Source organism: Phenylobacterium sp., from assembly GCF_013822795.1.
Lineage (GTDB): Bacteria > Pseudomonadota > Alphaproteobacteria > Caulobacterales > Caulobacteraceae > Phenylobacterium.
The window spans coordinates 168558-223143 of the sequence record NZ_PNLB01000003.1 but is presented as its reverse complement, the minus strand read 5'-3'; the positions used below and the strand labels follow the sequence as shown (position 1 = coordinate 223143).

The following is a 54586-nucleotide window of genomic DNA, read 5'->3' as shown; positions in this document are numbered from 1 at the left end:
GGCTGCGTCGTCCAGACCGCCCTGGATGAGATGGGGGCCGACCAGATAGGCCGGCGTGCCCTTCAGGCCCAGCGCAAACGCCTGGTTGGCGTGCGCCGCAAGTTGGCGATCTATCTCTTTGTCATGTCGAACTAAATCGGCCGCCAGCCGGTCCGGATCGAGCCCTGCCTGGGCGGCGATCCGGCGAACCTCGGCCGGGGTCAATGGCGCGTTGTCGGCCATCAGCGCCCGGTGCATGGCGAGGTACTTGCCCTGTCGGTCGGCGGCCAGCGCCGCGCGCGCCGCGATGGTTGATTGCTCGCCCAGGATCGCCCAGTCCTTGAAGTGCACTCGGACCTTCGGATCGCGCGCCAGCAGCCGCTCCAGCGCCGGATCGGTCCGCCGGCAGATCGGGCAGCGGTAGTCGGTGAACAGCACCACCACCACGTCGGCGTCGGCTGGCCCCACGCGCGGTGTGCCCGCGTCGCCCAAGACCCCGGCGACCACTGGCGTCAGCTCCAGCGGCAGCGCCGGCGGCGGCCTGTTCTGCAGGACGAAGGTGATCGCCAGCCCGACCGCAACGGCGATCGCCAGCACCCGCTTGGGATGGGCGTCCGCCCAGTCGGCGAGGGAATCGAAAAGCCGCTTCATGCAGCGGGGTTAGGCGTGGCCATGGGGGTAGTCTAGCTCCAGTCGGCTAGACTATTCGGTCCACCAGATGACGGATGTCCCGGGTTTCGATCGCGCGCACGTCCTCGCGCCATAGCCGCGCGCGATAGGCCCGTCCGGTGGCGCGCAGGTCGCCCAGCAGCACCGCCCCGATCTCGCGAGGCGGCGGGCGGACCGGCAGCTGACGGGCCTCACGCTCGATTGTCATGTCCATTTAAACGTCGCCGCATCCCTTGTGGTTCTTGGGATGGTGAACGCCAGGCGCTAGCTGCCGGCGAGCTCGGCCGCCAGCCAGTCTAGGAACAGCCGCGCCTGCGGCGACAACGGCCGGGTTCGGTGCGGTATGGCCGCAAAGCCGTCAGGGAAGCTCGCGAAGTCCGCCACCGCGGTCAGCCGGCCAGCGGCGAGATCGGCGCTCGCCAGTCGCCGCTCGGCCACCGCCACCCCCATGCCCGCGACCGCGGCCTGCAGGCAGAGATGGGTGTGCGGAAAGTTGACCTGGGCCGGGGCCTCGACGGACAGGCCCGACAGCCGGCTCCACTGCGCCCAGGCCCCGGTGGTGTGATCGTGGCCGATGCGGCGTCCGGCGCGCAGCACGCCGTCCAGGCGCTCAACCGGATAGTCTGGGGCCGCGACCGGTCCGAACTGCGCGTCGGCCAGGCGGATGGCGCGGGCCTGGTCCTCGGGCGGATAGGCGCTGCGGTCCCAGAGGATCACCAGATCGGCGTCGCGCTCTTCGCGCATCTCCTTGGCGGAGGTCATCGAGAGCTGCAGCCGCACCTGCGGATGGTGTTCGGAGAAGCGCGGCAAATGCGGAACCAGCCAGCCCATGGCAAAGCTGGCGCTGCAGGCGATGCGCAGCTCTGGCGCGCGCGCCTCGCGCACCGCCTCGGCATAGGCCTGGCCCAGATCGTCGAACGCCAGGCCCACCGCGGCGGCCAGCCGCTTGCCGGCGGCGTTGGGTTGCAGGCCGGTCCCGACCTTGTCGAACAGGGGAACGCCGGCGTCTAGGCGCAGCGCCTGCAGCTGCTTGCTGACCGCACCGTGGGTGCGCCCCAGCTCTTCGGCGGCGCGGCCGACCGATCCCAGGCGGGCGACGGCCTCAAAGGCGCGTAGAGCGGCGAGCGGCGGCAGGCGTGGGCGCATGATGGCGGGCCTAGATATTGAATTTGGCTCACATATAGCACCACCCGAACTCGATTTTCCGAGCACATATCGCGGAATAGATGTCCGTTTGTCGAAGCGAGCATGAGGAAAAGTGACGGATGGCTGTCGGTGGAGATGTCGATTACGAGCGTACGGGCGCTGGCTACGGCGCTCAGCGCCAGCCCGATCCGGTGCTGGCCGCGCGCATCCGCCAGGCGCTGGGGCCGGTGCGGACGGTGCTCAATGTCGGGGCGGGGACCGGGTCTTACGAACCCGAGAATTGCTACGTCCTGGCGGTGGAGCCGTCGGCGGTGATGCGGGCCCAGCGGCGGCCGGGCGCGGGCCTCGCGATCGAGGGCTTCGCCGAGGGCCTGCCGCTCGATGACGACAGCGTCGACGCGGCGATGGCGGTGGCCACGGTGCATCAGTGGCGCGACCTGGCGAAGGGGCTGGCGGAGCTGCGGCGGGTGGCGCGCGGGCCGGTGGTGGTTGCGGCCTTCGACGGATCGGTCCTCTCGCAATGGTGGCTGAACGACTACGCGCCCGAGCTCCTGGCCGCCGAACAACAGCGCTATCCGCCCATCGAGGCGATCGCGCGGGGCCTGGGCGGCCAACTGAGCGTCGAGACGGTTCCCATCGCCATCGACTGCGTGGACGGCATCACTGAGGCCTTCTATGCGCGGCCCGAGCGGCTGCTGGACCCGGCCGTGCGCCGCGCCCAGTCCTCCTGGGGCTTTGTCGCGCCCGAGGTCGAGCCGCGGTTCGTCGCCGCCCTTTCGGCCGACCTGGCCTCGGGCGCCTGGGACGCCCGCTATGGCCGCTGGCGGGACATGCCCGCCTATGACGGCTCACGTCGACTGATCATCTCGCGCCCATAGGGCCGGGGCCCGTCTTGCGCCTGTCATGAACCGATATGTAGGCTGGGGTGACAACGCCAGGAGCCATCGCATGAAGTTCAAGCAGCTTGGCCGGACGGGCCTCTACGTATCCGAGATCTGCCTGGGGACCATGACCTTCGGCGGCAATGAGGAGGCCGGGATCTGGAAGGCCATCGGCTCGCTGCCCCAGGCCGACGTCGACGCCATCATGGGCAAGGCGCTGGCCGCCGGGGTGAACTTCTTCGATACCGCCGACGTCTATTCGTTCGGGGCTTCTGAGCAGCGGCTCGGCCAGTCGCTGAAGAACCTCGGGGTCAAGCGCAGCGACGTCGTGCTGGCGACCAAGGTGTTCGGCCAGATGGGGCCAGGGCCCAACGACCGCGGCGCCTCGCGCGGGCACATCATGGACTCGGTCAAGGCCAGTCTGGACCGCCTGCAGACCGACCACATCGACCTCTACCAGATCCACGGCAACGACACCGTCACCCCGATCGACGAGACGCTGCGCGCGCTCGACGACCTGGTGAGCCAGGGTCTGGTCCGCTACGTCGGCGTCTCCAACTGGGCGGCCTGGAAGATCGCCAAGGCGCTCGGCCTGTCGGAGGCCAAGGGCTATGCGCGCTTCGAGACGCTTCAGGCCTACTACACCATCGCCGGCCGCGATCTGGAGCGCGACCTGGTCCCGATGTTGACCTCCGAGCAGCTGGGCCTGATGGTCTGGTCGCCGCTGGCCGGCGGCCTGCTGTCGGGCAAGTTCGGGCCGGGTTCGAACAATCCGGAAAACGCCCGGCGCACCAATTTCGACTTCCCGCCCGTCAATCTCGACCGGGCTTGGGCTTGCGTGGAGGTCATGCGCGAGGTGGCGCAGGCGCACGGCGCCACCGTGGCCCGCGTGGCTCTGGCCTGGCTGCTCGCAAAGCCGCACGTGATGAGCGTGATCATCGGCGCAAAGACCGTCGAACAGCTCGACGACAACCTGGCCGCCGTCGATCTCGAACTGACGCCTGAGGAGATCCTGCGCCTCGACGCGGTGAGCGAGCTTCCGGCCGAATACCCGGGCTGGATGTTCGCCCGCCAGGGCGGCGCGCGCGTGCCAGCGCCCTTCACGCCGACGACTTGAGGCGTCTGGCTGTGGATCATTCCGCACCGATCGCGGTCGTCCGCGGCGCGACGACGGCGCAGATCCAGGCCCTGTTCGCCGAATTCGTCGCGCGGCTCGGCCCGCAGGTCCGGGTCGCGGGCGTGATCGAGGAGGAGCCGGCCCCTGGCCATGCGCAGCTTCGCAGCCTGGCCGATGGGCGGCGGTTCGAGGTGTTTCAGGCGCTGGGCCGCGGCTCAAGCGCCTGCAGCGTCGACGCCGACAGCATCGTGACCGCCTGCGCGGCTGTGTGCGGCGACATTGAGGCCGGATGCGATCTGGTGGTGCTGAGCAAGTTCGGGCGGCTGGAGGCCGAGCGCACCGGCCTCAGCGACGCCTTCGCCGCCGGGCTGGCGGGCGAGGTCCCGATCCTGACGTCGGTGGCGCCCAAGTTCGACCCGGTGTGGACCGCCTTCGCCGCGCCGCTGTTCGTCATGCTGCCGCCGCAGTTGGCGGCGATGGAGGCGTGGTGGCGCGGCTTGCGGAGGCAGGCGGCCTAGTCGCGAAGACGCCGGCGCAGCCGCATGGCCTCGCGCTCGTCCACCCCCGGCGGGTAGGCTAGGCAGGCGTCCCAGCGCCGCGCGCCGCACCGCACGCAGGCCGCCTTGACCCGCGCGGCGACGTCGGCGACCGGCGTCTGTAGTCCGCCGTCGCCCAGGGTGTAGAGCCGGTGCGCGATCCGCAGCGGGTCATAGCGCCGTCGCCAGCCGCAGCCTGTGCACGACAGCAGCACGACGCAGCCAGGAAAGTGGCGGACATGCTCAAGCCGGGCCGCGGGCAGGGGAAGCTTACGATCTGGCGGGCGCGGGAGGGGCATGGCGCATGAAAACAAAACAAGAACATTGACGCCACGGCCTCAGGGTGGCCGAAGTCCGCCCGATGCCACCGGCCGTAGTGGTCGGCAAGGCGAGGGGCTCGCGTGCAGTTGGTCCGAGAGCATTCGCGCAGCCAGGGAACTCCACAGAATTCGTTTGAGCAGCTTGGCGTGCTGCGTCAGTCTCTACTGTCGGCAGGCGTCAAGGGTGTCCGGATGCGGATGATCTACCTGGTGCTCGTACACGAAGGTCGAGAGCAGCTCGACGCATTAGTTGAACGGCTTGCTCCGGAGGGCAGTTCGGACAAGGTCATCATTCACGCGGACCGCCGCTCGAAGCTGTGGCGAAGTCTGCGCGACCATCCTCCGGCAGATGCGGAGCGCGTGCACGTCATCAAGAACCCGGTCAAGGTGCGATGGGGCCACCGGAGTCTGCAATCGGCGATCGGGCTGCTCATCAATCGGGCGATAGACTTCGACTTTGACTATGCGCATTTGGTCAGCGGCGCGGACTGGCCGGTCGCATCGCGGCAGGAGATCTTGCGAGATCTTCAATCCGCCCAGCCGCCGCTCTGCTACATCGACGCGGAGTGCGGGCGCGAAGAGGATCGGATGCAGGGCTTCCGCATCGACGCCCGCTGGCTGCGGCCCGACCCCGAGCGCGAACCCCTGGCTTTCCGGCTGAAGCCGTACATCGAGCGCCTATCGCACTGGCTGGACGCCCGGCGCCGGCGTCTCGGCGACCGGTCGCGGCCCTGGGGGCAGTGGTTCAAAGGGGAGACTTGGTGGTCGTTGCCCAAGGAGGCGTTGCAGGTGGTCGCGGTGGAACTGCGCAAGCTGAACGGATCGAGCCGCCTCGTCGGGACCTACATCTGCGAAGAGCACGTCATCCCGACGATTATCGCCACCAAGTTTCCCGATCGGGTGGCTGACTACCGGCGCTACATCGATTGGACCAACGGCGGCGACAGTCCGCGCCTGCTGGGGCGCAGCGACCAGCAGGCTATCGCGCTCAGCGGGGCGTGGTTCGCCCGCAAAGTCTCACTCGCGCACGACGATTTCTTCCTGCGTCTTCCGCCTTACAGCTGACCCGTCGTTCATCCGCCGAAAGGGCCGTGTTCGAGGGACCAGATCAATCCGGTCTAGATCGAGGGTTTCGCCCGATACTGCCTGCGCTGTTCATGAGCTTTCATCTGGGGGTTCGATTTACTCCGCAAGGCTCGCGACGCCTGTCCCTGCGGTCGGCAACGAGGACCTCAGATGGCATCAATGAAGAAACTGGCGGCGCTCGGATTGATGGGCGCGACTCTGTGGGCCGCGCCTGGCCTGGCGCTGGCTCAAGAACCCACACCGCTCAAGGGACTGATCATCTCAAACGACGGCGCCACCATGGTCGTGCGCAGCGACGCCGGCGACACGCCCGTGAAGCTCACTGGCGAGACCAAGGTCCGCGGCGTCACCGGCGTGCTGGGGGTCCGCGGAAGCGACTATCCGACCAGCACCCTGATCCGCGGGCTGCCCGTCGAGGTCGTCACCGCCCCGAACGGCGACGCCGTCACCGCGTCCGAGGTCACCTTCAAGACCAGCGACCTGAAGACCGCCCAGCAGATCTCCGCTGGCCTAGTGAGCACCGACGCCGCCGTCGCCGCCAACTCCGAGCGGATCGACAATGTCGGGCTGCTGGTCCCGGCCGGCCGGACCAAGGTCTTCTTCCCGGTCGGCAGCGCCACGATTTCGGAAAAGGGCAAGCAGGACCTGCAAGCCATCGCCGAGCAGGCCAAGGGCATCAAGGGCGCCTATCGGATCGCCGTGGTCGGGCGGGCCGACCGTTCGGGAAACGCTGCGGCGAACCAAAGGCTGAGCGAAGCCCGCGCCGCCGCGGTCACTGAGTACCTGCAGCAATCAGCGGCGATCTCGCCGGCCAATTTCATCCCCAACGCAGCCCTCGGCTCGGCGCCCGTCGCGCAAGATCCCGACGAGCCCAAGAACGCCGCCGAGGCGCGGCGCGTCACCGTGACGATCGCGGTCAGCAAGTCTTCGCAGGCCGCGGTCGCCAAATAGGGCCAGGAGCGATCGCCGCCAGTCAGCGGTTGCTCGATGCCTTACGGATCAAGGGAAAAGAATGGTGGATGCGACAGGGATTGAACCTGTGACCCCCTCGGTGTGAAGCTCTAAATACTGTATTCGTGGCGTTTCAGACGGTTAAAATACCCAACAAAAACAGTGGTGGGGTGTTCTGCCGTTTTCGTCGTGATAAGATGAGTTTCGTTCTACTTGCCCCCCATTTGCCCCCAAAAATCGAGGGAAAATGGACTTGCGAGAGGGTCACTCATGGGTGTCGCGATCAACACTGAAAGAGAGCTCTACGCGCTGACTGCGCAGTCCAAGCGATACGAGCGCGCCATCGGAAGGGCGAGGGGCCTCTCGGTGCTGGTGCATCCAAATGGCGTCAAAACCTTCGTCTTCAGATATGTGGCCGAGAACGGCTCCAGGCGCCGCGTTCAGCTTGGTGATCATCCAGCTATAAGCCTGCTCGATGCGCGCATGAAGTCAGGCGCTGCAAGGGTTAGGGTTCTGGACGGGCGCGATCCTGCCGCCGAGCGCGCGGCGGCCAAAGCCGAGAAGCGGCTGGGTGAAACGCTTGAAGATCTGGCGGCGCGGTATTGGGCGGCCGCAGCTGTCGGCCTGCATGGCGGACGCAGGCGTCCGCTGCGGCCAGCGACGCTCGCGCGCCAGCAAGTCCTCTGGAGACGGCATCTCTCCGAGCAGATTGGTCCGCGGCGTTTCAAGGAGTTTCGCCGCGCTGACGTACGCGCTTTCATGCAAAGCATAGTCCTCGAAGGGAAGTTAAGTGCGGCAAGCATTGCGAGTATAGGAGATGTTCTGAGGGCTATTTTTACCTATGCGCTGCACGAAGACATGATTGAGGCCAATCCGACGTTGGGTCTCACCCGGCCGCTGGCCCCCCAATCGCGTTCAAGGCTGTTCAGCGATCACGCGCTTAGCGTGATCCTGCGCCAGCTCCACGACGCGTCGAACGCCAGAGATGGCCGCTTCGACCCTTACGCGCGCCTCGAGCCTCAGATGGCCAGGGCGCTTCGCTTCATGATCCTTACTCTGGCGAGGAGAACCGAGGCCGCTGGCGCACGGTGGAGCGAAATCGATCTGGCTGCGAGAGCCTGGCACATCCCGCCTAGCCGCACGAAGAACAACCAGTTCCACACAGTGCCCTTGTCGCCGGAGGCCATCGAGGTGTTGCATGAGGCCCGGCGAAGCTCGGCAAGCGAGTTCATCTTCCCATCTGCGACCAAGGACGGGGCTCACCTAGATCCGCACGCTCTGACGAGGAAGATCAACCGCATTTGCTCGCGCTTTGAGCTGCCGCCGGGGTCGCCGCACGACTTCCGCCGAACTGGCGCGACCGTATTGACCGGGGAGCGATACCGCGTGCGCCGGTTCATCGTTGGGCTGCTGCTTGGCCATACGCCCAATGACGGAGCGGCTATCACCGCAGTCTACGATCGCAATGAGTATCTGACTGAGAAGCGCGAGGCGCTCAATGCATGGGCCCGGCATCTGTTGGAACTCCACTCGATACCAGAGGAACCAGCCATTCCCGGAGCGCGAGGCCATCTGCGGCTGGTGATCGCGGGGTAGAGAATGCTTGTTCGTGAGCGGATCGTGGCGCGCATGGAGCCCATTCCTGTTGGAGAACCGGGACGGGAGAAGCCGGAGCTGCGGCTCCCTGAGGCCTTGAAGAGCGCGCGCGAAGGCGCACGTGGTGGCCTTCTGAGGCGCCTTGCGGCTTCAAGGCGCTTTGCGCGGGGCGATCGGGCGTTAGGGTCTGGGAGCGGGGCTCCACGCGTGAGGCTGGATCTCAGCCAACGGGTCATCGTCAAAGCGCTCGTTTCGCGCCACGCAATGGGCGCATCCCGAGGGGAGGCTCTTGCTCGGCATGTGGCTTATCTTGGCCGTCAGGGGGCAGGTCGTGACGGCGTACGCGCGACCTTTTTCGACCGCTCAACTGAGGGCCTGGATCTTGCCGTCACGCGCGCTTGGAAAGACGATCGCCATCACTTCCGGCTGATCGTCTCGCCAGAGCTCGGGGATCGCATCCCCGATCTTCGCGGCTATGTTCGCCAGGTCATGGCAAGGGTGGCGAGCGACTTGGGGGAGCCGGACCTTGATTGGATCGCGACCTGCCACTTCGACACCGACCAGCCGCACGCACACGTGCTGTTGCGAGGTCGCAGGGCCGACGCCAGCGACCTCGTAATTTCGCGCCAGTACATCTCCTATGGCGTCCGGGCGCGCGCTCAGGAAGTCGCCCAGGAACAGTTGGGAAATCTCGCACGCGCCGACGCCGAGCAGCGCCTATGGCGCGAGACGCAGGCTAACCGGTTCACCCGCCTGGACCGGCGCCTGCTCGACGAGCGACTTGCAGACGGCACAGTGAGCGACGGCGTCGGACGCTCTGGTTCCTGGTCGGCGCTGACCCGCGGGCGACTTCGCCATCTGGAACTTCTCGGATTGGCGCGGAAGGTGGGGGGACGCTATCGGTTGGCCGATGGGCTCGAGATGGAGCTTCGCACCGCCCAACTGCGGATGGACGTCATCCGGACGATGAACCAGCGCCGGCTTGAGACCGGCCTGGACGTGAAGGCCAAGTTTAGCGGTCTACTGCGGGGCGAGGTCGTTAAGAGCGGTTTCCACGATGAGTTGGGCGGGGCGTCCTACGCCATCGTTCGGGAGCAGGGCGTGGAGTACTACGCCGCCCTAAAGCTCGGGCAGCAACCGCTAGAGGTTGGGCGCCACGTGGCTCTCTCGCTCGGATCGGTGCGGCCGTTGGCGAGCAGCGTCGAGCATGGGCTTGGGCGCTAGTCGATAGCTCACGGCATAGGCGTTAATCGCCTGAGTGGCCCGCTCCAGCGAAGGGAGCGGGCTGTTTCATTTGCGCGGCGACTGAGACCTATATGTACCTGAAAAATATCCATATTGTGGAAATTGCGTACATTTGACAGGCGCCCCGAATGCCGCTCAGTTCCTGGCGCTCGCGACACCTCGGACGCATCTCGGGGGAGCGTGCGATCCGACGTGAGCGGCCCGCTCCCCCACCCCCGGAGCGGGTCAGTTCTCTGCAGAAGGAGCTGTATGGCAAGGCAAGGAGGAAGGCCGCCACCGAGGATCAGCATCTGCGACGTAGTAGACGAGTGGCTCAGTCACGCGAATGCTGCGGAGCTTGAACGATTGCGCGATCTGGTGCGCACCTGGACAGATATCGACGCTCAGCGCCAAGCGCTGGCGATCGTGGAGCGCCACCGGGTGGATTAGCTCCCGGCAGCAAGAATTTCCTTACTCCTTGCGGCCCAGGCGCCAGTTTTGCCGCTGGCGTATCGCGGCCCCGGCCGCACCAAACGCGACCACCATCATCGCCCAATTGGCGAGAATTTCGATTGAACTGACCACTTATTGCACGCCTCCGGTTGCCCTTGCGGGCGTCCCTCGGCGTGGGGAGCGTTTCGATACCTGGATGGTTCCGGCCCGTGCGTCATAGCGAGGCCACCGCGGCCCGGCTCGGCCTGCCGGCAGGGCTGGTCTACATCACCTGGAGCTAGGCGCCTGAACTGGCCCGTCTCTCTGCCGAGGGGCGGGTCTTTTTGCGTTTCAGGCGGCCTACGGTCGCGGAAACCGCTCATCGGCTAGCGATGCGCATTTCTGCACGGCCGCATTCCCGAGCGCCTCGCCACGCGTGTTGAGATCCGCATCTGTTGGCGCGTTAGCCAAGGCGTCCTTCGTTATGCAACGGCAGGCGAACTCGACTTCGCCTTGGGGGACGCCGATGTCGGTGAGATTGCGCTTACAGGCCGCAAGCATCGAGGCTTCGAAGTTGGTCCGAAAAGCTGACGCCTGCCTACCATTGGCCTCTTGCGTCTGACCGGGGCTGCAGGCCGCGAGCAGGATCAGGCAGACCAAATGGTATCGATTCATTGAGCCCCCAGGTCCCAAGTTCGAGGCCGCCCATTGGCGCTCCATACCGCAATTCTGCGGTAGTGCGCGCCCCGGTGGTCTGCCCAATGATTCAGCTTATGGAAGGCGCGTTTGCGCGGCCAGACCTTCCTGACCCGGTGCACTATCCAAGAACTTTTGAGGCTCCGGGCGCCTTAGATCACCACCTCTGGCCGACCGAGCTTGAGCGCCACGGCGACGGGATGTGGTCCGACCTGGTCGACCGCATCGGCCAACTCCGCCTCCGAGCAGTCCAGCTTTTCGGTGATCTCCCTGACCTTCGTAGGGTTAGCGAGGTCGATGGGATCGTGCGGGTCGAATGTCTTCGGCTCGTCGGGTCGCATGGCGATCTCCCGGGGGCTAGCTCCCAGCAGCTTAGAAGCGCTTGTCGCGCTAGGGCGTTCCCTCAATGCCTGGGCAGCCCAGCGCCGGCCGGTGGCGGATCAAGGCCGGTGAGGGGCAGGTGTCCGCGCTCCTCATGGTGGAAGACCTGGCCGAGATCGCGCTTGTCGACGGCCTGGCCGCAGGACTGGCAGTGGTAGAAGTGCCGAGCCTCGTCGATCGGCTCGCCGTCCTCCCGGCCAATGTAGTGAAAGTCGCTGGGCTTGGTCATGGAACCGGGAGCCTCCTGATCGACTCGACTCCTGAAGGCCCGGGAGGTTCCATGGCGACGTGCCTCGAACCCGAAGATCGCGAACGTCTCCGCCTGATCAGCCAGGCCGGCGGGAAGATCCACATCGTCACGGCGCGTCGACGGCAGAAGTTCGCCGACCAGGCCGCGCTCGTGCGCTGGGCCGAAGGCATGTGCAGGGCCGATTACATGCGCCTTGAGCGGAGGAAGGGTGACGCCAATGACCCGGCCGGCGAGGAGTTCTTTGACTACATTTTGACGCCGAAGGCAGAGCGGGCGGCGAAGCGGGCCAATTGACGGCTGAGCTTCGGCGCCATCACCTTCGCCTTATTGCGGGCCGCGTGGGGGCACACCATTGTTGAAGTCCGCAGAGCTCAGGCGGTCGGCGTCGCGCGCGGCTCTGGTCGGGGCGTCGTGGAGCGCGGTTGTCTGCACCTTTGGCGCAATCATCGCCGCCTTCGGTCTTGCTGCAAACTGGGAGGGGGCCAGTTCTGCCTTCCTTCTGGCTATTGCCGGCGTCGGCACGCTCTTTGTCGTTGGCGCGATCTGGAGCGCGTCTATAGCCGGCGCTGTGTGGCGATCGCTTAGGGGCAGTCGTAATGTGTAACCTCTACAGCCAGACCAAGGGCCAAGCGGCGATCAACGCCCTGGTCCGCCACATGAACGACCGGACGGGCAACCTGCCCCCGCTGCCGGGAATCTTCCCTGACTACGCCGCGCCGATCATCCGCCACGCGGCCGAGGGCGGCCAGGAACTGGCGATGGTCCGTTGGGGCATGCCGAGTTCCAGCCAGGCGATCTACAAGAACGCCACGGCCCGCGCCGACAAGCTCCGCGCCAAGGGCAAGGAGTTCGACTTCAACGAGCTGCTGAAGATGGAGCCGGACGGCGGGACGACCAACGTCCGCAACACGTCGAGCAGACACTGGACACGCTGGCTTGAGCCGCCGAACCGCTGCCTCGTGCCCTTCACCAGCTTCAGCGAGTTCAACCGGGAAGCCGGCGGCGACGTTTGGTTCGCCCACGGCGAGGACCGACCGCTGTCGTTCTTCGCCGGCATCGAGGTTCGAGGCTGGGAGAGCGTGCGCAAGATCAAGACCGGCCTGGAGACGATCGACCTGTTCGCGTTCCTGACGACCGAGCCGAATGCGGAGGTCGGCGCGATCCACCCGAAGGCCATGCCGGTCATCCTCACGACCGAGGAAGAGCGCGACGTCTGGATGCGGGCGCCCTGGTCGGAGGCCAAGGCGCTTCAGCGGCCGTTGCCTGACGGCTCGCTGCAGATCGTGGCGCGGGCCGTGAAGAAGGACGAAGTCGGGATGGAGCCAGTTGCGTGAGCGTCACCAAAGAGGGGCGAACCTTGATCTGGTGGGTCAACGCCGTCGTGTTTTTCGCGGGCGTGGTCGCGCTCGTGGCATTTGAGGGCATCCGACTTATCTCGCCGACTGAGCCAATCGCCGCGACCGGCCATGTGCACCTAGTCGCGGGAGCGTGGGCGTCGAGGTTCTATGTCGACGACAGTCTTCAGATGGTCGTCAGTGGCCTGAAAGCTGTCATGTACATCTGGCTCGCGTTTGCCTTTGCTTCCCTTATTTCGGGCGTGGTGAGCTGGCTGCTGCGGCTCCTTCGCTTGAATTGAGCCGAACCGGTGAGGTGGCGATCGTCACCTCGACCTTGGGCCGAGGAAGCAGAAGTGAGGTTGCAGACTGTCGCGCTGCTGACGGATGGTCGGCAGCGCTTCGATCCCGGGCTGGAGCCGGTCTAGAGCGTGAAGCCGATCACCGTATCCATAGTCGTCCTGGCGATGTTGGGGCTGATGTTCCTGCTTACGATTGCCCAACGATCGGCAGAGGGGCGTTGTCTTAGCAGGGGCGGCAAAGGCGGCGGCCTTGACTGTTCAGGCCCGGTCGAATCCGCTTTCCGGCCAGGGCTTTCGGACTAGCCCATGGCGCTTGTCGCCCTCGCGCGCTTCCAGCACGTAGGGGAGGAAGTTCTGGGTAAACTCGCCGCCGTTTCCCATCACCTCGATCGTGTACGAGGTCCCCTCGTAGGCTCCGGTGTAGGCAAACTTCAGATACCCCCACCAGCGGGCCTCATGTTCGGTGATCTGATGCTCGGCGTGCGCCGCCTGCAGGCTCGCGATAGCCTCGGCCGGCATCTCCGTCATGATCGCGCGGATTTCGTCGCCGGTGTGCTGCTTCATGGGGCGGTGATAGCCGCGACACTGGACGATTCGCGATCAGTGCCTGCGAGGATCGTCCAGTCGGAATCGATTGCGTGACGGCGGCGGCGGTCGTTCCAGCTCAACCAACACGCAATCTCCTCGCGAGGGACTACGGGCCGCGCCTGAACCTCGTTTCGATTTCCTAACCTGTGATCCACCCACTAGGGAGTTCATTCAAATGAGCTCCCATCACAATCAATCGGGAGCCGGTATCAAACGTAAGAACGACGTCCGCCCCGACTTGGCCAATATTGTAAGTCTGGCCTTCAACGCTAAGGCGATCACCTTCTTCAGCGTTGAAATCGTAGATGCGATCAACGCCTAAGCCGGCCGAAATTTTGAACAAATCCGCGCCGCTTCCACCAATAAGGGCGTCGTAACCTTCGCCGCCGGACAGCGTATCATCGCCGTCTCTGCCCATCAGGATGTCATCTCCCGAGCCTCCTAGTATTGCGTCGTTTTCAAGTGATCCGGAAATGACCAGCGGTCCTGATACCGCCTCTCCGTCATCACCACCCCGATGCGCGGTCGTCGGAATAATCTGATCAAGATCGAATCCGAAAGGAAGTAATCCATTCGGATATTTCGTTTGAATTTGGGTGTTAGTTGGGTAGGAAATCCCGTAGTAATTGGCGAGCTCCCTGCCGAGCTCATTTGCAAACTGTTCAATAGTATCTTATTCGTACTGACTCCAAGTTCCGTCTGAATTGAAGTGTGTTGCCAGGGCGAGGCTTGTCTTGTTGGCATGACCCATCTCGTGAGCCAATATGTAACCCAACTCAGTATCATCCATTACCGCTCCAAATCGCGGTGTATCCGTCATTATCTTTTGCGCATCAATATGAACAATGTATTTGCCATTAGAAAATATAGTTTCCGCAGCTTCACCAGATATTGTGGAGCTAACAAATTTGAACAACCAACGATTTTCCGACATTCCTAAATCTAGCGGAGTTTGATTGTTCGTAGATCCAGGAACATCTACGACGTCGACGTTAACGGTGCTAGCGTCGTTTCCTAGCGAAAGATTTATATATCTAGCTTGGGCCGGCATCTTCATTAGGAACTGATATACGGTGGAAACGTTGGCATCAAAAGTCACAGCTGACGTATCTACAGCATTGTATGCGAAATCAACTGAATGGTTGCTTCTAGCAACCCATTGAATGACCCATGGAAGGCTTGAGGGATCGGGATTTGGCGCCTGAGTGGGAAACGAGTTCCAGTTATATGTCGGTGGGGTGCCGACAACCGTGACGCCATCGACAGTGGTTGGTTCGGTCATATCGCCTCCGCATACATCCATTGCGAGAAAAATTTATGCTTTCTCTGTAAAGGTGTGACGTCAAGCGGAGTCTTGCTCACTTTAGGTTGAAGGTTGTGGCCCCGCGTTCGCTGTATGGTAGCGGTATTGGAAATGTTTCTAGGGGCGGACTGGCGCATGCGCGTGTTGTCGATTCTAGCTGCGTTCGTGATTTGTTCCTCGCAATTCGCGCGGGTTGAGGCTGCAAGCGCGGATTGTCAGGCTGCGGTCGCGGCGGCTCGCGAAGGGATGCGCGCCTTCCCAGATGCCACTTTGGTTTCAGCGCCAGTAGTTACTACACATGCAGCGATGTCCGACGGCTGGGTCGGGAGCAGCCCTTCCGTTGCGATGATTGCGCGCACCAAGCAGGGGTTCCAGTCAACTTCGACAACTTGTTCGGAGGTTCAGGACCTTGCGAGGTCGAATGAAGGTCTCGCCATGCACGGCGCGGTCGTTGAAGTGTCATTTCCAGTAATTAGCGACGACGGAAGAGAGGCGATTGCTTTGGCAAGAATGCGCGATCGGCAAAGTTCGATCGCGTACTTTATCTACCTTCGAAGAGAAGCACTGGTTTGGAAGGTCCGAGGGCATCGCCTTGGGGCAATTTCCTGATGCTACATCCTTGTGGGGCGAGGCCGGAGGGCAAGCGAAGAGGCGCTTGTGCAGCAATACAAGTCACGTGGCGTGAACGGCTTTGCGGGCCGATACATCGAAGACTATCAAACCCTTGAAACTCAGGCCGATGCGATGGCGAACAAGATCAGGATTTAATCAACGTCCGGTGTCCGCCCGTCTCGGATATATCAGAGCTATGAGCTAAATCATCACCTCGACCTTGCCGATCTCATGGCACCGGCTGCACCGCAGGCGCCGGCGGATGTCGAACGGGGTCGCGTCAGGGCCAAATAGGGCGATGGCCTCGGCCTGGCTGAAGTCGGCCTTGTGGCCGCACGCGCAGGCGATCTTGAGCCGGTCCTGGTAGCGCATCTCCGAAATCAGCGTCTCGTACTTGCTCATTTCACAGGCTCCGGCGGGGAGGGGCCTCTGGCGGCGGTCATGGCGGTCGGCTCGATATCCTCGGGGTTCAGGTAGGCGCCGCGGCCGGACGACATTGGCCCGGCCTTGGGCCGCAGCATCCTGGGCGGCGTGCCGAGATAGTCGAACCCGCTCGCGCCGGGCGGCTTGCCTTTGAAGAACACCCGGCCGCTGCACTCGCCCACGGAGAGGATCGCCCGGCAGCGGGTCGTCCTGTTCCAGAGCACGAAGCCTGGTCCCAGAAGCCTGACCATCGCCTCCAGATCCACACGCAGCTCCGTCGTGCAGCTCTCGCAGTAGGCCCGCACCTTCCAGCGGCCCTTCCACATGTCGGAGATGGTCTCAGCGCCTCGGCGGCGCTCGGCGATCGTTATGCGGTCGAGGTTGCGCGAGCCCATTGCGGTTCGGTCGTCTGACGGAGCACTTTCCAGGTCATCCACACTGGCCCGCGGATGCGCTCCAGTTCGAACCACGCCTCTTCGCCCTCGAACGGAGGAACCTCAGGCACGGAGAGATACTCGGGACGGTCACGTCCCATGATCTGGAAGTGAAGCGTGTCGCCGCCGTCCATTGGGGAAAGGCGGATGCGGCGAAGCTTGGCGATCGTTCTCGCACCTTTCACAGCAGCATTTCCTGCATGTGCGCTGAGGGGATGCGCGGGGATGAAGAGGCGGCGGAAGGCTTTGCGGAGAGCATGGCGCGACGAGAACAAAAATAGAACATATAAGTCAATCGACCTAGCGTCGCGATGCGCACGTCGAAGGCGTGAACAGAATGATCATCCACCGAAATCCGCCAGCGCCCGCGTTTCACGCGTCAACAAGACCGGTATGCTCGCCCCATGACGAGGGGCGGCGCATTGTTGGGGGGGATGGGCGTCGCGTTCTTGCTTACGCCGGCCGTGGCGCTCGCAGATCCTTGCAAGGCGATCCCCGACCGCGGACCGGCGCCGGCGCATCTCTCCCCCGGCTCGACGTTTCGAGGGCCCGTGACCTATGTGGGCGACGGCGACAGCCTCTGCGTCGGCCTGGCTGCAAGGCCCGATCAGTGGGTCGAAGTGCGTCTGGCCGATTTCTATGCGCCTGAACTGAGCGCACCTGGCGGGCGGGAGGCGAAACAGGCTCTGGAGCGTGTCGTTCGCGGCAAGACCCTGACCTGCATCGCCGGCCGGCGAAGCTTCGACCGCGTCGTGGCCGATTGCCGACTGGGATCTGCGTCGGTCGGCGACCTGATGCGCCGGGCCGGCGTCGCGGAGGGCGGAAACGGCCGCTAGGCTCAGAAGTCGAAACCCAGTTGCTGCACGCCGCGACGATCAGCTTTGCCTGCCGCCGACTGGGCGCGAGGGCGAGCGGGCGGGAGGGGTGAGGCAGGCGGTTCAGGACCGTCGGTGGGCGACGTCATCTTCCGCCGGCGCAGGGCATGGGACGCCAAGGACGCGGTCCAGGCGGCGATGTCTTCTTCGCGCCATCCTACGCGCCCGGCTGAGATCACGACCGGCAGAGGGAACGCTCCGGTGTTCTGAAGCCGCCAGGCTGTGGTGCGGCTGATGCCGACCATCTGGCGCACCGCCGGCCAAGCCAGCAGGCGCCCCGGGGGCGTCAGTCGGAGTGGATCGCTGGACATGGCTGGTTCTCCCTTCTCATGGCTTTGCGGCTTGAGGCTCGCAGGCGCGCACCGAGCGGACGGGCCGCCCGGCGGTCAGGGCCAGGAAGCAGCTGATGACCCGGTCGACATAGACTTCGGTCTCCTCGATCGCCGGAACACGGCCCAGGGCCTCTACGCGCGCTGGACCTGCATTGTAGGCGGCCAAGGCCAGCCGAAGATCGCGAAACCTTTCCAACTGCGCGGAGAGGTACGCCGCTCCCCCCAGGAGATTCTCGCGCGGATCATTGCGATCCGTGACGCCTAACTCGCGCGCCGTTGCGGGCATCAACTGGGTGAGCCCGACGGCCCCGGCGAGGGACACTGCGTCGGCGCGGTAGCCGCTCTCGACCAGCACCAGCGAGTGCAGGAGCTTGGGATCGAGCCCATGTCGGGCGGCGGCGGCATCCACGAGTTCGGCGAAGGGCTGCTTCGATAATTCGGACAATGCGGCCGGCTGCGCGATCGGCGGGTCTGGCGTGACTTGCGCGTTGGCCGGACCGACGATCAACGCGCCGCCCGCGCCGCTCCAGTCGGCGGCTGGCGCCGGCGAGGCCGCCAACAGCAGAAGCAGGCAGGGCAGCCTCGTCACCATGTCAGCACGCCTAGGAAACGGCCTTTGAGTTCGGCGCGGTGGACCGGGCCAAAGTAGCGGGCGTCGAAGCTGTCGGCGCTGTCGCCGAGCAGGAAAACCTGGCCTGGCCCCAGCGAGCGGCAGCCGCGCCAGGCCGGAAGCTGACGTCCTTGGCTGTCATGTCCGTGCAGGAGGACGCCGCGCCGCGGCGTTGAGACTCTCCTCCCGCTCGCGCAGACGACGTCTCCCTCGACGGCCGCGACGCGCTTCAGCAGCAGCACGTTCTTGGGCGTTCCAAGTTGCGCAAGGTAGGGCCGCGCGAGCGCTGGGGGCCGAAGCGCGACGACGTCGCCGACGCCCGGCGTCCCGGCAAGGCGCAGATAGAGGCCCTTGGGCAGGCTCGGGCTCTCATTGACTATGGCCAGCTTGAAGCCGCTCTGGCTGGCGAGGGCGAGCGCCGAGAGGCCCATCAAGGTCGCCTCGATGCGTGTGGGAAGGCGCCTCATGGGACGTACGGCTCCAGCACCAGGTCATGTGTGAGCAAGGCGCGGACAGGGGCGCCGGCCTCCAGCCGAATAGAGGGCGTGACCTGCATCTCGCGGTCGATCAGCCGTCCACCAACCTGGGCGGCCTCTATGGCCGCTGCGTCGGCCGCGCTCGTAGCCCAGCCTCCGTCGTCGCGATCGTGGCCTCGGGCCATCTCCCCAAGAGCGGTGATCGCGCCGGCGAGCAAAACGCCCAGGCCCATTTGCCCAAGGCGGCGGTCGGCGCGGCCAACGACGCCTGCCGCGCCTTGGGCGTCGACGCCGGCGGCGCCGATCAGCGCGACGCTCTTGCCGTTGGGCAGGATCAGCCGCTCCCAGACGATGAAGGCGCGCCGTTCGCCATAACGAGACGCCCCGTCCTGGCGGCCGACAAGGCGAGACCCTTGCGGCGCAAGAAGGTGTTTGGCGCTGACCGTATCGAACACGTTTGCGCTCACGAGCGCGATCACCGGCCCCGGCCGGGCGGTGTCGATTGCGTTCAGCAAGCTCGCCGGAATGATCGAGCCGGCCTTCAGTTCGTAGGGCGAGAGCGGCGCGACGAGACCGGCCGGCAGGTTTGTCGCCGCCGGCGGGACGGCTGCAGATTGCTGCGGGGCGATGGCGCCTGCCGAAGGCCTTGCAAACAGCAGCTCCGAGCGTTGGGGCGCGCGGTCCGGCGTCGGCGCAGGGGGCGGTCGAGAGCGTGGCGCAGCATCCTCGGCCGAAGAAGGCTCCGGAGCATTCCCCAACGCGCGAGGGGGCGGCAGGTCGGCCAGCCTGTCGTAGCTGGCCGGCTGTGACGTAATGATCTCCGCGGGCCGGGCCTGCCGCTTTGATCCATCGTGAGGGGCCTCGGTTATGGCGCTTTGGGCCCTGGCCTTCAGGTGAGGCGCGAGTACGAAAGACCAGACGAGTGCGCCAGCGACGAGCGCGGCGCCCGTCAGAACGAGGGCGAGGGCCGCGCCCTTCCTCAGTCGCGCCACGGCCGGTCTGGCGGCGCGAACGCTGAGTTCTGCGTCCTTGGCCATCGGCTCGGGCCTGCTCATGGGGCCGCCTCCGGCAGACGGACGATCTGGACGGGGCGTTGCTTGCCCAGTCGCAACTCTGCGCGATCAATGACGCCATCGACGATGAGGAGTGAGCCGCGCTGGCGCTGGTTCACGAGCTTGGGCTCACCGTCTGGCCCCAGAACCGAGAGGGTTGGAGCCTCACCGGTCGTCGCTCCCGAGGGCAGGGCGACGTAGGTGCGCGCGCCGTCCGTCATCACCGCCGTCGGCGTCCAGGGCGGGCGCGGGCCGCGGGCCGTGATCTTGAAGGCGCTCGCCAGGATCTGGGGTTCTGCGGGCGTAGGCGGCGATGCCGCGGGAGGCGGCGGCGGGGGCGCAGGCGGCTCTGGCGTCCAGGAGGCGGCGAGGTTGAAGTCTCCCTCGGCTCCGGAGCGCAGCATGACGAGGTAGACGCGCCGGTTGGTGGCGATCACGAGGTTGGTGGCCAGGCCGCGCTCGAAGGGCTTTATCAGGATGTGCGTCCGCTGGTCCGCGCCCGACCCTGAACGGGTCTCTGCGATCTGCCAGCGCACCGTATCGCCCGCGGCGATGGAGGCGACGTCCTCGCCGCGGCCAAGGCTGAGCGTGGTGACCCGCAGCGGCGCGGTCCAGATCTCGTAGAGCCGTCCAGGCGCATACGAGAACACTTGCTCGCCGCCGGTGAAGCGGTCGGGCCGGGAAGGTTCAAGCGCGGCTCGGTTGGCTTTGGCGACCGCGCTGGCGCCCTGGGGCGCAGCTACCGCGCCATGCGCTGCGATCGCCAGGGCGGCGAGCGCGCCTGTCGCTACGATGCGTCTGGTGTCCATGACACGTCCTCGATCTTGATCCCGAGCGGGTTCTTCATCAGGTCGGCTTCGGTGGGCGGCGGCTCGATCGTGACCGTGATCAGCGCGCGCCAGCGCTCAACGCCGGACGGCTGGCCGTTCACGTAGCGCCGCTCGCGCCACTGCAAATCGAAGGTCCTGGCGCTGCGGGCCACGACGTTCAGGACTTCCACGTGCACGGCCTCGCGGCCGACCTCGGCGAAGGGATCGTGGTCGCTTGCCCAGGCGCCCAGGAAGCTTGCCGCCTTGGGGCCCGCCAGGTCGTAGGCGCGCAGCCAGTTGGTGCGAATGACGATCGGATCGAGCGGCTTGGACCGGACGTTCGAGATCCAGCCCGCCAAGGCATGACCAATCTGCGCTCGAGACGGGTCATAGCGGTCTGGGAGTGCCGTGATCTTGGCCGGCGCGCCGTACTCCGAGATCTCCACAACGAAGGGGCGTACGACCGCCCGGTCGGCCTGCCGCCACCAGCCAGCGCCCAGGCAACCGGCCAACACGAGGTTGGCGACGGCGAGCCGCCGCCAGTTGCGGGCGTGAGCGAGAGCCAGGCCGCTGCGCTCGTCCCAGACCTGGCCGGCCTTCTGAAAGGGGGTTGAGATCGGCGCGGACGAGCGCGTCCGCCTTGGCTTGAAGAAGGGATGCATGGCTCACGGCTCCTTCGGCTTGAGCTGCGGGGAGATCGTGCCGCTCGACTCTGCGCCCGGCAGCAGGGAGCGGGCGTTGGCTGCGAAGAAGGCCTGCAATGGGCCCTGCTTGCGTGCGGAAGGCGAAGGGCCTGGTTTGTCTTCGCGGCGCAGCGCCTGCCCGAACTCGCGGCGGGCGGCATGTGCTTCGCGTTCGAAGACGGACGCTGGCCGCGGGGCTCCGGTTGGCGCCGATCCCGTGGGCCCAGAGCCAGGCGCAGGAGCAGGCGAGGGCGCAGATCCGGGGCCTGGCGGAGGGCCCGAGCCTGCAGGGCCCGTGGGCGTGGCAGGGGGGCGGGCGGCGCCCGTTGCTCCCGCCGCGGCGCGATGGCCTGAGACGAGATTGCGGCCAGCTGCGACCGCAGCGCCCGTGGCGAGCGCTCCGGCGCCGGCGACAGCGAGCGATCCGGTCACCGCAGCGCCCGCGCCGAGGGACGGGCCGCCGGTGACCAGGGCTGCGGCCAGGCTCGGGATGAAGATCGCCAGCATGGCCAGGAGCAGCGAGGCGCAGAGGATCGCCAGGGCCTCGTAGAGGTCGGGATTCTCCGTCGGCTGCAGATCCTCGAAGATTGTGCTCGCCAGCGAGACGACGATCGCCAGGGCCAGGACCTTGAGCCCGGCGGCCGCCACGTAGCCGAGCGGCCGCTCGGCGAGGAAGGCCGACTTTGACCAGACGCCGAAGGGCAGGAGGATGAATCCGCCAAGCGTGACGATCTTGAACTCGATCAGCGTGACGATGATCTGCAGCGCCAGGATCGCGAAGGCGAGCATGATCCCGATCATCGAGAGGCCCAGGATGAGGGCGTCGACGAGGTTGCCGCCGATGTCGATGGGATTGACGACCGGTGCGGGTGTTTCGCCCAGCGCGCGCACGATCTCCCAGCCGGCCTGAAGCACAGCGCCGGGGTTGAGAAACTCAGCCCGGCTCATGGACCCGCCGCCGGCGGCCAGTCCAAGGTCGATGAAACCGGCCTGGAAGGTTTCGGTGAGCGCCTGCCAGTCATTGATGAGATAGGCGAAGGCCCCGATCAGCAGGATCTTGCCGAAGGCGCCGGCGAGCAGCTCCCGGCCTGGAGAGAGCGCCCACTGGACGCCGGTCAGGGCGACGACCAGGGCGATCATCAGGCCAAAGATCCCATTCACCGGACCTTGCAGGGCGCTGAAACCCGCGCTGATCGCGTTGGAGAACACGCTCATCAGGTCGTTGGTCGTTTCCATGCCTGGCATCGCTCGTCACCTGGCGTTTGCGAACGGATCGAAGGCGGGCGGCGGAATGTCGGAAGGGGCGCGGCCGTAGTACTGGCGCCTGGCTGCAGCGGCCCCGGCACGCTCGGCCGCAGTCTGGGCTGCGTCCTGCGCCATCAGCCTTGATTGGGCCAGCAGCACGGCGCGCATCGCGCCAAGGTCCTCAGCCAGCACCGCCAGAACCTGGGTGCTCGACTGGATGGCCGCCGTCTGCCCGCTGGCGGACTGGCTGGCCGACAGTGCTCCGCTCAGTCTGCCGCCGCGGCCCTGGCTGAGCCGCTCCAACTCGGCGGCCGTCGCCGCCAGATCCTGCGCGGTCGCTCTGGCGTTGGCGTTCCTGGCGCCAGCGCGCTCCAGCGCCTGCCTCGGATCGAGCCCATCGACCGCTGTGGGGTAGAGCTCCTCGAATTGTCGCTCGAGCTGGCCAAGATCGGCGGCGAGGCCGCGCACCTCGCCGGCGAGCGCTGCGATGTCCTTGAGCGTCTGTGAGGTTTCAAGGAGATGGCTATAGGGCGAGGCGGCGAGGTCGCGGGCCTGGTTGATCAGCATCTGCGCCTCATTGGTGAGGCTCTGAAGCTGGCGCGCGGTCTGCAGCGCATTCTCCACGTGATTGGCCGGATCGAAGACGGTCACTTGAGCCGCCGCCTGCGGGGCGGGGATCAAGATCAACAGGCCGGCCGTCACGGCGCTTGCCAGAAGCTCACGGCGAGGGCGGGGGGGTGAGGTCGGGCGCGGCGTCGGACAACGCATCAAAGGCGGCGTCAACATGGAGGTGTCCCTTGGCTTTGAGGAATTCGGGGGCGAAGCGCTCGCAAGGCGCGCGGGCCAGGACCTCGTCGATGAGCGCCTGGTCCTGGGGGCTCGAAGAGCCGCAGAACGCGAGAGCCGCGCCGGTGAGCTTCAGGTCGAAGAGCCGGCGCCCGTGCGGTTGGCGCCAATAGTAGGCGCGCTTGGGCGGCGCGAAGGCCAGCAGCTCAAGCTGGCGCGCGTTGAGCCCGAAAGCCCGGTAGTGGTCGGCGCTGGCGGGCTCCAGGGCGCGAGGGTTGGGTAAGAAGATCTGCGTCGGACAGCTTTCGATCAGGCTGGCGGCGATCGAGGAGCGGGCGATGTCGTCCAGGCTCTGAGTGGCGAAGACCACCGCGACCCTTCGCTTGCGCAAGGTCTTCAGCCACTCGCGGATCTTGGCGGCGAAGCGCGGCTGGTCGAGGAAGAGCCAGGCTTCGTCCAAAATGAGCAGCGTCGGGCGCCCGTCGAAGTCGCGCTCGAGGTCGTGGAAGAGCGCCGTGAGGGTCGGGCCGACGGCGCGAGGGGCGCTCATGAGGCTCTCAAGCTCATAGGTGTCGAAGGCGCCTGGGGCCTGCAGCTGCGCGGCGCCGTCGAGCAGGGCGCCGTAGGGCCCCGCCAGAGTGAAGGGGGCAAGCGCGGCGGCCGCCGAGGCGTCCTGCACCAGGGCGCTCAGCACGCTCAAGGTCCGTTGCTCGGCCGGCGCTTGGGAAAGCGCCGTGAGCGCGCTCCAGATCGCCTGGCGCCGATCGGGCGTCTCTGCGACGCCGGCCGCAGCAATGAGGTCCTCGACCCAGTCGGCGGCCCAGGCGCGCTCAGCTTCATCGTCTATGCGGGCCAGCGGCTGCAGCGCCGCGATCTCGCCCGGTTCAAGCGCCCGCCATGTCCCGCCGGCGGCCAGGGTGGCGGCGCGCGCCGAGCGCTGCTTGTCGAAGAAGACCACGCGCGCGCCCGGATATCTGGACCACTGCAGCGCCAGGAAGCTCAGCAGCACGCTCTTGCCCGAGCCGGTCGGCCCGACCACCATCGCGTGGCCGACATCGCCGACGTGCAGCGCCATCCGAAACGGCGTCGCGCCGGTGGTGCGCGCGATGGCGAGCGGCGGGCCGCCGAGCGCTTCGTCCCACGCCGGACCGGCCCAAACCGCCGAAAGCGGCAAGAGGTCGGCGAGATTGAGCGTCGAGATCAACGGGCGGCGGACGTCGGCGTACGGCTCGCCCGGAAGGGAGCCCAGCCAGGCCTCGACGGCGTTGAAGTCCTCTTCGCGCGCCACGAAGCCGCGGCTGTTGAGCGCCGCCTCGACGATCCTTGCCTTTTCCCCGGCCAACGCCGGATCGATATCGGTGAGGCTGATCGTCATGGTCAGGTAGCCGAAGGCGCAGGCTTCGCCGCCAAGGGCTTCGAGCGCGCCGTCGCACTCTCCGGTTTTGGCGGCGGCGTCGGTGTCGAGCAGCGGGACTTCCTCCCGCGTGATGGCCTCGCGCAGCAGCACGCCCGCGCCCTTGCGCTTGGCGAACCAGCGCTTGCGGATCTTGGCGATCTCAAGCTCGGCGTCGGTCTTCGAAAGGGCGATCCAGCGGGCGCACCAGCGGAGCTCGAAGGGGAGATCTCCAAGGGCGTCCAACAGTCCAGGCCGGGTGGACGGCGGAAGACTTCGCACTGAGATCACCCTGAGCGCTTGCGCGCCCAGTTGCGGCGCAAGACCGCCCTTCAAGTCCCGGTCGCAGAGCAGCGCGTCGAGGAAGACAGGCGTCTCGGGCGGCGCAACCTCAGCGCTCGAGGTGGAGACGCAGGCATGCAGCCAGGTCAGCAGCGCCTCATCATCGAGGGGCTGGGCCTGGGGCAGGGCGTCCGCCAGCAACGCAACGATGGCGGACGCTTCGCGTGAGAAGGCCTCAAGGCTGGTGCGCCAGTCGCGGCCGTTCTTGGCGAGCCCCTCGAACATCCAGCGCTCGAGCCAGCGGACCTCGTCGCTTGGCGCGAGCCAGGTCAGGGCTGCGCGATAGTCCGTCTCGAAGGCGGGGTCGGCCGCGTCGAAGAGGTGGCGGCGCTCCTCATCGACCAGGCGCGCCGCCGGGGAAGGAAAGGCGCCGTCGGGATAGGGATCGGCCCGCCTGCGGCGGGCCTCCACATGCAAGCACCAGCCACTGCCCAGCCGCTTGAGCGCATTGTTGAGCCGCGCGCGCACCGCCATCAGCTCATGGGGCGTGGATGAATCCAGGTCCGGGCCGCGAAACGTAAGGCCGGTGGTGAACGAGCCGTCCTTGTTGAGCACGACGCCCGGGGCGACGAGCGCGGCCCAGGGAACGTGGTCGGCAAGGCAAGCGGGCCTGCGACGAAACTCTTCGAGAAAACGCATGGGGCCTCACACGCTCAGATGCGCGGGCAGGGCCAGGTGCCTGCGGGCGACGGCGAAGAACAGGCGGTCGCGCTGGGCGGCGAAACAGCCGGCCGCGTGGCTGAGCGCCCACCAGAGGAGCCCCAGCCACCAGATGCGCAGAGCCAGGCCGAGCACCAGGGCGATCGTGCCCATGAGCACCACGTAGTCGCGCGGCGCGCCGGCCAGCAGCACCGGCTCGCAGAGCGCCTGGGCGAGGGGGAGGTCGAAGCCTTCAGGATGATCCTCCATCACCCGATCTCCACGCCGCCGCTGAAGCCGAAGAAGTCGAGGAAGAAGGTCGAGGCCGCGAAGGCGATCGAAATCCCAAACAGGATGGCGATCGCGCGCCGCAGCCCCGAACCGCTCTCGCTCATGGCCACGCCCGCGCCGAAGATGACGACAGCAACGACCGCGGCCGCCTGCGCGACCGGGCCGGTGATCGAGTCGACGACCTGTTGCAGCGGCCCCTCCCAGGGCATCTGTGAGCCGGCGGCCAGGGCGGGCGCGGCCGTGAGCAGGCCGCAAGCCGCCGTCGCGGCCCAAAGGCCGCGCGCAAGGTGTTTGCGCATGGTTGAAGTTCCTCAGGTTCGGAGCCGCTCGACATCAGCGGTTCACGACTCAAGGCAAGCAGCGCTCGATGCGTGAGTCAACGCGAAAAATATAATAAAATCAGTGAGTTGAATAAAACTCCTGAGGGGTTTCAGGCAAGTCGTCGCTGGTCGGGGATAAGTCGAATGCGAACCTGGACGCGACTTGGCTGAACCAGACAGCGTCACCCTCAAATCTCAATGATATCAATGGGTTGGTGGCGTCGCGACGCGCTTGGTCACGATCGGTGTTGCGCAGGAATGGAGACGACGCTCTTGCGTTGGTGAGGGGCTGAGAATTGGAGCCCGTATGCCCCTTGGTCTGTCGCTCAGGTTCTGACCTTCGCTGGTCGGCGCCGGCTACAAGCGCTCGGAATAAGAGGCCTTCATCCGAGCGTTTTCACATCGTCCGTGGGCGACGGCGGCGATCCTCAGAGGCCAAGGACTTCGGATACGGCGCGGCCGGCGGGGGTGCGCTGGATGTGCACGATGAGGTTGATGCTCTGGGCGATCAGGCGCTGGGCAGGCGCGGCTAGGACCTCGGTCAGGAGGTCCTCCAGACGCGTGAGGGCCTCTGGCGCGGAATTGGCGTGAAGGGTAGCAAGGCCGCCGGGATGTCCGGTGTTCCACGCCTTCAGGGCTTCGAGAGCTGCCGCGCCGTCGCGGACTTCGCCGATGATGATGCGGTCGGGCCGCAGCCGCAGCGCGTCGCGGACCAGATCTCCGATCGTCACTGGGTTTGGCGCACGCCGGGTCAGCAAGGGTAGAAGGTCGAGGGCCGAGCACTGGAGCTCGGGGGTGTCCTCGATGAGGATGATGCGATCGCGGGCGAAGGTCTGTTCAGCCAGGAGGGCGTTGGCGAGCGTGGTCTTGCCCGAGCCGGCTCCGCCGCTGATCAGGATGTTGCGACGGTCGGCCGCCGCACGCCGCAGCTCCGTGGCCTGATCCTGGGTCATCTCCCCACGCGCCACGTAATCCTCGAGGCTGAAGATCACCGAGGGACGCTTTCGGATCGCGAACGCCGGCTGGGCGGTGATGGGCGGGAGCATCCCCTGGAACCGCTCGCCAGACGGCAACACGCCTGAAAGTCTCGGCGCCGTTGGTCCGACGTGCTCGCCCACATGGTCTGCGACCAGCCGGATGACGCGCTCGCGCGCCGGAGCGGGCAGCATCTGGCCGGTGTCTGACCGGCCTTGACCCACGATGTCGACCAGCACCCGCCCGTCGGGATTGACCAGGATCTCGACGACTGCGGGCGCGCAAAGTGCCGCCAGGATCGTGTCGCCAAGAGCGTGGCGAAGCGCCTCCAGCTTGCGCTCTGCGACGATCGGATGGGCCGCCGTCACGGTTGCTCCACTGCCGGAGCAGGGGGTTTGGCGTCTTTCCCGCGGCCGCCGGCCGCGATACGCGCGGCCGTGGCGTCCAAAAGGCGCTCGATCCGATGATCCACCGCGGCCTGAACGATCGGGTTTTCGTCGACCGCAGCATCAGGCAGCCGAAGGAAGAAGGCGCGGGCCAGCTCGATGAGCAGTTCCTGGATGATCTGCACGTCGCGGCCGGTCAGGCGCATGTGGTCGCGCAGCGACCGCTCAAGCTGCAACAGCCGGTCGTCTGGATCGCCAGGTCCGCTGCTGCGCAGACCCCGCGCGATCGCGCGGCCCGCGGCCTGGCTCAACGGCAGCCTGCCTTGGCGGGCTTCGCGATTAAGAGCGGACACCAGCTTGGGATCAGTCAGGTAGACCTGCACGCGCGCCGTGGCGCGAAGATCAAGCTTGGCCATCGTCGCGTCTCCGCATTTGCTCGAGCGCCGCGTCGCGCGCGCCCATCTCCTCGGCGATCCTGGCGGCGGCGCGGCTGTAGTGTTCCTCAGCCTTGGCCACGGCGCGTTTTTCGGCGATCGCCGCTTCGTTCTCCTTAAAGAGCGGCAGGGTCTGCTCGCTCGAAATCCCCAGCGCGCGCCGTCCCTCCCAGGGATGAGGGCGCGGGGGCGGCGCTTCGAGCTTTGCGGCCTGATCAGGCGGCGTAGCGCGTGCGCGCTGGCGGAACGGAGACTTGCGGTCGTATCGCAGCTTGCGCGCCAGGATCGGCGGGCCGCCGGGCGTGAAGACCAGTTGAGCATCGTGCGCCAGCGCGCCGATCTCTCCAGGGCTCATGCGCGGGCGCTCGATCATCGAACGCGTCAGGCTCGTGCGTCCGCTGTCGGGAAACTGGGGCGAGCTGCGGCTGATCTGTTCGCGTTCCTGCGTACCTGTCAGCCGGCTCACCTTCTCCTGCGTCATCGGATTGAGCGCGGAGAACGCGGTGAAGACGTGGCAGTTGTCGAGAATGGTGTTGTGAGGCCCATAGGTCTCGACGATGTCGTTGAGGCTCTGGGCGACGAGCATGGCCTTGAGCCCATAGCCGCTCATCAGCCGCAGGCTCTTTTCGAAGAACTCCAGTCGCCCCAGCAGCGGGAATTCGTCCATCACCAGCAGCAGCTGATGGCGCTTGGCTCCGCCACGCGCATCGCGCGTCTCCTCGGTGGTCAGCGCCTGGGTGGCGGCCTGAAAAATCAGCCGCACCAAGGGGCGCAGCGCCGCCGCGTCCGCCGGCGCGACCTGGACGTAGAGGGATACCGGCCTTGGCGCGCTCATCAGGTCGCAAAGGCTGAAGTCCGATGTACTGAGCGTCCGCTCCAGGTCATCGCCGGCCAGCCACTTGAGGTAGGAGCGGGCCGTGCCCTGCACCGAGGTGCGGAACCGGTCGTGCATGGCCGCATGGCCTCGCACGGCGATCTCGATGAAAGGATGGCATTGCGGCGCGCCGTCCGGGCCTGCGCGATGCAGGGTGCGCGCCATCACGTCCACGCTGGCGTCGAGGTCGGCCAGCATCTCGCGCACCGTGAGCAGGGTCTTGGCCCCGTCCTTGGCGGCGTAGAGCACATGCAAGATCACAGCCTCCAGGATCTCGGTCGCGGCCTTGTCCCAGATCGCCTCGTCGTCGCGTGTTCCGCCAGGATCGGAGAGGATGGCGGCCAGGCGCTGGACCTGGGCCAGTTCAGATCGGCCTGGGACGATCTCGGCCAGCGGGTTCCAGCGCGCGCCGGCGGCCGCGCGAGGATCAAAGCAGAGCGCCCAGGAGAACGTGGATCGAAAGCCGCTGGTGATCGGCCAGAGTTCGGACTTCGGGTCATGGACCAGGACGCTCTGTCGCCAACTCAGCAGCGTGGGCACGACATGCCCACGGCCCTTGCCCGATCTTGTGCCGCCGGTGACCAGGGTCGGGCGAAGGTCGCGCGTCGCCAGGACCTTGCCCTTGAGCTCGCCGATGACGCAGCCATCCCTGGCTGCAAGGCCGGCCTTGCGCGCAGCGCTCAGCCCGCCCCAGGCGAGCGTCGGGCCGCGCTTGCCGCTATCGGCCGCCAGGGCGGCCGCCAGGCCCGCGCCCAGGCCAAGCAGGGCCAGCCAGCCGGCGGTCCGAGCCTGATCAGGATGCTGCTTTGCGAGCGCATGCTTCCAGCCCAGCACCGCCCAGGGTGGATAGAGCACCGCCCCCGAACCCATCGCCAGGCCAGGGCCAAGCGCAGGCGACCAGCTAAACGCCCAGCCGACGTACTGACTGGCCGACTGAAGGCCAAGCACCAGACCTGCGGCGGCGCAGGTCAACCGCAGCCGCCCGCTCAACGCCCTTCTCCCACCAATCGCGACACGCTTCGCCTCCCTTGCGGATGCACACGCATGGCGAGAATGTTTGGCGCGAAGCTCGCAAGCGGCGACCCCGTAAACTTGCGGGGTCGCTTGCCTTGGAAATGCGGGCGTTTGAGGCCCGGCTTTCAGGGCGAAAGCAGCCCCAAGGCGATTGCGCGGGAAATGGCCTGAACCCTGGTGCGCACCCCAAGACGTGCGCAGGCCTCGGCGATGTAGTCGTCGACGGTGCGTGGGGAGATGCCAAGTATCGCGCCGATGTCGCCCGAGCTCTTGCCGGCCTGAACCCACCGCAGGCACTCAACCTGGCGCGGGGCGAGCAGGGGAGCAGCTGACCCGGCGGCCCGGGGACTGGCCAGGGCTGCGGCCCTGGCGAACTCGAAGGCTCCGGTGAGACTGCCAGCGGTCAGTCGCTGAAGGTCCTCGCCCAGCACAAACACAATGTCCTCAAGCGCGCCCAGCGCGATGCTCACAGCCTTGTTGTCGGCGCTGCGAATGGCGATGTGTGCGCCGAGGTGCTGGCAGAGCAGGAGGGCGGCGAGGTCGCAGTTGGCGGCGGCCGCGAAGCCAGCGAGCCGCTCATAGGTCATCGGACCCCGTCCGCTTTCGAAGTTCTCGTAGGTGCGCAGCGACATGCCCATTGCGCGGGCGACATCGCGACGGCGCAGACCGCGATGGCGACGGATCTCCTCCAGCGCGGCCGCCACGACGGCGCGTTCGCCTGGAACCTTTGCCATGCCGTCGCAACCTCCGGATGTTGATGTCGCCCTCGATAGCGCGTTTTCGCATGCCGCGCGCCCCGCAATCCTGACGGGTCGGATTGGGCGCGCCTTGTCGAGCGGTCCTCGGAGAAATCCTTTGCGCGGGCGCTGTTTGAGCGATGCGAAAGAAAGCTGCGTATATTCCGGCGCGTCACGTCCGGTGGTGAGCTCCGTCAGTCTACGGGATTTCGCAACCTGCGGACTTGCGGCCAACCTTAGTCAGCGCGACAACCACGGGTCGAGATGTTGCGGGGTGCGTTGGGTTGAGATGCTTCGGGTGCGTGATCCCTTCTCGGAAGCCGTATGCGCCATCCGCCGCCGCGTGCGGGCCGGTCGCTATGTCCTGGGTGAACGGCTGGCGATCACAGAACTGGCGTTGGACCTGGAACTGAGCGCGACGCCCATTCGCGAAGCCCTGGCGCGCCTGGCCGGGGAGGGGCTGATCGAAGAGCGCCGGGGGCAGGGCTACTTCGCCTGGCGCCTCGACAGCGTCGACCTCCTCGAACTCTACGCCCTCCAGGAGCTCTATCTTCGCTTCAGTCTTGAGCGCTCGCGTGCGGGGAGCTTGAGCGCTCTGAAGATGGAAGCCTGGGAGAGCGCGGAGGAGGCGTTCGAGGACATCGTGGGCTGGAGCGCCAACGCAGCGCTTGGGCGGGCCAACCGCCTGCTCGCCGATCGGCTCGCCGCGCCGCGCCTGGCCGAGCCTTTTGCGTTCGAGACGCAGGTCGATGACCTTGACGCCCTAAGGGCGGGAAGAGACGTCGATGACCTGCTGGCCGCTGTCGAGGCCTACCACGCGCGCAGGATCACGGCCGCAGGCATGATCATCCCGGTGCTGCGCAGCCTCCCGCAGCCGGTTGCGGATATATTCCCGCGATAGGCGATATATAGTTTGAATCAATGACTTGGCGAGTTCCTGCTGAGGGCGCCGCAACAAGCGGTGAACCCTAGCCAAGGAGGCTGTCATGTCTTCAAAGTACCTTCTGATCACCTTCGGCGACGCCAAGCGTCTGACCCGCGGCGTCATCGGCGCGGACTATGAGCTGGACTTCCAGCCGCATCCGTAAGGCGACAAGCGGGCGCGGCTTTATCCCGGGCGGCGCCCGCCCTCTTTCGGGGAGGGGCATATGCGTTTCACCCATCATACCTACGCCGCCGCTCCCGGCGGCGACCTTGTCCTGCTTAATCTGGCGCAGGGCGGATATGGCTGCCTGCCAGGTTGCGGCGCGCTGCTCACCGTTACGCCGGGCGAGGACGGCGTGGCGCTGGCCGATCCTGAGCTCGAACGCGCGCTCCTAGAGATGGGCGCCATCGAGGAAGGGCCTGCCAGGCGCCGGCCAGCCGCCGCCGCCAGCGAGCGCGATCTCAGCGGCATGGCGCTTCCCAGGCCGCAGCTTAGCGACCTTGCAGCGCTCGCAGGCGCGCTTGGTCAGATGAACGCGGAGTACCGGCGCGCGTCGTTTGGCGAGGTGATCGCAAGCGCCCGTCTCCATGGCCTGGGCGCGGGCGGCGACCTGGCCAGGATCGAGGAGCTGGCCCTGGTCTTTCGCAGGATGCTGCCCTGGATCCCATGGCAAGGCGTCTGCCTCTATCGAAGCTGGTTGTTGCTGGCCTTCCTGCGCCGCCGCGGGGTCTCGGCCACATGGGTGTTTGGGGTGCAGACCTACCCCTTCGAGGCTCATTGCTGGCTGCAGGCGGGCGACCTGGTGCTCGACGACTATGTCGAGCATGTGCGCGGCTTCGCGCCGATCCTGGCGCTGGCCCCATGAGTTACCTGGCCGTCTGCCGCAATCCGCGAGCGCCCGAGCCAGCGTGGCTCGGCGCGCTCGCCAGAGCCGTCCCGCCGCAGTGGAGCGTGCACGCGCCGGCGCCAGGCGTCCTGGTCGCCCGGGCGCAGGGCAGGAGGGCCGCGCTCATCCCCCAGCCCTGGGGCGTGGTGATTGGCGAGCTGTTCGGCGGGACCATGCGGGGTTGCGAGAGCGCACGCGAGCAGGCCGCCGGGCTGCTGGACCGCGCCTGGGGCGCCTATGTCGCGCTCATCTGCGAGCCCCGCTCAGGAGAATGGTCGGTGCTTCGCGATCCTTCCGGGGCGCTGGACGCCGTGGTCTGGCGGCGCGACGGCGCGGTGCTGATCGCCGGCGACCTGCAAGGCTGGCTCGCGCCCTGGCTACCCGCCGACCTCGCCATCGACTGGTCTGCGCTCGCCGGCCTTCTGGCCGATCCGGTGCGCGTCTCGGGGCGGCTCGCGTTGAGCGGCCTCAGCGGCTTGGCGCCGGGCGAGTTCTGGTCTGGCGGCGAAGCGACATTGCTCTGGTCGCCCGCCAAGGCAGCCCGGCGAGAAGCGACGCCGGCCTGCGAGGCGATGTGCGCTCTGCCGGACCTGGTCGACGAGGTCGTGAGAGCGATGGCCGGCGAGCGGGTCTTGATCGAGCTTTCGGGCGGTCTGGACTCGGCCATTGTCGCCAGCGCCCTTCGCAGCGTCGGCAAGGCCCCAGCGTGCGCGCTCAACTATCACACGGACGATCCTGGCGCCGATGAGCGAGCCTACGCCCAGATGGTCGCCGAACGGCTTGGCTTTCAGCTGACGGCGGCGTCGCTCGGGGCGCCTGTGCTGGATCTTGTGGGACTGGCGATGCAGGCGCGCGGCCCAAGACCGCCCTTCAACGCGCTGGACCAGCAGCACGAGGCCGATGTCTCTGCCCGCTGCGAGGCCCTGCACATAGACACCCTGCTCACGGGCCAGGGCGGCGACCATGTGTTCTTCCAGGCGCCCAGCGCGCTGATCGCGGCCGATGGGGCCCGCCACGGTCCGCAGATGCTGGCTGTGCTCTCACGACGCCTGGGCTGCTCGGCCTGGAACATCATCGGGGAGGCCTGGAAGGCGAGGTTTGCAGCCGCCCCAGCCCGACCCATGCCGGCCTATCTTACGAGGCAGGCCTGGGCGGAAGGACTTCGCGGGGAGAGTCATCCCTGGCTTTTGGACCTGGACGGGTTGGCGCCGGGCAAGCGGCTGCAGGCCGCGAGCCTGGCCGGCGCGCTGTCGCTGATTGGCGCCAGCCGGCGCGGCGAGGCAGCGCAGCTTCGCCACCCGCTGCTCAGCCAGCCGGTCATGGAGGCGTGCCTGCGCATCAGCGTCGGCGATCTGACGGCCGGCGGGCATGACCGGGCGCTCGCGCGCGCGGCATTTGCGAGCCGGCTGCCCGCCGCCATCATCGCTCGGCAGGGCAAGGGCCGGCTCACCGCCCACTATGGCCGCGCCATTGCAGCGGGCCTGCGCGAGCTGTCGCCGCTGATTTTAGAGGGGCGTCTGGCGAGCCAGGGCCTGCTCGATCGCGAGGTCCTGGCGCGAATGCTCAGCGTCGAACACCTGGCCTGGCGCGGCGGCTTCGGCGCGATCCTCAGCCTGGCGGCGGTGGAGCTTTGGGTGCAGGCCTGGGAAGCAAGGATCGGCGCGCGATCCTAGAACGGCTCCTGCTGCTCGATGGTGAAGGCGCTCAGCGGCACGAATATCCATCGGCCGCGCTCCTGATAGGCATAGCTTATGCGCTCTGAGAGGGCGGCGATCTGGCGCGTCGGTCCCTTGAGCTGAATGAACCGTTCTTGCCCGGTTGGTGAGCCGATCAACAAGTCGACCGCCGAGGCCTCTGGCCGATACCGGGCGGTGTAGGAAACGCAGGAGCGGCCCTGGCAGATACGCTGCTCCAACTGCGCAGGCAGTGGCGGATCTTCAGCGTCGCTGAGGACGATAGATGTGCGGACGCCGTCGATCGTCGTGACCGCCGTTGAGCCGCCGCCGTCCACAATGACCTCCATCTTCAACCGACTATCGGGAAGGCAAAAGGCCATGACCAGAATTGCGCAGGGAATGTCCATCGAGACGCTCGCGCCGGCGGGTGGAAGACGAAACAACCTTTACTGCGCCGTCCTGCGCTAAACGCGCGAGCATCCCTACGGCTCCGCTCGACGGCTCATAGCGGCTGGGAGTGGTGATGCGAGGGAGATCATCTTGGTTCTAGCCCTAGGGCGACGCTGACTGAGTGCGTCGCTCCAGCCAGGCGAAAGCGCGGTCGTAGACGGCCTTCAGGTTGCCAGGCGTGGAGACGATGTGTCCTTCGCCATAGGCGGTGATGAGGGTGACGTCCTTGGCCTGACGCGCCAGGGCGCTGAACATCTCCTGAGCCTGCCCGAGCCGCACGAAGTCGATGTCGCCGTGGATGAGCAGAACCGGCGCGGTGATCTTGTCCGCCTGGAAGACCGGGCTGTTGCGCACGAAGAGCTCGGAAGCTTCCCAGGGCGATGCGGCCAGGCCCGCCTGCCCAGCCTCCGACCAACCCACCATGTAAGCGCTGATCCCATCCTGCGGCCGCGCCTCTGCGTGCGGATCGAAGACGCCGCGGGCGCTGGCGAGGTTGGTGACGGCGGCCGAGGCGATCACGGCGCAGAACCGCTCGCTCTGGGCCGCCGCCATCAGCGCGGTGTAGCCGCCGAAGCTCTGGCCCCAGAGGATCGGGCGGGAGGCGTCGAAGCCTCCGACCCTCGCGGCGACAAGGTCGACGGCCGCGAGGATCTGATCGGCCAGGCCAGCGGCGGGCTCGCCGCCCGCAGGCCGGGGCAGGGCTGGCACGAGGACGGCGTAGCCGGCGCTCGCCATCAGCTCGGCGTTGGCGGGAAAGCGACCGGTCCCGCCCCCGTAGGGTCTGGGGGGCGGATAGGCCAAGAGGCCAGGATAGGGCACGACGATCAGCGGGGGGCGCTCGGCGCGTGGATGCCGCGGCAGGAGCAGGTAGTGCTCCAAGGCCGCTCCATCGGGCGCCCGATCCTTGATGATCCGCACAGTGGCGAACTCGACATCCGAGAACTGGGGATTGAGCGACATCACCACTCGCGGCCGAGGAGCTGCGAGGACGAGGTCAAGACCGCCCTGGTCGTTAGACGACACGCGAGCGTATGCGCCTGCGGTCAAGGCTGTGCTCCAGGCCTGGCCGGCGAAGGGTGGGGCGATATCTCCGGCTGTAGAATGCGCCCGCTGCGATCCATCCTTGGTCGAGAAGAACCAACCGACCGGCGCCGGCGCGGTCTGGCGCTCGCGGCTGCTCAAGGAAAACCCCTGCGGGGATAGGGGCGACGCGTGGGTCGCCACAGGTTCGGCTCGCCTTGGCCCGACCCGCCAGAGCGCGCCGGCGCTGGCGACGACGAACGACGCCGGCTCCTGCGCCAGCAGCCGTGGGGACGGCGCTACGGGAAGGTGCTCAGTGAGATTGACCGGCGCGGCATCGCCCAAGGCGTACCAATCGGCGCGGCCGCCTAGCGGCTTCAGCAGGGCGATCGGCGTCGCCCCCATCCAGCTGGCCGGCGGGATGACATGTCCCTCGCTGGTCTGGCCCAATACGAATTGCAGGTCCCCGGTGTGCAGGGCCGCGGCGCCTGTGGTTGCGAGCCGCAGCAGCTTGGCCTGCGCCTCGCCGCTGCGGCGTCCGTGGACCAGGATCTGGCGAGAGTCTTCAGACCAGTAGATCAGGTTAGGGGAGAGGTCGCAGTCTGCGCAGGGCGTCGCCACCGCGCCGGTCTGCAGGTCGGCCAGGATGAGGTTACGGCGACGGTTGGCCGTCGCGACCGTCCTGGGAGAGGGCGTAGGCGCGATAGCCTCCAGGTTGGTCATGGCCGCGACCTGTCTCCCGTCTGGGGAGATCGCCAGATCGTAGATGTCGCCATGGGCCAGGACCTGCCGCCTGCCGCTCGGCAGATCGACGAGCAACAGCTCTCCCTCATCATCGGGCCTGCGAACGCCGGCATAGGCGCTCGAGGAAGCGACCTCGCTGATTGCAGTCGCGCCCCTGGCTGCTGCCGACCATTGGGCCAAAAGCGTTTCTCGCGCCCGCCAGCCGGACCTTAGGCGCAAGGGTATGGAGCGGCGGGCCGCGATCACGAGCTGATCGTCCGACCGCCAGGCGATGGTCTGGCCAAGCTGCGCCAGCTCCGGCGTGACCCCAAGCCATCGGACCTTGCCGGTGGCGAGCGTGACGACGCCGGCTTCCCACTCTCGACCTTTCAGGCGAAGGACCACCATGGCCCCGCCGCCCGGCGAGATCGGGCCCGCTGTATGGCCTTCACCAGGCCCCGCCGCGATCAGGAGGCGCGGCGTGGCCTGGCTCTCGACGTCGACGACATAGAGCCGGCTGCGTCGGAGAGAGGGATAGGTGTCGTACTCGAACGGCCCCGCGTCCTTGAACGGCGTGTGCCGCTCAAAGACAAGGCTCTTGCCATCTGGCGTGAAGGCCATCTGGCCGAACTCCTCAGCCGCCAGTAAATCGGCGACCGAGAAGCTGCGGGCGCTGGCGCTGGTGGCGATCGCGGCCAGGCACAGGGCCGCGACCTGCGAAGCAAGGCGCATGGGAAAGGCGTCCTGATTGGCTAGGGTTTGGGCCTTGCGGCCTACCAGCGCTTGGTCAGCTGCAGCGAGACGTAGCGTCCGAGCGGATCGGCGTTGGCCGGGTCGTAGCCGATGCCGGTCGGCCCGTCGTAGAAGGGCGGATCGGCGTCGAGCACGTTCTGCACATTGAGCGCGAGACTGAGACCCTCAAGGCCGCCGACCGCGATCTGCGGCGCCCATCTCAGTTGCAGATCGGTGGTCGCCCAGGCGTCGATCTTCGCGCCGGTCTCGGACTTGTAGGTGTCGACATAGTTGAGGGCGACGCTCGCGCCGAAGTCGCCCCGCGACCAGGCGGCGCTAAAGCGACCCCGCAGGTCCACCGGCTGGCCTGGCCGGTTCAGGGTCTCGATGCTCGGCGCGCTCGGCGTGAACTGGCGCTCGAAGTCCGTCAGGTAGCTCATCGACAGGGCCAGATCGTATTGGCTTTGGCCAAGGTCGAAGCCGTAGGAGCCCGCGACGTCGATCCCGCGTACCCGCACCGAGCCTGTGTTGACGAAGCGCGCGTCGATGATCGCCCGATAGGCTTCGGCCGGAAACAGGCCGATGTTGGCCGAGGTCGAGGCGGCCATCAGGGCCCTGATCCTGGCGAGATCGGCTGGATTGTTACGTGGGTCGACGTAGGTGACGAAGGGCGCGAAGGCAGGGTTCTTGAGCGCATTAGCCGGGTCGGTGAGCACAGGCGTGCCGATCTGGTCGGTGAACTCGACGTCGAACCAGCTGGCCGACAGGTTCAACCCCGGCAGCGCCTCGGAGTCGTAGTCGAACCCGAACGACCAAGTGGTGGCGCTCTCGGGCTCGAGGTCTCGGTTGCCGCCGCCCATCAGCATGCTCAGCACCTGGCCGCCTGTGCTCTGGCTCAGCACCGGCGAGTTGTTGGCCAGCTGATAGAGCTCGGGCATGTTCGGAGCCCGGAACGAGGTCCCGTACGAGGCGCGAAGCGTCAGGGCGTCGGTCGGCGCCCACAGCAGCCCAAGCTTGGGATTGGTGGTCTGGCCAAAGTCGCCGTATCGCTCGACCCGCCCCGCCAGCGAGGCTTCGAGCCGACGCACAAGCGGTACATCCATGTCCTCGCCGATCAGAGGCACGCGCAGTTCCAGGAATGCGGCCTCGATGCTGCGCTTGTAGGTCTCTCCGCCGACGCGGACCGGGCTGGCGGTCGCCACCAGATTGGTCGTCTGCGGCTTGAACCGCTCGCGCCGCACCTGCACGCCGATGGCGGCCTTCACCTCGCCGCCGGGCAGCGTCCAGACCGGCCCGTCGGCCTTGGCGTCGAGCGTCTGCACGGTCGAGAGATTGCGGCTGCGGCTATAGCCGCTGGCCAGGAACGCCAACAGCGAGCGGCTGTTCGCTCCGCCGTCGCCATAGGGATTGAAATAGCCGTCGCGGACGGGTGACCAGGCAGTGGTCTGGTCGTCGGGAATGGCCCCGAGCGCCTCGTTCAGGAAGCGCGAGTTGATCAGGTTGCGGCTGTCGCGCTCCCCGAGCTCGCTGGCCATCGCCCCATAGACGTCCGCCCGCCAGTCGGCCGGAAGGTCGATCTCGAGCCCGGCGGAGATCCCCAGGCTCTTGGAGCTGCCATAGCTCGACTGGGCGCCGATCTCGTCGGCGAACGAGTAGCCGATGACATGCGAGGCCGAGCCGCTCGGCGAAACGAAGAACGGGTTGGCGCGGGTGATGGTGAAGGCCGAGATGGGGCTCGGTCGATTGATCTCGTTGCGGCGGTGGTTGTAACGCGCGTCGGCGACCAGGCGGACGTTGGAGCTGAGATCCTGGACGAGGCTGACATAGAGCCCCTGACGCTCATCCTTAGGCAGGACGTCGCCGCCTTGGCGCTGGTTATGCAGGTTCGGGACGCCGGCGATGAAGTCCGACGGCCGCAGCCCCACGCCGTTCTGCCCTGGAGGCACCGACCATCCGACCACGTAGGATGCGCTCGCCGGGTCCAAGACCAGGATGTTGGCCGGGTGGCTGTAGATCACCCGGTGGTCTGTCCCGCCAAGGCTCCTTAGGTCCGAGTTTGCAGTGAACGGGCGGTCGGACGCCTTCAGGCCCCAGCGCCGGCCATACTCATAGGAGACCACGAAGTCGCCGCCCGTCCAGCTGGTCCCGAAGGTGTGCGCCGCCTGGATTTCCTCGCCGCCGCCTTGCGTCGAGGTCCCTAGCCGTAGACGGGTCTCGGCGCCCTCGAAGCGGCGCTTCAGGACAATGTTGACGACGCCGCCCACGGCGTCGGAACCATACAATGCGCTCGCCCCGTCAAGCAGGACGTCGATCCGCTCGACCGCGGCGGTCGGGACCGCCGAGACGTCGGCGAAGTCCGCCTTGGTTCCGGTGCCGCCCATCCGCCGACCGTTGACCAGGACGAGCGTCGCCGAAGCCCCCAGGCCGCGTAGATTGACGCCCGTGGAGGCCAGGTCGTTGGTCCCACGCCCGTCTGTCCCGAGGATCGCCGTCGATGCAGATCCGGCGCCGCCGAAGTTCTGCGGCAGGTCCGCGAGCATGTCCGACACGGTGGCGGCGCCCGTGCGATCGATATCGTCACGGCCCAGCAAGATGAGGGGGGAGGTGGGAGCGTCCGCTCCCCGGATCAGGCTGCCTGTGATGATCACCTCGTCCACCAGGGTGGCCGTCGCGCCGGGTAGGACGCTCTCATGGGCGGCGGAAGATGCGTCCGGCGCCGAACCAGGCGCGGGCGCCTCGTTCGCCTCGCGGTCCCCTGCGGGTGGGTCGCCGGGACCGCGAGGCGCCCCCGTCCGGCCGGGCGTGGGCGCCGGCCGTAAGACGAAGACATCGGGGCCGCTCTGCTCGGCCCGCAGGCCAGTGCCGGCCAGTAGCCGAGCGAGCGCGGCGTCAGGGTTGAGGGTCGCCTTGATCCCAGGCGCGCTGCGGCCGGAGACCTGGCTCGGGTGAAAGAGCACCTGGCGGCGAGATTGGGCGGCGTAGACAAGCAGGGCCGTGTCCAGCGGCTGAGCTTCAATGGCGAAGGTGATCGCCGGCGCGGCGATGGCCGGCGACCCGGCGGTGATGACGGCGCTTAGCGCCGTGGCGGCCAGCAGGCTGGTCCTGTGCACGTGTTTCCCCTCTCGGGGCCCGATCTCTCGCCGGCGCTCGCCGACCTGGCGGGCGGTCCCGGTCTGGCGGGCCTCACGGGAATAGACGGCTCACGACACCCTCTACCCTAAATGGCGCCTGTCATTTTTCTTTCGGCAGATCGGAAACGGGGTCAGGCGGCCGGCGCGAGCCGGATTTCGCGCGCCGTCCGCTCCTGGATCGTCAGGTTGTGCAGGCTCTTCACCGCCGCAACGAAGGCTTCGGTGTCGCCGCTCTCGAACGAGCCACTGACCGGTATGGCGCCAAGCGCAGCGTCGGAGAGCACGACCTGCGTGCGGCTGTATCGATTGACCTCGTCGATGGCCGACTGCAGCGACTGGTTCTGGAAGACCAAGCGACCGCTGGTCCAGCTGGTGGCCGCGGCCGCGTCCACCAACTCGCGCGAGGCCGTTCCTTTGCGAAGGGTGATCTGCTGGTCAGGGGCGAGGATCCATGACGATGGACCAGAGGTCAGTGCGGTCGCGACTTCGACCTTTCCTTCCAACAGAGTCACTTGGACCTTGCCGGTCGAGCGGCGGACGTCGAAGCGCGTACCAAGCGCGCGGACCGACGTGCCCTCTGCGTGGACAATGAAGGGGCGGGAAGGGTCGTGGGCGACCTCGAAGAAGGCCTGGCCCTTCGTCAGCTCTATGCTTCGCTCTGCCTTGCTGAGCTTGACCTTCAGCTGGCTGTCGGTGTCGAGGCGAACGCGGGAGCCGTCTTCCAATCGCACCAGGCGCTGCTCGCCGATCTCGGTGCTGTAGGGCTCGCCCGTGTACGCGCGATAGCCGTAGGCGACGGCCGCGCCAAGGCCGACCGCGAGAAGGACGGCCAAGGCGCCTTTTCCGCCAGGGCCTTTGAAGGGGCCAGGCTTTGACTTCCGCTCCAGCGCATCCTGGCCCGCTTGGGCGATGTCCGGGTCGCCTTTCAGCTGTTCGGCGCGCCGCCAGAAGGCGTCGATGTCCGCATAGGCCTCGCGGTTGTCGCCTATCTCCTTCCAGGCCCGAAACTCGCGTAGGCACTCGGTCGTCACCGTCGTGGTGTTGAGCCGCGCATACCAGCGGGCCGCCTCATCGCGGGTCTCTTTGGCGATGGGGTCCCTGCCGTTCATGGCTCCGCCTTACTAGTCGCGCAGGGCCTCCTGGCAGAGGGCCAGCGCTCGGGACATGCGATACTCGATGGCCTTTACGGATAGGCCGCGTTCGCGGGCGATCTCCTCGTAGGAGAGGCCGTGGAACCTGGAGAGTATAAACACGTCCCGGTAGAGTTCGGGAAGCCCCATGATGACCTGCTTCAGGAGCAGGGCCGTTTCCTGGTCGGGCCCGACCCATGGGGCGATGTGGTCGGGTAGGGCGTCGATCTGGAGTGCGGCGCCGCCGCGAACCTTTAGCTTCCGGGCTTCGTCAATTGCGATGTTGCGTGCGATCCGGGCGATGAACGCGCGCGGATGTCGCGCGACCGCGCCGGAGCTTAGAGCGCGGAGGAGGGCTTCTTGGGTGAGGTCGGCTCCGGTGGTGGTGCGTCGATTAAGGAGAACATCGCGCGCTGCACTAGCGAACTTGGCCCAGCCGGAAGCGGCCCTACTCTGGAACTTACGCGGCATCAGATCCACCTCTTGATGACAGCAAGTCAACTCTAAGGGTGAAAATTACACCTTATAAGGTGGTAAAGATACCTAATAGTGGCGCGCTGAGGGCGATTCTCGGTCCATACGCTGCATGGTCACTGCCGCGCAGATTCGGGCTGCAAGGGCGTTGCTGGGCTGGTCTCAGCACATGCTCGCTGACAAGGCCATTGTGTCGGTGAACGCAGTAAATCGACTGGAGCGTGAGCTGGTCGATACGAAGATGAGCACTCTCTCGGCCGTCGAAAAGGCATTGCTCAGGGCCGGCATCGAGTTCATTTCGCCCGCGAGTGAAAAGGGCGAAGGCGTTCGGTTTGCTCGAGCGGACCGGTAGGGCCCACGCTTCGGAAACGCCTGACACGCAAGAGTCGCAGGGCCAGCCATCAATGTCTGCAACGGGCTCCTAGCGGTCCCTGGCGACGTCCGTTCTTCGGACCGCGCTGGAACCTAAATCCAGTGCGTCTGCGTCGGGTGGAGAGCGGAAGGATAGCGGCCGGCTCAAACCTGATTGCCCCCATACCGGACATGGGGATGGCGCAATGCGGCCTCACGTGAAGTCTGCCTCGGAACAGTTCGCGATTTCAGCAGGATCGCCCCTGAGCGCCTCAGGCCTGAGCGTGGCGTCGTAGTCGGGGGGCGAGGGCGCCGCCCCCCTTCGCCCAAGCAGCTCTTCCCGACCGGCAACGACGTGTCGACCTACAGGTTCTCGGTCATCGACCTGGCCGCGACCGGACCTTTCGTGATCGACGCCCCGGCCGGCGTGCTGGGCGGGATTGTCGACTACTGGCAGCGCGCCGTGCTGGACATCGGTCCGGGCGAGACGGCGCGGGGCGCGAGGCTGCTCTTGCTGCCGCCAGGACACACGGGCGCGGCGCCGGGGTTATCTGGCCGTGCCGTGCCGGACCTGGGCGGGTGTTTATGTTGGCGCGCGGTACGCCGAAGGCTGGCGAGGGCCCCGACGCTCTGGTCAGGCTGCTCGGCTCGATTGGCCTCTATCCATTGGCTGAGGTCGGCACGCCGCCGCCCACCCGCGTGGCTCGCGAGGTCATCGTGATCATTGGCGCTCGTCCATCGCACGACTTAGTTGGGCCGCACGGTGCGCTCTGAGCGATCGACACTGGAAATTCGCCCCGGACCGCCGCCGGCCGTACCGTGCCGGGACAGGCCCGCGGCTCGGTGGTTAATCCGCTTGCAAAGCGTTCACCTTTGACATTTCCTCCCGACACCAGACTGGAGGGGGGGCTCTGATGCGGGTGGAAGTTCTCGAACAGTTGGCCCCTTGGCTGACACGTCGGCTCGTGTTGATGGGCGCCTTGGCCTATTTCCTCGCATCTCTTGTCGGCTTCGTCGTCGCCAAGCTGTTCTTCCCCGACGCCGTGGTGATCTTCGGATCGTTCTGGGAATCCGGCCGCGCCGCGAGCGCGGGCCTCGATCCCTACCTCAACTATCCGCTGGTCTTCACACCGAAGTTTCCGTCCTTCGTCCACGAAGTGAACATGAACCCGCCGGCCGCGCTGCCGCTGTTTCAGGTGTTCGCTCTGCTGCCGGTCACTTTCGCCGCGGCGCTGTGGGTGGTCATCTTCGGCGCCCTGCATCTCGCCTGCGTCTTCGCGCTCGACCGCCGCCTCGATCTTTCCCGAGTGCAACTGGTCTGGCTGATCACAGTGTTCGGCCTCGGCGGGATCGGCATGGGTCAGATCTACACGTTGCTGCTGGCGCTGGGTCTCGGCATCTGGCTTAGCCTGCAATCCGACCGCCTCACGCTGGCCGGCGTGCTGCTCGGCATTCTCGTCGCCATCAAGCCCAACTTTGCGCTCTGCGGCATGGTTCTGTTCGCTTCAGGCCATTTTCGTCCGGTCATGATCGCCGCGCTGGTTGCCATCGCCTTGAGCGCGCTGCCGGTGCTGCTCTATGGCCCGCAGGTCTATGACCAGTGGCTCGCCGCCATCGCGCGCGACAATCATGGCACGGTCTTTGCCCACGAAGTTTCGCTCAGCGGCTTCCTGCGCCGCGCGGGACTGGGCATGATCGCCTTGCCAGTTGCCCTGTCGGCCTGCCTTGCGGGCCTCGCCTATGCCTGGCGCGCGAAACCGAGCAGCCTGGACGCGCTGGCGTTCGGAATCTGGCTCTCGATCATCTGCGCCCCGCTGGCCTGGGGCATTTACCTCGTCGTCATCACGCCGGCCCTCGTTACCCGGCGCTGGGACTGGACGATGATCCTCTGCGTCGCGCTTCTGTCGCTCTCGATCGACCTGAGCATCTGGGCGATCCGGCACCCCGCCTTCGTGACCCTGGTGGGCGCGCTCTACATGGCGCCGATCATGCTGGTCGGTTGGGCGATTGTGCGCCGCATCGGCATGGCGTCATCGGCGGGCGGATCGCCAAGCGGGCCGACACTGCAACCCGCCTATAAGAAGTCCGGGTCGGCGTAGTAAAAGGCGTCGATGCGCGGCTGGCCGGCGCGGTGAAGGTGCCGAAGGTCTCGACCCACATGCCAACCCGGTCAGCGGTAAAATAGGTTGCCTTGGCCATTGTTGCGGCGGTCACCCAGGTGTCGCCGAAGTCGAGGCTGAACTTGAGGATGTAGTTTGTGCTGTAACAGGTCAGAATTGCTGGCCCGGTGAGCGGGGTTTTTGTCCCAGGAACACGATCGAGCGCGGCGATCCGGGTGAGTTTCTGTCCCGCGCGGTCAGAACTTTTGTCCTCAGGTCGCGGAGATTTTGTCCGGGCTATAGGTCCGCTCAGGGCTGATTGTGTTGAAAAGGCCGGTCGATCCGTCGCTCGCCCATCATCGCCGTCTCTCCCGACCCAAGGAGAGTGAGTCAGGCCCGCGTCATCGCTTCAACCGGCCTTTTTCAACACAATCGGACGGAAGCGGTCGGGCCTGAGCTCCCGCAAGCGGACCTGGTCTAGGGTCTGCTTCTCGGCTGCGCCCCAACTTCTGCTGATGGCGCCGAGCCGACCTCAGAGCCGCTTCAGACATGGGTGCCCCGAAGCCGACTCCGCGAGCGGCTGGGCAGGGTGGGTAACGAACCTTGGCGAAGATCGGCCACGAGGAAGGTCCCGCCAACTGTCGACGTGCCGGGCGTGATGAGACTCTCCCGCCGCCTCACGCCCGCGCCCCGACCAACCGGCTGTTTCCGGCCGCCACTGCCCGCTGCGTCAGCTCCGTGCCAGGGGCTTGGACCGTTCCCAGTACAGAAGGATGCACACCCGGTACCATCCAGGGGTCGGCAATAGACGCGGCCGAACGTGCTGGCGTTGGGTCGGGCCGCGGCTGATGAAGCCACTCGCCAGCACGTTCGGTCGGCTCGACTGCCGTGGGGTACGGCCGCCAAGAAGAGCTGCAATCAAGCTCCGCCTGAACGCTAGCAGCGTGTCTAGGCTTGTCTACTCGGCGAGATAGTGAGGCTTGAGAGATGTTCTTGCCGCCGTCCCATATGGGTTGGCGCTTCAGCCTATGGCCGACGTCCAAGCGTGGCCAAACGCGAAGGCTCAACATGCCGCTGCTGTGCCATCGCGCCGAATTCTCGCGATGAGTACCGCCTGCTCCCAAACTTCGACGACGGGACATTGACCGAACATGCTTGAAGCGATCCCGCGGGCTTCGTCCGGGTCCTTAGCGGCAATCTCGGCGCGCGAGACAGCCTTGTCATTTAATAAGCCGAACACCTGAAACTTTCGCACGAGTAAATCACCCGCATCTATGCCTTATTGATAGAGTGCCATAGCTATACGTTGAGTTGTAAGGAAAACGGCCGCGCCGAGGGCAAACCCTTGGGAGGCAGATTTACTCCAGCGGTTCGTGAACAGGTGCTTGGCTACTCCTGACACGAACGCTGAGGCGACCTGGACCCGCTGCAGGGATCTGTCGCCACCTTCTGGCAGGCCTGAAGGACGGGACCTGAATGGCGAGGTCGAAAGCGTCTCGCTCGGCGAAGAGATCCTGACCGACGCCGCCACCTTGCGTCGCTGGGCTGTGGGCGACCTCACCTCGGCCCAGTTTCATGCGCGCGCGCTGCGCGGTGCCTCTGCCCATGCGACGAACTGCAGAGCTGACTTCCTGACGGCGACGTGGCGAATTCGGCGCCTGGTCCGAGGAAGCTGAGGCATGTCTGTCGAAATTGAACCGGGGATGTGGGTGGAATGCGTGGACGCGCAGGCGCGCGAAGGCCTGTGGTTGCCTGGCGAACGCCTTACCGAGGGGGCGCTCTATCAGATCGACACGATCTTCGAGAACTTGGTCGGTCGTACGAATGTCACCTTGGCGCAACATCCACGCCATCCCGCCGCCCTCGCAAATGGGCGGCGCGGGTACAATGTTGATCGTTTCCGCCCGATCTATCGGCCCAACGAAGGTCTCATCTCATCTCTGCTTCGCCCGATTCCGGAGAAGGAAGTGGCTTGAGGCAGGCAGGGTAGGAGCCGTACGCAACGGACATCAACCCTGCACCGCAGCCGTTGATGTCCGCGCGTCCACACAGCCCCCTGTGCCTAGTCGACCGCCATCGCCGCGGCGGCAAGTTTCTCGAGATTGACGTACTGTTCTTTCTCCACGCTGACGGCGACGCCGTAGATCGTCCCGCCCTTGAACTCGCCCGGCGTCGTATAGTCCTCGCTCACCGCGTCGCCGCTATCGCGACCGATGCATAGGCCGTCCCCGGACAGCGTGAACTTGCCGAGCTGAGTCTTCATCTCGCCCTGCGCTGCGACCTCCTCGTTGACGTAGAGCGTGGTCTTGCCGAGCGACTCGCCGTGCTCGCCTTCCTTCTCGCGGATGAACTCCATGCCCAGCGCGTACTTGCCTGGCTTGAGCTCACCGGAGATGAACTTCTGCTCAGGCTTGATGCCGAGGAAGTTGTAGACGTAGTGGAGCTTGCGATCCTTGATGAACAGCGTGTGGCCGCCGAACCGTGAGCCGTGCGCGAAGATCACCCCGGACGTATCCTTGGTGATCTCGACGTCCGCGATGATCTTGTAGGAGCGTCCGCGAACATTGACCGCCACGCCTTCCGGCACTGGAGCGGTTCCCGGATAGTAGATGTAACGCTCGCGCGGCGGTTCGGTCGAAGGGCGTTCGGTGCCCAGAATCTCGGCGGCGCTACGGTCGTCCAGCGGCAGCACGTTGTTGGCTTCGGCTTCCTCGAACCAAGCGTCGATCAGCGCCTTGAGCTTCTCGGGATGCTCCTTCGCCAGATTGACCGTTTCCGAGCGATCTACTTCGACGTGGTAGAGTTCCCACTCGTCCTTGTCGAAATGGCCGGTGCCCGTCAGCGGCGCATGAATCGCGGCCGCCTTCCAGCCGTCCATCCACATGCCCCGCGTGCCGAGCATCGCGTAGTACTGGCGCTTCTTCTGGGTCGGGCCGTCCTTCTCGAAGCTGTACTTCATCGAGACGCCTGACAGGGGATGCTGTTCAACGCCGCGGAACACGTCGGGCATTTTGATGCCGATGCACTCCAGCAGCGTCGGCACGATGTCCACCGCGTGGTGATACTGGTTGCGCACCTCGCCTCTGGCCTTGATGCCCTTCGGCCAGGAGATGATCATCGGGCAGGCGGTGCCGCCGGCGTATTCCGAATAGCGCTTGAACATCTTGTAGGGGGCCGAGAAGGCCGCCGCCCAGCCGGTCGGATAGTGGTTGTAGGTCTCCGGCCCGCCCAGAACATCGAGGTACTTCAAGTTCTCGTCGAGCTCGTCGGGATAGTTGTTGAAGAACTTGTTCTCATTGACCGAGCCGTTCGGGCCGCCTTCGCCCGACGCGCCGTTGTCCGAGCAGTAGATGACGATGGTGTTTTCGAGCTGGCCGCTCTGTTCGAGGTAGTCGATCAGCCGGCCGACCTGCGCATCGGTGTACTCCGACATGCCGGCGTAGACCTCGGCCATGCGCGAGAAGAGTTTCTTCTCCTTGTCGTTCAGCTCGGACCACGGGCGGACAAAGTCGCCCGCGTTGGCGATGCCCTCGGGAAGGAAGTTGAAGTCTTCGATCTTGGTGTCCGCGGGGAGCATACCGCGCTCGATCATCCGCGGCACGACCCACTTGCGATAGGCGTCATAGCCCTCATCGAACTTGCCGGCGTATTTGTCGGCGTACTCCTTGGGGGCATGGTGCGGTGCGTGGTTGGCGCCAGGGCACAGCCACGTAAACCAGGGCTTGGAGGGATTGCTCGCCTTCTGGTCGCGGATCATCTGCATGGCCTGGTCAACCAGGTCCTTCGACAGGTGATAGCCGTCCTCGGGCTGATAGGGCTGGTCGATGAAGGCGTTGTCCTGGACCAGGTCCGGGTACCAGTTGTTGGTCTCGCCGCCGAGGAACCCGTAGTAACGGTCGTAGCCCTGCTGCAGCGGCCACTCTGACTTCGGCCCGCCGGAGCAGATGTCCTGTTCGGGAACGTTGTGGTCCTTGCCCAGCCAGAAGGTGCTGTAGCCGTTCTTTTGCAACATGGTCCCGAAGGACATGCAGTTCTCGGGAATGCGACCGCACCATCCGGGGAAGCCGTTCGCCGTCTCGGTGATGCTCGACATGCCGTTAAGGTGATGGTTGCGCCCGGTCATGAAGCAGGAGCGGGTGGGCGAGCAGAGCGCCGTCGTGTGCCACTGCGTGTACGTCAGGCCATTGTCGGCGAGCTTCTGCAGCGTCGGCATGTTGATCGCCCCGCCGTAGGGCTGCCACGCCGCCTGGCCGGTATCGTCGTAGAGGACGATCAGGATGTTGGGGGCGTCTTTGGGCGCCGTCGGCGGCAGAAAGGGCTCCCAGTCGGCTTTCGAGTCGCGAACGTCGAGTTTGATAACACCTTTGAACGGCTTAGTGGGCATCTGGGGCCTCCGCAGCGATGTGTGGATGTGCCTAGATCGAGCCGAACGCGCGACCACGGGCCATGTTAGCCAGCAACCATCGCCCGCGGCGTCTGGGTCGGGCGACCGGGTGAACCCCTAGGAGACGTGGTGGATTCGCCCGACCCGGACCCTCAGGCTCGGTGGCGGACCGGGTTTCCGCGGGTTTGGCCTGATGGACAACCTTCAGGGTATGAGCTCCCATTGGGCGCCGCTGGATCCTCCAGTTCCCGCGGATGAAGCTCCCCGGCTTCGAGCGGCGCCCGGCTGATAAGCGAGAGTCAGCCGGGTGTTTGCTTTTGCGGAGCGTGTATCGGCACATCAGCCATATCGGCGCTGTCGCCCCCACGGCGACGATCACGGAACGTCGGACAGCCACCGTCGTTAAGCACCCTCGCGTCCCAGGTTTAGTCGTTCAGTGTTTGGGTGGGTGGCGCGATTGGCTCCACCACGACGAGCGCGGTAATGTCGGCTTCGAAAATTATACAGCTCCCTACTGGCGAGACGCCGCCGGCCAGCAGCGTGCTGACAATCTGGCTTATTGAGCGTAACGGCAGCGACGGTCGCGTGACTGTTAGCGGCAGCCTGATCACCCATGAGATCGGGGCCGATGATTGGGCTGGAGCGTTGGACGCCGCACGATCTCTTGCTGAGCGGAGTGGCCTCAACTGCATTTATGTGACGCGCGCAAGTTCGCCGCTCCAGAATAAGGAGTGACCATCCGGGGTCACAGTAGACCTACTCTTGAGCGAGCCTTGGCTCCTCGCGGCTCTCCACGTCCTTTTCCAGGAAGTAGTTCAGCGCCGTGCGGATCGCGGCAATGGCGGCTAGTTGGCCGATCTGGTCCCAGGTCGGGGTGATGGCGGTGCGCACAATGTCCGCGCCGAGCGCGAACTCTAAAGCGAGGATGATCCAGCCGGCGAAGCCGACGAAGATAGCGCGGCGAACTGCAGGGTTCGTCCCTTGGCCCCGCACGAGCGCCAGGACCACCCGGGCGAGCGCGATAGCCGAACCGACCGCGACGCAGAGTACGCAGACAAGTTCAGCGGCCAGGGCGATGTGGCTGGCGAATTCTTTCAGCAGCTCTTCCATGCGAACGTCTCCTTCCCGTTGGGCGTCCCGGCGCGTTAGCCAAAGAGCGCGAAGTTAAAGAGGATGCTTGCAGCTGCCGCCAAGCCGGCCATCAACAGCAGCAGCGCGCAAATGAACGTGACGGATACGGGGTAGGGCGTGTCGGCATAGACTAGGCCCGCAGACGCCATGGCGCTTCTCAGCCCACGTAGCTCCAAGCCGAAACGGGCGTGGTTGATGATGCCGCCGAGAAGTAGGATGACCCCAATGGTGATCAGGGTGAGGCCGAAGTTTCTGGGCGACTCCGAATGCTCCATCACTCCGGTGCGGTGCAGCTTCTCGAACGCCTGGTAGATCGTGAAGCCGAAGCCGATCAACGAGAGCGCCGTCCGGACAACGGACATTAAGGTGCGATCCGCGCTCATTCTGGTGCGCTGGATCGACATTCCAGTGCGCCGCATCGAAAGTTCAGTCCGGTGGTCCGAAAGATCCGTGCGGTACTCAGATAGGCCCGTTCGGTGTTCCGACAGGTCGGTGCGATGTCGAGAGAGGCCGGTACGATAGTGCGAGTATTCGGTTGAAGCTTGCTCATCACTGCGACCGCTCACATCGGGGAGCGGAGCCAGCGGCGGCAGGACAACACGTGGGGGTCGCTTGGTGTCGGGCGTCGTCGCCATCTTAGCCTCCTTAGGCACGCCTAGCTTGAGATTTCGGGCAGGCCGTGCCCGCCCGCCGACACCCTTGGCGGTCTGATGCGGGGCCGCTATCCGCAAAAACCCGCGCCCTCCGGATGGCGAACAAGGGCGAATGGCGAGAGCTTTGCTGAAGCCGCGCCGGCCCGCCGCGGACTGCTGGCGCAGCCCCTAGGGTTTCACCCGATAGCCGCGAACCACAGCCCACCGAAGACTGCGTCATCGTCAGGACGGGGCGTTCCATGCTCAGCATCCAACGCACGACGGCGTTCATCGGCGGCCTTGCCGCGATCGCCGCCGCGGCTTGGCCCGCCAGCGCACAGGAGTTGGAGCCGCGCTCCTATTCGCCGTCGCCGGTGGGCACGAACTTCGTCGTCGCTGCTTACGGGCAATCCAGCGGGGAGGTGGTGTTCGATGCGGGCGCGCCGATCTCGGACGCGCAGGCTGACATCAACCTAGCGACCATCGCCTACAGCAAGGTGATCGACATCGGCGGCCACCAGTCGAGCGTCCTCATTGCCGTCCCGTACATGTGGGGCGATGCGACCGGCAATCTGCGTGAAGCGTCGCGATCCATAAGCCGCTCGGGACTGGGCGACATGCGCTTGAAGTTCAGCACCATGCTGATCGGCGGGCCGGCCCTTTCACCTGAGCCGTTCGCGAACCGCAAGCCGCAGCCCGTTGTCGGGGTTAGCCTCCTGGCTGTCGCTCCGACCGGCGAATACATGCCGAACAAGCTGGTCAACATCGGCGCCAATCGCTGGGCGTTTAAACCTGAGATCGGGGCCTCAGCGCCCTTTGGTCGCTGGCAAGTAGACGCCTATGCGGGCGTCTGGCTGTACGGCGACAATGAGAATTTCCTGGGCCTTCGACAGGAGAGAAGGCCGATGGGCACGTTCCAGGCCCATATCAGCTATACGTTCAAGCCGGGCCTCTGGGCCGCGTTGAACACCACCTACTACGTAGGCGGCGACACAGTCGTCGGCGGGCGTCTTGAGGCCAATAGGCAGGAGAACGCCCGGATCGGTGCGACCGTGTCGGTCCCGATCGCCCAGCGCCAATCCCTTCTTTTCAGCTACTCCCAGGGCACCCTAACCAGATACGGCGGCGATTTCACCTCATTCGCGCTTAGCTGGCGCGCTCTGTGGTTCGACTAGCTGTCGCGATGATCGTCTCGCGCCAGCCCGCGCTGAATTGAACGTCAGCTAAGGGTCGGATCCCGACGAGCGCCGCGCTCCCTCAAGCGGACCATTCGCTAGTTCCGCTATCCGCGCTGACGCCTAGGTCTCCTATTGGCGCGACGCGGTCGATAGCTGTTCACCCGTTGTGACGTCGGGGCTGCCTCAATGGAGGTGGCCATGAGCCAGCCCGACCTATTCCGCACACCAAGCAGGCCCTGGAACGCCAGCCGACTGATCGGCCCAAAGGCGCCGCTAAAGCCAAAGCACGTCTGGGCGATCCGGCAGGAGTTGAAAGGCGTGCGGCGCTGCCGCGACTTGGCGCTGTTCAACTGCGCTCTCGATTCAAAGCTGCGAGCCTGCGACCTGGTCCGCCTCAGAGTTAGCGATGTAGCGCCAGGCGGCGTACTTCGTACCCGCTCAACGGTCGTCCAGCAGAAGACCGGTCTCCCAGTGCCCTTCGAGATCACCGAGCCGACCAGTAGTTCGATCGAAGATTGGCTGCCGGTCAGGGGTGTTCGAGCAGACGATTGGCTGTTTCCCAGCCGAACCCGGCCCGGCCGCCACATGACCACGCGACAGTATGCGCGACTTGTCGACAGCTGGGTTCGGCTGATCGAACTGGAATCAGCGGCCTACGGCACCCACAGTCTTCGTCGCACCAAGGTAGCGCTACTCTACAAGAAGACCGGCAACCTCAGGGCCTGTCAGCTGCTTCTCGGCCACCGCAAGCTGGAGAGTACGGTCAGATACCTCGGCATCGAGGTGGACGACGCCCTCTCGATCTCTGAGCAGGTCGAGCTCTAAGCGACTTGGCGGGCCCGGCGAGCGGACCCGCCCTACGTCAGGGCAGGGTGGTAAGGTGACCTTCCACATGCCCGCGTGAGAGGCGAAAGCCCGACTACGGCAAGCTCACAGCGGTGAGCCAGGCCAGCGGTCATGCTGAAAGAGCATCTCGATCACAGCAGACAAGGAAAGCACCCCCCTGTCGTCCAGATGTCGTCCCATGATCTGGAGCCCGATTGGGCGGCCATCGGCTGTAAAGCCAATTGGAACCGAAGCCGCCGGCAGGCCAGTGAAGTTTGCGAGGGCGGAAAAGGGAACCCATGCGGACGGTGGAAGTGAACGCCCCGCTATTTCCACAGGGCCGTATGTGTCCGCTGCGAAGGCGCCGGTTGCGGTAGAGGGCGTCAAGAGGAAGTCGAATTCGCCCATGAACTGAGCGGTAATGTTAGCAATTCGCTTCCGCTCCATGAGCGCTGCGGTGAACTGGTCTGCACTCCACGTGCGGTCAAGAATACTTCCAATCCACCCATCCAGTTTGATACCTCGATCAGATGCCATGGCCTTTAGTCCGGCCCGATCCGTTTCAAGAGCGACGAGCGTGTCGAGAAGGCCTTCGGTGTTACCAACGGCAGGATAAGCACATTCAACAGAGCCTATCACTCTCTCCAATTGCTTGATGGCATCCTCGAATGCAGCGCGCACCTCGGGATCGACGACTGCAAAGCCAAGATCACTGGTGTAGGCGATACGAGCGCCCTTCATCGTCCCAAGGTCCTTCAAAATCCAAGCCTCGGCCTGAGACGGAATTGAATGCCTGTCGAGAGATGAAGGGCCGCTGATGACCGACAGAGCAAGTGCTGCGTCGGCTGCGGTGCGGGTCAGCGGACCAATATGTTCAAGCGACTCCCAGCCAGACTGACCGGGATAGCGTTCGTCCCTGCACCCCGGAAACAGTGGGACACGTCCCCAAGAGGGCTTCATTCCGAAGACGCCAGATAAGGATGCAGGGATGCGTATCGACCCCCCGCCGTCGCTTCCCAAGGCCAGAGGAACCATCCGAGCTGCGACTGCCGCTGCCGAACCGGCACTGGAGCCCCCAGGCGTCAGAGCCGTGTTCCAAGGATTCCGCGTTGTGGGAAAAACGTGGTTGTGACCGATGCCACCGTAGCCGAACTCTGACGTGTTCGTCTTGCCGACAATGATCGCTCCCGCCGCCTTGAGGCGCTCGACCACGATGTCATCTTGCTCGGGAACAAAGTCAGCGTAGATGCGCGAGCCAAAAGTTGTCCGCAAATCCTTTGTGCAGATCAGATCCTTCACCGCGACCGGAACGCCTGCCAGCGCACCAACCGGCAATCCCGCGCCAAGGCGACGGTCGATATCCTCGGCCTGCGCCATTGCCGTATCGTCAAGCGTGCAGAAGGCATGCAAATCACGGTCGAGCGTCGCCACTCGGGATAAGGAAGCCTCGATAACGTCACGGGCGCTCCAGCGACGTTCGGTGATTGCCCGGGATAGTTCTCTTAGATCAAGCTCCAACGGGGACTTCTCGGGCATATGTATAAGGCTCCAGAAATGAGATTTTTTGAACTCGCGGGCTGCCCTCAGGTTTCCGAAGGGGGAAACTAGCGTGACTGCAACCAGCTACGCATGGGCAGCGCCCCGGATCTGGCTCAGCCCTCGACATCGCAGACCACGGCGCCGCTCGATTGCGTGTAAGCCGCGAAGCTCGACACCAGGTGAAACCCACGGCCAGATTGGCTGCTCTCAAATGCATGGTTCAGCTGGGCCGGGCTGAGCGCGTTCATATTGGCCGTATCGATGAAACGAATTGCTCTGACAACAGCGGCGCAGTCTTCTCCTTCTCACCGACGGCTTGGGGCTGTCCGCTCATGTCCGCTATGGGTCGGTAGCGGTCGAGCCTGAAGCTCCCGCAAGCGGACCTCATTTAGTCCGCTTTCGGCCGCGACCCAACTTCCGCTGATGGCGCGATGCCGACGCCCACACATGGCGCAGGCCCGACCTTGAGGTCGCATGCACGGCTAAACCGGGCTCACGGCCGGCGTGCGTCAGCCCACGAAAATCCAACCGCCGGTCAGCGACGACAGTGAAACTCCGACCAGCACCATTTGCCCGCCCAGGCCCATGGTGATGACTGTGTCGGCTCCAACTTGCGCCACGGTGTACGTCGTCCCTGGATCCAGCATTACGCGGTCGCCTTCAGCCCGGTTGAAGTCTGTCACCCGGTCCAGGCCTGCGTCGCCGAAAGTATGGAAGAGGTCGGCCCCGGCGCCGCCGGTGACGACGTCGTCGCCCCTGTCGCCCGA

57 protein-coding genes (2 of these 57 only partly in view) are annotated in these 54586 nt (G+C 65.9%); 20 read left to right on the top strand and 37 right to left on the bottom strand.

The features are described 5' to 3' along the window. The 3 genes in view from C0481_RS04155 to C0481_RS04145 are tightly spaced (at most 50 nt apart) and all read right to left on the bottom strand, a layout consistent with a single transcriptional unit that may run on beyond the window. Positions 1-630, bottom strand: the 5' portion of a protein-coding gene (locus C0481_RS04155; protein WP_293400955.1) for a thioredoxin domain-containing protein. Its footprint begins 60 nt before the window's first position; only the first 630 of its 690 coding nucleotides appear in the window; the start codon lies at positions 628-630; its stop codon lies off the left edge, out of view. 46 nt (positions 631-676) lie between these two features. Then, complete coding sequence (locus C0481_RS04150) at positions 677-862, bottom strand: hypothetical protein (RefSeq protein WP_293400954.1); 186 nt, start codon at positions 860-862, stop codon at positions 677-679. A gap of 50 nt (positions 863-912) precedes the next feature. Then, the gene (locus C0481_RS04145) at positions 913-1794 is read right to left on the bottom strand and encodes a LysR substrate-binding domain-containing protein (RefSeq protein ID WP_293400953.1); all 882 of its coding nucleotides are present in this window, start codon (positions 1792-1794) and stop codon (positions 913-915) included. A 119-nt stretch (positions 1795-1913) separates the two neighbouring features. Between C0481_RS04145 and C0481_RS04140 the strand changes: the two genes are divergently transcribed. The 3 genes from C0481_RS04140 (at position 1914) to C0481_RS04130 (ending at position 4310) form a co-directional block, all read left to right on the top strand. Continuing rightward, positions 1914-2672 carry a class I SAM-dependent methyltransferase gene (locus tag C0481_RS04140; RefSeq protein WP_293400952.1) on the top strand — a complete coding sequence of 253 codons (759 nt, stop codon included), beginning with the start codon at positions 1914-1916 and terminating at the stop codon, positions 2670-2672. A gap of 70 nt (positions 2673-2742) precedes the next feature. Continuing rightward, complete coding sequence (locus C0481_RS04135; protein WP_293400950.1) at positions 2743-3792, top strand: aldo/keto reductase; 1050 nt, start codon at positions 2743-2745, stop codon at positions 3790-3792. Between the two features lie 11 nt (positions 3793-3803). After that, entirely contained in the window at positions 3804-4310 is a 507-nt protein-coding gene (locus tag C0481_RS04130; RefSeq protein WP_293400949.1) for a DUF2478 domain-containing protein, read from the top strand. Here the strand turns inward: C0481_RS04130 and C0481_RS04125 are convergent. Continuing rightward, a complete protein-coding gene (locus C0481_RS04125; protein ID WP_293400947.1) occupies positions 4307-4627 on the bottom strand; it encodes a hypothetical protein in 321 nt (106 codons plus the stop codon). The two genes, C0481_RS04130 and C0481_RS04125, sit on opposite strands and share 4 nt — an antisense overlap. 213 nt (positions 4628-4840) lie before the next feature. Here C0481_RS04125 and C0481_RS04120 point away from each other — a divergent pair, with 213 nt between their 5' ends. The 4 genes from C0481_RS04120 (at position 4841) to C0481_RS04105 (ending at position 9505) form a co-directional block, all read left to right on the top strand. After that, positions 4841-5713 carry a beta-1,6-N-acetylglucosaminyltransferase gene (locus tag C0481_RS04120; protein WP_293400946.1) on the top strand — a complete coding sequence of 291 codons (873 nt, stop codon included), beginning with the start codon at positions 4841-4843 and terminating at the stop codon, positions 5711-5713. Positions 5714-5893: 180 nt separating this feature from the next. Further along, entirely contained in the window at positions 5894-6685 is a 792-nt protein-coding gene (locus tag C0481_RS04115) for an OmpA family protein (RefSeq protein ID WP_293400945.1), read from the top strand. 270 nt (positions 6686-6955) lie between these two features. After that, entirely contained in the window at positions 6956-8281 is a 1326-nt protein-coding gene (locus C0481_RS04110; protein WP_293400944.1) for a site-specific integrase, read from the top strand. Positions 8282-8488: 207 nt separating this feature from the next. Continuing rightward, positions 8489-9505 (top strand): DUF3363 domain-containing protein, encoded by a 1017-nt coding sequence (locus C0481_RS04105; protein ID WP_293400943.1) that lies wholly within the window; start codon positions 8489-8491, stop codon positions 9503-9505. Positions 9506-10785: 1280 nt separating this feature from the next. Here the strand turns inward: C0481_RS04105 and C0481_RS04100 are convergent. Together C0481_RS04100 and C0481_RS04095 are read right to left on the bottom strand one after the other, a co-directional pair. After that, positions 10786-10974, bottom strand: coding sequence for a DUF3606 domain-containing protein (locus C0481_RS04100; RefSeq protein WP_293400942.1), 189 nt, complete (start codon positions 10972-10974; stop codon positions 10786-10788). Positions 10975-11036: 62 nt separating this feature from the next. Further along, on the bottom strand, positions 11037-11243 hold the full coding sequence (locus C0481_RS04095; protein ID WP_293400941.1) for a hypothetical protein: 207 nt from the start codon (positions 11241-11243) through the stop codon (positions 11037-11039). A gap of 51 nt (positions 11244-11294) precedes the next feature. Here C0481_RS04095 and C0481_RS04090 point away from each other — a divergent pair, with 51 nt between their 5' ends. The 3 genes from C0481_RS04090 to C0481_RS04080 all read left to right on the top strand — a co-directional run bounded on the left by C0481_RS04090 (position 11295) and on the right by C0481_RS04080 (position 12900). Then, positions 11295-11558, top strand: a complete 264-nt coding sequence (locus C0481_RS04090; protein WP_293400940.1) for a hypothetical protein — start codon at positions 11295-11297, stop codon at positions 11556-11558. A 302-nt stretch (positions 11559-11860) separates the two neighbouring features. Beyond that, positions 11861-12598, top strand: a complete 738-nt coding sequence (locus tag C0481_RS04085) for an SOS response-associated peptidase family protein (RefSeq protein WP_293400939.1) — start codon at positions 11861-11863, stop codon at positions 12596-12598. Continuing rightward, positions 12595-12900 (top strand): hypothetical protein, encoded by a 306-nt coding sequence (locus C0481_RS04080; protein ID WP_293400938.1) that lies wholly within the window; start codon positions 12595-12597, stop codon positions 12898-12900. The genes C0481_RS04085 and C0481_RS04080 overlap by 4 nt, the downstream gene beginning before the upstream one ends. Before the next feature lie 258 nt (positions 12901-13158). On the opposite strand, the gene C0481_RS04075 is transcribed toward C0481_RS04080, so the two are convergent. The 6 genes from C0481_RS04075 to C0481_RS04050 all read right to left on the bottom strand — a co-directional run bounded on the left by C0481_RS04075 (position 13159) and on the right by C0481_RS04050 (position 16445). Further along, complete coding sequence (locus tag C0481_RS04075) at positions 13159-13464, bottom strand: hypothetical protein (protein ID WP_293400937.1); 306 nt, start codon at positions 13462-13464, stop codon at positions 13159-13161. A 163-nt stretch (positions 13465-13627) separates the two neighbouring features. Continuing rightward, positions 13628-13963: a hypothetical protein gene (locus C0481_RS04070; RefSeq protein ID WP_293401052.1), complete on the bottom strand. Its 336-nt coding sequence runs from the start codon at positions 13961-13963 to the stop codon at positions 13628-13630. 198 nt (positions 13964-14161) lie between these two features. Next, the gene (locus tag C0481_RS04065) at positions 14162-14770 is read right to left on the bottom strand and encodes a hypothetical protein (protein WP_293400936.1); all 609 of its coding nucleotides are present in this window, start codon (positions 14768-14770) and stop codon (positions 14162-14164) included. Between the two features lie 834 nt (positions 14771-15604). Further along, positions 15605-15805, bottom strand: a complete 201-nt coding sequence (locus C0481_RS04060; protein WP_293400935.1) for a hypothetical protein — start codon at positions 15803-15805, stop codon at positions 15605-15607. Further along, entirely contained in the window at positions 15802-16221 is a 420-nt protein-coding gene (locus C0481_RS04055; RefSeq protein WP_293400934.1) for a hypothetical protein, read from the bottom strand. The genes C0481_RS04060 and C0481_RS04055 overlap by 4 nt, the downstream gene beginning before the upstream one ends. Continuing rightward, positions 16194-16445 (bottom strand): hypothetical protein, encoded by a 252-nt coding sequence (locus C0481_RS04050; protein ID WP_293400933.1) that lies wholly within the window; start codon positions 16443-16445, stop codon positions 16194-16196. The genes C0481_RS04055 and C0481_RS04050 overlap by 28 nt, the downstream gene beginning before the upstream one ends. Before the next feature lie 366 nt (positions 16446-16811). Between C0481_RS04050 and C0481_RS04045 the strand changes: the two genes are divergently transcribed. Further along, the gene (locus tag C0481_RS04045; RefSeq protein ID WP_293400932.1) at positions 16812-17096 is read left to right on the top strand and encodes a hypothetical protein; all 285 of its coding nucleotides are present in this window, start codon (positions 16812-16814) and stop codon (positions 17094-17096) included. Between the two features lie 2 nt (positions 17097-17098). Here C0481_RS04045 and C0481_RS04040 read toward each other — a convergent pair whose 3' ends face one another. The 15 genes from C0481_RS04040 to C0481_RS03970 all read right to left on the bottom strand — a co-directional run bounded on the left by C0481_RS04040 (position 17099) and on the right by C0481_RS03970 (position 30530). Beyond that, the gene (locus C0481_RS04040) at positions 17099-17446 is read right to left on the bottom strand and encodes an AlpA family phage regulatory protein (RefSeq protein ID WP_293400931.1); all 348 of its coding nucleotides are present in this window, start codon (positions 17444-17446) and stop codon (positions 17099-17101) included. Between the two features lie 16 nt (positions 17447-17462). Continuing rightward, positions 17463-18059, bottom strand: coding sequence for a lytic transglycosylase domain-containing protein (locus C0481_RS04035; protein WP_293400930.1), 597 nt, complete (start codon positions 18057-18059; stop codon positions 17463-17465). Continuing rightward, positions 18053-18544, bottom strand: coding sequence for a S26 family signal peptidase (locus C0481_RS04030; protein ID WP_293400929.1), 492 nt, complete (start codon positions 18542-18544; stop codon positions 18053-18055). Before C0481_RS04030 ends, C0481_RS04035 begins: the two co-directional genes overlap by 7 nt. Then, the gene (locus C0481_RS04025) at positions 18541-19590 is read right to left on the bottom strand and encodes a TrbI/VirB10 family protein (RefSeq protein ID WP_293400928.1); all 1050 of its coding nucleotides are present in this window, start codon (positions 19588-19590) and stop codon (positions 18541-18543) included. Before C0481_RS04025 ends, C0481_RS04030 begins: the two co-directional genes overlap by 4 nt. A gap of 14 nt (positions 19591-19604) precedes the next feature. Then, the gene (locus C0481_RS04020; protein ID WP_293400927.1) at positions 19605-20414 is read right to left on the bottom strand and encodes a TrbG/VirB9 family P-type conjugative transfer protein; all 810 of its coding nucleotides are present in this window, start codon (positions 20412-20414) and stop codon (positions 19605-19607) included. Beyond that, entirely contained in the window at positions 20393-21076 is a 684-nt protein-coding gene (gene trbF / locus C0481_RS04015; RefSeq protein ID WP_293400926.1) for a conjugal transfer protein TrbF, read from the bottom strand. The genes C0481_RS04020 and trbF overlap by 22 nt, the downstream gene beginning before the upstream one ends. 3 nt (positions 21077-21079) lie before the next feature. Next, a complete protein-coding gene (gene trbL / locus C0481_RS04010) occupies positions 21080-22333 on the bottom strand; it encodes a P-type conjugative transfer protein TrbL (protein WP_293400925.1) in 1254 nt (417 codons plus the stop codon). Between the two features lie 15 nt (positions 22334-22348). Beyond that, positions 22349-23029, bottom strand: a complete 681-nt coding sequence (locus tag C0481_RS04005) for a conjugal transfer protein TrbJ (RefSeq protein ID WP_293400923.1) — start codon at positions 23027-23029, stop codon at positions 22349-22351. Between the two features lie 31 nt (positions 23030-23060). Continuing rightward, positions 23061-25502: a conjugal transfer protein TrbE gene (gene trbE, locus C0481_RS04000; protein ID WP_293400921.1), complete on the bottom strand. Its 2442-nt coding sequence runs from the start codon at positions 25500-25502 to the stop codon at positions 23061-23063. Between the two features lie 6 nt (positions 25503-25508). Then, positions 25509-25772: a VirB3 family type IV secretion system protein gene (locus C0481_RS03995; protein ID WP_293400919.1), complete on the bottom strand. Its 264-nt coding sequence runs from the start codon at positions 25770-25772 to the stop codon at positions 25509-25511. Continuing rightward, entirely contained in the window at positions 25772-26092 is a 321-nt protein-coding gene (locus C0481_RS03990) for a TrbC/VirB2 family protein (protein ID WP_293400918.1), read from the bottom strand. Before C0481_RS03990 ends, C0481_RS03995 begins: the two co-directional genes overlap by 1 nt. Positions 26093-26541: 449 nt before the next feature. Then, positions 26542-27456, bottom strand: coding sequence for a P-type conjugative transfer ATPase TrbB (trbB, locus tag C0481_RS03985; protein WP_293400916.1), 915 nt, complete (start codon positions 27454-27456; stop codon positions 26542-26544). Continuing rightward, a complete protein-coding gene (locus C0481_RS03980) occupies positions 27453-27890 on the bottom strand; it encodes a hypothetical protein (RefSeq protein WP_293400914.1) in 438 nt (145 codons plus the stop codon). Before C0481_RS03980 ends, trbB begins: the two co-directional genes overlap by 4 nt. Next, positions 27877-29772: a type IV secretory system conjugative DNA transfer family protein gene (locus C0481_RS03975; protein ID WP_293400912.1), complete on the bottom strand. Its 1896-nt coding sequence runs from the start codon at positions 29770-29772 to the stop codon at positions 27877-27879. Before C0481_RS03975 ends, C0481_RS03980 begins: the two co-directional genes overlap by 14 nt. Before the next feature lie 149 nt (positions 29773-29921). Further along, positions 29922-30530 carry a helix-turn-helix transcriptional regulator gene (locus tag C0481_RS03970; RefSeq protein ID WP_293400910.1) on the bottom strand — a complete coding sequence of 203 codons (609 nt, stop codon included), beginning with the start codon at positions 30528-30530 and terminating at the stop codon, positions 29922-29924. A gap of 136 nt (positions 30531-30666) precedes the next feature. On the opposite strand from C0481_RS03970, the gene C0481_RS03965 reads away from it, so the two are divergent. The 3 genes from C0481_RS03965 (at position 30667) to C0481_RS03955 (ending at position 34017) form a co-directional block, all read left to right on the top strand. Further along, a complete protein-coding gene (locus C0481_RS03965; RefSeq protein WP_293400907.1) occupies positions 30667-31434 on the top strand; it encodes a GntR family transcriptional regulator in 768 nt (255 codons plus the stop codon). A gap of 247 nt (positions 31435-31681) precedes the next feature. Further along, entirely contained in the window at positions 31682-32323 is a 642-nt protein-coding gene (locus C0481_RS03960) for a lasso peptide biosynthesis B2 protein (protein WP_293400905.1), read from the top strand. Then, positions 32320-34017 (top strand): asparagine synthase C-terminal domain-containing protein, encoded by a 1698-nt coding sequence (locus C0481_RS03955; protein WP_293400903.1) that lies wholly within the window; start codon positions 32320-32322, stop codon positions 34015-34017. The genes C0481_RS03960 and C0481_RS03955 overlap by 4 nt, the downstream gene beginning before the upstream one ends. On the opposite strand, the gene C0481_RS03950 is transcribed toward C0481_RS03955, so the two are convergent. The 5 genes from C0481_RS03950 to C0481_RS03930 all read right to left on the bottom strand — a co-directional run bounded on the left by C0481_RS03950 (position 34014) and on the right by C0481_RS03930 (position 41677). Further along, complete coding sequence (locus C0481_RS03950; RefSeq protein ID WP_293400901.1) at positions 34014-34427, bottom strand: hypothetical protein; 414 nt, start codon at positions 34425-34427, stop codon at positions 34014-34016. The genes C0481_RS03955 and C0481_RS03950 overlap by 4 nt on opposite strands. A 145-nt stretch (positions 34428-34572) precedes the next feature. After that, positions 34573-36945: a prolyl oligopeptidase family serine peptidase gene (locus C0481_RS03945; RefSeq protein ID WP_293400899.1), complete on the bottom strand. Its 2373-nt coding sequence runs from the start codon at positions 36943-36945 to the stop codon at positions 34573-34575. 41 nt (positions 36946-36986) lie between these two features. After that, on the bottom strand, positions 36987-40055 hold the full coding sequence (locus tag C0481_RS03940) for a TonB-dependent receptor (RefSeq protein ID WP_293400897.1): 3069 nt from the start codon (positions 40053-40055) through the stop codon (positions 36987-36989). A gap of 152 nt (positions 40056-40207) precedes the next feature. Next, a complete protein-coding gene (locus C0481_RS03935; RefSeq protein WP_293400894.1) occupies positions 40208-41185 on the bottom strand; it encodes a FecR family protein in 978 nt (325 codons plus the stop codon). 12 nt (positions 41186-41197) lie between these two features. Then, positions 41198-41677: an RNA polymerase sigma factor gene (locus C0481_RS03930; protein WP_293400892.1), complete on the bottom strand. Its 480-nt coding sequence runs from the start codon at positions 41675-41677 to the stop codon at positions 41198-41200. Positions 41678-41792: 115 nt separating this feature from the next. Here C0481_RS03930 and C0481_RS03925 point away from each other — a divergent pair, with 115 nt between their 5' ends. The 4 genes from C0481_RS03925 (at position 41793) to C0481_RS03915 (ending at position 46106) form a co-directional block, all read left to right on the top strand. Then, entirely contained in the window at positions 41793-42032 is a 240-nt protein-coding gene (locus tag C0481_RS03925; RefSeq protein WP_293400890.1) for a helix-turn-helix transcriptional regulator, read from the top strand. A 174-nt stretch (positions 42033-42206) separates the two neighbouring features. Further along, complete coding sequence (locus tag C0481_RS21860; RefSeq protein ID WP_363223129.1) at positions 42207-42752, top strand: DUF1254 domain-containing protein; 546 nt, start codon at positions 42207-42209, stop codon at positions 42750-42752. Between the two features lie 193 nt (positions 42753-42945). Continuing rightward, complete coding sequence (locus tag C0481_RS03920) at positions 42946-44130, top strand: glycosyltransferase family 87 protein (RefSeq protein ID WP_293400888.1); 1185 nt, start codon at positions 42946-42948, stop codon at positions 44128-44130. A 1679-nt stretch (positions 44131-45809) separates the two neighbouring features. Continuing rightward, positions 45810-46106 (top strand): hypothetical protein, encoded by a 297-nt coding sequence (locus C0481_RS03915; RefSeq protein WP_293400886.1) that lies wholly within the window; start codon positions 45810-45812, stop codon positions 46104-46106. An 86-nt stretch (positions 46107-46192) separates the two neighbouring features. On the opposite strand, the gene C0481_RS03910 is transcribed toward C0481_RS03915, so the two are convergent. From C0481_RS03910 to C0481_RS03900, 3 genes are all read right to left on the bottom strand, one after another. Further along, entirely contained in the window at positions 46193-48514 is a 2322-nt protein-coding gene (locus C0481_RS03910; protein WP_293400884.1) for an arylsulfatase, read from the bottom strand. Between the two features lie 756 nt (positions 48515-49270). Then, entirely contained in the window at positions 49271-49624 is a 354-nt protein-coding gene (locus C0481_RS03905) for a DUF1622 domain-containing protein (RefSeq protein ID WP_293400882.1), read from the bottom strand. A gap of 35 nt (positions 49625-49659) precedes the next feature. After that, entirely contained in the window at positions 49660-50280 is a 621-nt protein-coding gene (locus C0481_RS03900; protein ID WP_293400880.1) for a DUF202 domain-containing protein, read from the bottom strand. Positions 50281-50537: 257 nt separating this feature from the next. Here C0481_RS03900 and C0481_RS03895 point away from each other — a divergent pair, with 257 nt between their 5' ends. Together C0481_RS03895 and C0481_RS03890 are read left to right on the top strand one after the other, a co-directional pair. Then, positions 50538-51452 (top strand): transporter, encoded by a 915-nt coding sequence (locus C0481_RS03895; RefSeq protein WP_293400878.1) that lies wholly within the window; start codon positions 50538-50540, stop codon positions 51450-51452. 201 nt (positions 51453-51653) lie between these two features. After that, positions 51654-52280 carry a tyrosine-type recombinase/integrase gene (locus C0481_RS03890; protein ID WP_293400876.1) on the top strand — a complete coding sequence of 209 codons (627 nt, stop codon included), beginning with the start codon at positions 51654-51656 and terminating at the stop codon, positions 52278-52280. Between the two features lie 105 nt (positions 52281-52385). On the opposite strand, the gene C0481_RS03885 is transcribed toward C0481_RS03890, so the two are convergent. Then, entirely contained in the window at positions 52386-53816 is a 1431-nt protein-coding gene (locus C0481_RS03885) for an amidase (protein WP_293400874.1), read from the bottom strand. Positions 53817-54328: 512 nt separating this feature from the next. Then, on the bottom strand, positions 54329-54586 hold the end of the coding sequence (locus C0481_RS03880) for a calcium-binding protein (protein ID WP_293400872.1). 1548 nt of this gene lie beyond the right edge of the window; the window shows 258 of its 1806 coding nt (coding positions 1549-1806); its start codon lies beyond the right edge, outside the window — the gene reads right to left on this strand; its stop codon occupies positions 54329-54331.

What these genes read in the sequence shown, in the direction of transcription:
- C0481_RS04125 (WP_293400947.1), bottom strand. Translation starts at nt 4,627, where the DNA reads ATGCCCCTCCCGCGCCCGCCAGATCGTAAGCTTCCCCTGCCCGCGGCC.
- trbE (WP_293400921.1), bottom strand. Translation starts at nt 25,502, where the DNA reads ATGCGTTTTCTCGAAGAGTTTCGTCGCAGGCCCGCTTGCCTTGCCGAC.
- trbF (WP_293400926.1), bottom strand. Translation starts at nt 21,076, where the DNA reads ATGCATCCCTTCTTCAAGCCAAGGCGGACGCGCTCGTCCGCGCCGATC.
- C0481_RS04060 (WP_293400935.1), bottom strand. Translation starts at nt 15,805, where the DNA reads ATGAGCAAGTACGAGACGCTGATTTCGGAGATGCGCTACCAGGACCGG.
- C0481_RS04025 (WP_293400928.1), bottom strand. Translation starts at nt 19,590, where the DNA reads ATGGCCAAGGACGCAGAACTCAGCGTTCGCGCCGCCAGACCGGCCGTG.
- C0481_RS04145 (WP_293400953.1), bottom strand. Translation starts at nt 1,794, where the DNA reads ATGCGCCCACGCCTGCCGCCGCTCGCCGCTCTACGCGCCTTTGAGGCC.
- C0481_RS03895 (WP_293400878.1), top strand. Translation starts at nt 50,538, where the DNA reads ATGCTCAGCATCCAACGCACGACGGCGTTCATCGGCGGCCTTGCCGCG.
- C0481_RS04075 (WP_293400937.1), bottom strand. Translation starts at nt 13,464, where the DNA reads ATGAAGCAGCACACCGGCGACGAAATCCGCGCGATCATGACGGAGATG.
- C0481_RS04120 (WP_293400946.1), top strand. Translation starts at nt 4,841, where the DNA reads ATGCGGATGATCTACCTGGTGCTCGTACACGAAGGTCGAGAGCAGCTC.
- C0481_RS04030 (WP_293400929.1), bottom strand. Translation starts at nt 18,544, where the DNA reads ATGAGGCGCCTTCCCACACGCATCGAGGCGACCTTGATGGGCCTCTCG.
- C0481_RS03900 (WP_293400880.1), bottom strand. Translation starts at nt 50,280, where the DNA reads ATGGCGACGACGCCCGACACCAAGCGACCCCCACGTGTTGTCCTGCCG.
- C0481_RS03955 (WP_293400903.1), top strand. Translation starts at nt 32,320, where the DNA reads ATGAGTTACCTGGCCGTCTGCCGCAATCCGCGAGCGCCCGAGCCAGCG.
- C0481_RS03945 (WP_293400899.1), bottom strand. Translation starts at nt 36,945, where the DNA reads ATGCGCCTTGCTTCGCAGGTCGCGGCCCTGTGCCTGGCCGCGATCGCC.
- C0481_RS04020 (WP_293400927.1), bottom strand. Translation starts at nt 20,414, where the DNA reads ATGGACACCAGACGCATCGTAGCGACAGGCGCGCTCGCCGCCCTGGCG.
- C0481_RS04095 (WP_293400941.1), bottom strand. Translation starts at nt 11,243, where the DNA reads ATGACCAAGCCCAGCGACTTTCACTACATTGGCCGGGAGGACGGCGAG.
- C0481_RS04035 (WP_293400930.1), bottom strand. Translation starts at nt 18,059, where the DNA reads ATGGTGACGAGGCTGCCCTGCCTGCTTCTGCTGTTGGCGGCCTCGCCG.
- C0481_RS04055 (WP_293400934.1), bottom strand. Translation starts at nt 16,221, where the DNA reads ATGGGCTCGCGCAACCTCGACCGCATAACGATCGCCGAGCGCCGCCGA.
- C0481_RS03905 (WP_293400882.1), bottom strand. Translation starts at nt 49,624, where the DNA reads ATGGAAGAGCTGCTGAAAGAATTCGCCAGCCACATCGCCCTGGCCGCT.
- C0481_RS03930 (WP_293400892.1), bottom strand. Translation starts at nt 41,677, where the DNA reads ATGCCGCGTAAGTTCCAGAGTAGGGCCGCTTCCGGCTGGGCCAAGTTC.
- C0481_RS03935 (WP_293400894.1), bottom strand. Translation starts at nt 41,185, where the DNA reads ATGAACGGCAGGGACCCCATCGCCAAAGAGACCCGCGATGAGGCGGCC.
- C0481_RS03915 (WP_293400886.1), top strand. Translation starts at nt 45,810, where the DNA reads ATGTCTGTCGAAATTGAACCGGGGATGTGGGTGGAATGCGTGGACGCG.
- C0481_RS03890 (WP_293400876.1), top strand. Translation starts at nt 51,654, where the DNA reads ATGAGCCAGCCCGACCTATTCCGCACACCAAGCAGGCCCTGGAACGCC.
- C0481_RS04115 (WP_293400945.1), top strand. Translation starts at nt 5,894, where the DNA reads ATGAAGAAACTGGCGGCGCTCGGATTGATGGGCGCGACTCTGTGGGCC.
- C0481_RS03960 (WP_293400905.1), top strand. Translation starts at nt 31,682, where the DNA reads ATGCGTTTCACCCATCATACCTACGCCGCCGCTCCCGGCGGCGACCTT.
- C0481_RS03970 (WP_293400910.1), bottom strand. Translation starts at nt 30,530, where the DNA reads ATGGCAAAGGTTCCAGGCGAACGCGCCGTCGTGGCGGCCGCGCTGGAG.
- C0481_RS03925 (WP_293400890.1), top strand. Translation starts at nt 41,793, where the DNA reads ATGGTCACTGCCGCGCAGATTCGGGCTGCAAGGGCGTTGCTGGGCTGG.
- C0481_RS04135 (WP_293400950.1), top strand. Translation starts at nt 2,743, where the DNA reads ATGAAGTTCAAGCAGCTTGGCCGGACGGGCCTCTACGTATCCGAGATC.
- C0481_RS04040 (WP_293400931.1), bottom strand. Translation starts at nt 17,446, where the DNA reads ATGTCCAGCGATCCACTCCGACTGACGCCCCCGGGGCGCCTGCTGGCT.
- C0481_RS03920 (WP_293400888.1), top strand. Translation starts at nt 42,946, where the DNA reads ATGCGGGTGGAAGTTCTCGAACAGTTGGCCCCTTGGCTGACACGTCGG.
- C0481_RS03980 (WP_293400914.1), bottom strand. Translation starts at nt 27,890, where the DNA reads ATGGCCAAGCTTGATCTTCGCGCCACGGCGCGCGTGCAGGTCTACCTG.
- C0481_RS04085 (WP_293400939.1), top strand. Translation starts at nt 11,861, where the DNA reads ATGTGTAACCTCTACAGCCAGACCAAGGGCCAAGCGGCGATCAACGCC.
- trbL (WP_293400925.1), bottom strand. Translation starts at nt 22,333, where the DNA reads ATGGAAACGACCAACGACCTGATGAGCGTGTTCTCCAACGCGATCAGC.
- C0481_RS04140 (WP_293400952.1), top strand. Translation starts at nt 1,914, where the DNA reads ATGGCTGTCGGTGGAGATGTCGATTACGAGCGTACGGGCGCTGGCTAC.
- C0481_RS04110 (WP_293400944.1), top strand. Translation starts at nt 6,956, where the DNA reads ATGGGTGTCGCGATCAACACTGAAAGAGAGCTCTACGCGCTGACTGCG.
- C0481_RS04065 (WP_293400936.1), bottom strand. Translation starts at nt 14,770, where the DNA reads ATGACCGAACCAACCACTGTCGATGGCGTCACGGTTGTCGGCACCCCA.
- C0481_RS04100 (WP_293400942.1), bottom strand. Translation starts at nt 10,974, where the DNA reads ATGCGACCCGACGAGCCGAAGACATTCGACCCGCACGATCCCATCGAC.
- C0481_RS03995 (WP_293400919.1), bottom strand. Translation starts at nt 25,772, where the DNA reads ATGGAGGATCATCCTGAAGGCTTCGACCTCCCCCTCGCCCAGGCGCTC.
- C0481_RS03990 (WP_293400918.1), bottom strand. Translation starts at nt 26,092, where the DNA reads ATGCGCAAACACCTTGCGCGCGGCCTTTGGGCCGCGACGGCGGCTTGC.
- C0481_RS04150 (WP_293400954.1), bottom strand. Translation starts at nt 862, where the DNA reads ATGGACATGACAATCGAGCGTGAGGCCCGTCAGCTGCCGGTCCGCCCG.
- C0481_RS03950 (WP_293400901.1), bottom strand. Translation starts at nt 34,427, where the DNA reads ATGGACATTCCCTGCGCAATTCTGGTCATGGCCTTTTGCCTTCCCGAT.
- C0481_RS03885 (WP_293400874.1), bottom strand. Translation starts at nt 53,816, where the DNA reads ATGCCCGAGAAGTCCCCGTTGGAGCTTGATCTAAGAGAACTATCCCGG.
- C0481_RS03910 (WP_293400884.1), bottom strand. Translation starts at nt 48,514, where the DNA reads ATGCCCACTAAGCCGTTCAAAGGTGTTATCAAACTCGACGTTCGCGAC.
- C0481_RS04090 (WP_293400940.1), top strand. Translation starts at nt 11,295, where the DNA reads ATGGCGACGTGCCTCGAACCCGAAGATCGCGAACGTCTCCGCCTGATC.